50 protein-coding genes, 3 pseudogenes and 1 riboswitch (2 of these 54 cut by a window edge) are annotated in these 56,510 nt (G+C 72.1%); of the genes and pseudogenes, 27 read left to right on the forward strand and 26 right to left on the reverse strand.

Annotated features, from left to right (window positions below; translation table 11 throughout):
- Together AB0D53_RS13230 and AB0D53_RS13235 are read left to right on the forward strand one after the other, a co-directional pair.
- Positions 1 to 797: the 3' portion of a hypothetical protein gene (locus tag AB0D53_RS13230; RefSeq protein WP_362444456.1), read on the forward strand. Its footprint begins 22 nt before the window's first position; only the last 797 of its 819 coding nucleotides appear in the window; the start codon falls outside the window, past its left edge; its stop codon occupies positions 795 to 797.
- A gap of 119 nt (positions 798 to 916) precedes the next feature.
- Positions 917 to 1,927, forward strand: a complete 1,011-nt coding sequence (locus AB0D53_RS13235; protein ID WP_362444459.1) for an LLM class F420-dependent oxidoreductase — start codon at positions 917 to 919, stop codon at positions 1,925 to 1,927.
- A gap of 19 nt (positions 1,928 to 1,946) precedes the next feature.
- Here AB0D53_RS13235 and AB0D53_RS13240 read toward each other — a convergent pair.
- A pseudogene (locus AB0D53_RS13240) lies at positions 1,947 to 2,631 on the reverse strand (maleylpyruvate isomerase N-terminal domain-containing protein).
- A gap of 1,214 nt (positions 2,632 to 3,845) precedes the next feature.
- On the opposite strand from AB0D53_RS13240, the pseudogene AB0D53_RS13245 reads away from it, so the two are divergent.
- Positions 3,846 to 4,133, forward strand: a pseudogene (locus tag AB0D53_RS13245) (transposase); the annotation flags it as partial.
- A 3-nt stretch (positions 4,134 to 4,136) separates the two neighbouring features.
- Positions 4,137 to 4,589: pseudogene (locus AB0D53_RS13250) on the forward strand (LLM class flavin-dependent oxidoreductase); the annotation flags it as partial.
- Here AB0D53_RS13250 and AB0D53_RS13255 read toward each other — a convergent pair.
- The 7 genes from AB0D53_RS13255 to AB0D53_RS13285 all read right to left on the reverse strand — a co-directional run bounded on the left by AB0D53_RS13255 (position 4,582) and on the right by AB0D53_RS13285 (position 11,071).
- A complete protein-coding gene (locus tag AB0D53_RS13255) occupies positions 4,582 to 5,154 on the reverse strand; it encodes a VOC family protein (protein ID WP_362444462.1) in 573 nt (190 codons plus the stop codon). The pseudogene AB0D53_RS13250 and the gene AB0D53_RS13255 overlap by 8 nt on opposite strands.
- A gap of 4 nt (positions 5,155 to 5,158) precedes the next feature.
- Positions 5,159 to 6,235: a PHP domain-containing protein gene (locus AB0D53_RS13260; protein ID WP_362444465.1), complete on the reverse strand. Its 1,077-nt coding sequence runs from the start codon at positions 6,233 to 6,235 to the stop codon at positions 5,159 to 5,161.
- 92 nt (positions 6,236 to 6,327) lie between these two features.
- Entirely contained in the window at positions 6,328 to 7,104 is a 777-nt protein-coding gene (locus AB0D53_RS13265) for a maleylpyruvate isomerase family mycothiol-dependent enzyme (protein ID WP_362444468.1), read from the reverse strand.
- Positions 7,105 to 7,144: 40 nt separating this feature from the next.
- Complete coding sequence (locus AB0D53_RS13270; protein ID WP_362444844.1) at positions 7,145 to 7,696, reverse strand: hypothetical protein; 552 nt, start codon at positions 7,694 to 7,696, stop codon at positions 7,145 to 7,147.
- Positions 7,697 to 7,851: 155 nt separating this feature from the next.
- On the reverse strand, positions 7,852 to 8,925 hold the full coding sequence (locus AB0D53_RS13275) for a prenyltransferase (protein WP_362444471.1): 1,074 nt from the start codon (positions 8,923 to 8,925) through the stop codon (positions 7,852 to 7,854).
- The gene (locus AB0D53_RS13280) at positions 8,922 to 9,677 is read right to left on the reverse strand and encodes a class I SAM-dependent methyltransferase (protein ID WP_362444474.1); all 756 of its coding nucleotides are present in this window, start codon (positions 9,675 to 9,677) and stop codon (positions 8,922 to 8,924) included. The genes AB0D53_RS13275 and AB0D53_RS13280 overlap by 4 nt, the downstream gene beginning before the upstream one ends.
- Positions 9,678 to 9,739: 62 nt before the next feature.
- Positions 9,740 to 11,071, reverse strand: a complete 1,332-nt coding sequence (locus AB0D53_RS13285) for a glycosyltransferase family 4 protein (RefSeq protein ID WP_362444477.1) — start codon at positions 11,069 to 11,071, stop codon at positions 9,740 to 9,742.
- A gap of 230 nt (positions 11,072 to 11,301) precedes the next feature.
- Here AB0D53_RS13285 and AB0D53_RS13290 point away from each other — a divergent pair, with 230 nt between their 5' ends.
- The 8 genes from AB0D53_RS13290 (at position 11,302) to AB0D53_RS13325 (ending at position 18,292) form a co-directional block, all read left to right on the forward strand.
- Positions 11,302 to 11,913, forward strand: coding sequence for a TetR family transcriptional regulator (locus tag AB0D53_RS13290; protein WP_362444480.1), 612 nt, complete (start codon positions 11,302 to 11,304; stop codon positions 11,911 to 11,913).
- 115 nt (positions 11,914 to 12,028) lie between these two features.
- Positions 12,029 to 12,379, forward strand: a complete 351-nt coding sequence (locus AB0D53_RS13295; RefSeq protein WP_362444483.1) for a DUF4190 domain-containing protein — start codon at positions 12,029 to 12,031, stop codon at positions 12,377 to 12,379.
- Positions 12,380 to 12,590: 211 nt separating this feature from the next.
- Entirely contained in the window at positions 12,591 to 13,832 is a 1,242-nt protein-coding gene (locus tag AB0D53_RS13300; RefSeq protein WP_362444486.1) for a substrate-binding domain-containing protein, read from the forward strand.
- 3 nt (positions 13,833 to 13,835) lie between these two features.
- Entirely contained in the window at positions 13,836 to 14,627 is a 792-nt protein-coding gene (locus AB0D53_RS13305; protein WP_362444489.1) for an ABC transporter ATP-binding protein, read from the forward strand.
- The gene (locus tag AB0D53_RS13310; RefSeq protein WP_362444492.1) at positions 14,624 to 15,370 is read left to right on the forward strand and encodes an ABC transporter ATP-binding protein; all 747 of its coding nucleotides are present in this window, start codon (positions 14,624 to 14,626) and stop codon (positions 15,368 to 15,370) included. The genes AB0D53_RS13305 and AB0D53_RS13310 overlap by 4 nt, the downstream gene beginning before the upstream one ends.
- The gene (locus AB0D53_RS13315; protein ID WP_362444495.1) at positions 15,370 to 16,257 is read left to right on the forward strand and encodes a branched-chain amino acid ABC transporter permease; all 888 of its coding nucleotides are present in this window, start codon (positions 15,370 to 15,372) and stop codon (positions 16,255 to 16,257) included. The genes AB0D53_RS13310 and AB0D53_RS13315 overlap by 1 nt, the downstream gene beginning before the upstream one ends.
- A gap of 74 nt (positions 16,258 to 16,331) precedes the next feature.
- Complete coding sequence (locus tag AB0D53_RS13320) at positions 16,332 to 17,408, forward strand: branched-chain amino acid ABC transporter permease (protein WP_362444847.1); 1,077 nt, start codon at positions 16,332 to 16,334, stop codon at positions 17,406 to 17,408.
- Positions 17,405 to 18,292 (forward strand): alpha/beta hydrolase, encoded by an 888-nt coding sequence (locus tag AB0D53_RS13325; protein WP_362444498.1) that lies wholly within the window; start codon positions 17,405 to 17,407, stop codon positions 18,290 to 18,292. Before AB0D53_RS13320 ends, AB0D53_RS13325 begins: the two co-directional genes overlap by 4 nt.
- A gap of 32 nt (positions 18,293 to 18,324) precedes the next feature.
- On the opposite strand, the gene AB0D53_RS13330 is transcribed toward AB0D53_RS13325, so the two are convergent.
- From AB0D53_RS13330 to AB0D53_RS13340, 3 genes are all read right to left on the reverse strand, one after another.
- Complete coding sequence (locus tag AB0D53_RS13330; protein ID WP_362444501.1) at positions 18,325 to 20,301, reverse strand: GAF domain-containing protein; 1,977 nt, start codon at positions 20,299 to 20,301, stop codon at positions 18,325 to 18,327.
- Between the two features lie 30 nt (positions 20,302 to 20,331).
- Positions 20,332 to 21,138, reverse strand: coding sequence for a 3-hydroxybutyrate dehydrogenase (locus AB0D53_RS13335; RefSeq protein ID WP_362444504.1), 807 nt, complete (start codon positions 21,136 to 21,138; stop codon positions 20,332 to 20,334).
- 108 nt (positions 21,139 to 21,246) lie between these two features.
- Positions 21,247 to 22,233 carry an aldo/keto reductase gene (locus AB0D53_RS13340; RefSeq protein WP_362444507.1) on the reverse strand — a complete coding sequence of 329 codons (987 nt, stop codon included), beginning with the start codon at positions 22,231 to 22,233 and terminating at the stop codon, positions 21,247 to 21,249.
- A gap of 249 nt (positions 22,234 to 22,482) precedes the next feature.
- On the opposite strand from AB0D53_RS13340, the gene AB0D53_RS13345 reads away from it, so the two are divergent.
- Positions 22,483 to 23,949 carry a PHB depolymerase family esterase gene (locus tag AB0D53_RS13345; RefSeq protein ID WP_362444510.1) on the forward strand — a complete coding sequence of 489 codons (1,467 nt, stop codon included), beginning with the start codon at positions 22,483 to 22,485 and terminating at the stop codon, positions 23,947 to 23,949.
- Between the two features lie 33 nt (positions 23,950 to 23,982).
- On the opposite strand, the gene AB0D53_RS13350 is transcribed toward AB0D53_RS13345, so the two are convergent.
- The 10 genes from AB0D53_RS13350 to AB0D53_RS13395 form a co-directional block, all read right to left on the reverse strand.
- Positions 23,983 to 24,861, reverse strand: coding sequence for an urease accessory protein UreD (locus tag AB0D53_RS13350; RefSeq protein WP_362444851.1), 879 nt, complete (start codon positions 24,859 to 24,861; stop codon positions 23,983 to 23,985).
- A gap of 59 nt (positions 24,862 to 24,920) precedes the next feature.
- Positions 24,921 to 25,562, reverse strand: a complete 642-nt coding sequence (gene ureG / locus AB0D53_RS13355) for an urease accessory protein UreG (RefSeq protein WP_362444854.1) — start codon at positions 25,560 to 25,562, stop codon at positions 24,921 to 24,923.
- Between the two features lie 116 nt (positions 25,563 to 25,678).
- Complete coding sequence (locus tag AB0D53_RS13360; RefSeq protein ID WP_329816241.1) at positions 25,679 to 26,377, reverse strand: urease accessory UreF family protein; 699 nt, start codon at positions 26,375 to 26,377, stop codon at positions 25,679 to 25,681.
- Positions 26,378 to 26,450: 73 nt separating this feature from the next.
- Positions 26,451 to 28,175 (reverse strand): urease subunit alpha, encoded by a 1,725-nt coding sequence (gene ureC / locus AB0D53_RS13365; RefSeq protein ID WP_362444514.1) that lies wholly within the window; start codon positions 28,173 to 28,175, stop codon positions 26,451 to 26,453.
- Complete coding sequence (locus tag AB0D53_RS13370; protein WP_329816243.1) at positions 28,175 to 28,582, reverse strand: urease subunit beta; 408 nt, start codon at positions 28,580 to 28,582, stop codon at positions 28,175 to 28,177. Before AB0D53_RS13370 ends, ureC begins: the two co-directional genes overlap by 1 nt.
- A gap of 18 nt (positions 28,583 to 28,600) precedes the next feature.
- The gene (locus AB0D53_RS13375) at positions 28,601 to 28,906 is read right to left on the reverse strand and encodes an urease subunit gamma (protein ID WP_266691068.1); all 306 of its coding nucleotides are present in this window, start codon (positions 28,904 to 28,906) and stop codon (positions 28,601 to 28,603) included.
- Positions 28,907 to 28,910: 4 nt separating this feature from the next.
- Positions 28,911 to 29,891 carry an urea transporter gene (locus tag AB0D53_RS13380; protein WP_362444518.1) on the reverse strand — a complete coding sequence of 327 codons (981 nt, stop codon included), beginning with the start codon at positions 29,889 to 29,891 and terminating at the stop codon, positions 28,911 to 28,913.
- Positions 29,892 to 31,010: 1,119 nt separating this feature from the next.
- Positions 31,011 to 31,475, reverse strand: a complete 465-nt coding sequence (locus tag AB0D53_RS13385) for a MarR family transcriptional regulator (protein ID WP_362444521.1) — start codon at positions 31,473 to 31,475, stop codon at positions 31,011 to 31,013.
- 180 nt (positions 31,476 to 31,655) lie between these two features.
- Positions 31,656 to 31,889, reverse strand: a complete 234-nt coding sequence (locus AB0D53_RS13390; protein ID WP_362444524.1) for a ferredoxin — start codon at positions 31,887 to 31,889, stop codon at positions 31,656 to 31,658.
- On the reverse strand, positions 31,889 to 33,349 hold the full coding sequence (locus AB0D53_RS13395; RefSeq protein WP_362444527.1) for an aldehyde dehydrogenase: 1,461 nt from the start codon (positions 33,347 to 33,349) through the stop codon (positions 31,889 to 31,891). The genes AB0D53_RS13390 and AB0D53_RS13395 overlap by 1 nt, the downstream gene beginning before the upstream one ends.
- 294 nt (positions 33,350 to 33,643) lie before the next feature.
- Here AB0D53_RS13395 and AB0D53_RS13400 point away from each other — a divergent pair, with 294 nt between their 5' ends.
- Positions 33,644 to 34,684 (forward strand): MBL fold metallo-hydrolase, encoded by a 1,041-nt coding sequence (locus AB0D53_RS13400; protein WP_362444530.1) that lies wholly within the window; start codon positions 33,644 to 33,646, stop codon positions 34,682 to 34,684.
- Between the two features lie 50 nt (positions 34,685 to 34,734).
- Here AB0D53_RS13400 and AB0D53_RS13405 read toward each other — a convergent pair whose 3' ends face one another.
- Positions 34,735 to 35,295, reverse strand: coding sequence for a DinB family protein (locus tag AB0D53_RS13405; RefSeq protein WP_362444533.1), 561 nt, complete (start codon positions 35,293 to 35,295; stop codon positions 34,735 to 34,737).
- A gap of 113 nt (positions 35,296 to 35,408) precedes the next feature.
- Positions 35,409 to 35,544: riboswitch (cobalamin riboswitch) on the forward strand.
- 109 nt (positions 35,545 to 35,653) lie between these two features.
- On the opposite strand from AB0D53_RS13405, the gene AB0D53_RS13410 reads away from it, so the two are divergent.
- The 7 genes from AB0D53_RS13410 to AB0D53_RS13440 all read left to right on the forward strand — a co-directional run bounded on the left by AB0D53_RS13410 (position 35,654) and on the right by AB0D53_RS13440 (position 43,044).
- Entirely contained in the window at positions 35,654 to 36,928 is a 1,275-nt protein-coding gene (locus AB0D53_RS13410) for a prenyltransferase/squalene oxidase repeat-containing protein (protein WP_362444536.1), read from the forward strand.
- A complete protein-coding gene (locus AB0D53_RS13415; RefSeq protein ID WP_362444539.1) occupies positions 36,925 to 37,617 on the forward strand; it encodes an SCO2322 family protein in 693 nt (230 codons plus the stop codon). The genes AB0D53_RS13410 and AB0D53_RS13415 overlap by 4 nt, the downstream gene beginning before the upstream one ends.
- A complete protein-coding gene (locus AB0D53_RS13420; RefSeq protein WP_362444542.1) occupies positions 37,614 to 38,771 on the forward strand; it encodes an energy-coupling factor transporter transmembrane protein EcfT in 1,158 nt (385 codons plus the stop codon). Before AB0D53_RS13415 ends, AB0D53_RS13420 begins: the two co-directional genes overlap by 4 nt.
- On the forward strand, positions 38,768 to 40,480 hold the full coding sequence (locus AB0D53_RS13425; RefSeq protein WP_362444545.1) for an ATP-binding cassette domain-containing protein: 1,713 nt from the start codon (positions 38,768 to 38,770) through the stop codon (positions 40,478 to 40,480). Before AB0D53_RS13420 ends, AB0D53_RS13425 begins: the two co-directional genes overlap by 4 nt.
- Positions 40,477 to 41,295: an ECF transporter S component gene (locus AB0D53_RS13430; protein WP_362444548.1), complete on the forward strand. Its 819-nt coding sequence runs from the start codon at positions 40,477 to 40,479 to the stop codon at positions 41,293 to 41,295. The genes AB0D53_RS13425 and AB0D53_RS13430 overlap by 4 nt, the downstream gene beginning before the upstream one ends.
- A 320-nt stretch (positions 41,296 to 41,615) precedes the next feature.
- A complete protein-coding gene (locus AB0D53_RS13435) occupies positions 41,616 to 42,056 on the forward strand; it encodes a transglycosylase SLT domain-containing protein (protein ID WP_362444551.1) in 441 nt (146 codons plus the stop codon).
- Between the two features lie 202 nt (positions 42,057 to 42,258).
- On the forward strand, positions 42,259 to 43,044 hold the full coding sequence (locus tag AB0D53_RS13440) for a hypothetical protein (RefSeq protein WP_362444554.1): 786 nt from the start codon (positions 42,259 to 42,261) through the stop codon (positions 43,042 to 43,044).
- Positions 43,045 to 43,145: 101 nt separating this feature from the next.
- On the opposite strand, the gene AB0D53_RS13445 is transcribed toward AB0D53_RS13440, so the two are convergent.
- Together AB0D53_RS13445 and AB0D53_RS13450 are read right to left on the reverse strand one after the other, a co-directional pair.
- Entirely contained in the window at positions 43,146 to 44,432 is a 1,287-nt protein-coding gene (locus AB0D53_RS13445) for an alpha/beta hydrolase (RefSeq protein WP_362444557.1), read from the reverse strand.
- Positions 44,433 to 44,532: 100 nt separating this feature from the next.
- On the reverse strand, positions 44,533 to 45,702 hold the full coding sequence (locus AB0D53_RS13450) for a steroid 3-ketoacyl-CoA thiolase (protein ID WP_329816257.1): 1,170 nt from the start codon (positions 45,700 to 45,702) through the stop codon (positions 44,533 to 44,535).
- 280 nt (positions 45,703 to 45,982) lie between these two features.
- Here AB0D53_RS13450 and AB0D53_RS13455 point away from each other — a divergent pair, with 280 nt between their 5' ends.
- Together AB0D53_RS13455 and AB0D53_RS13460 are read left to right on the forward strand one after the other, a co-directional pair.
- Positions 45,983 to 47,233 (forward strand): cytochrome P450, encoded by a 1,251-nt coding sequence (locus AB0D53_RS13455; protein ID WP_362444561.1) that lies wholly within the window; start codon positions 45,983 to 45,985, stop codon positions 47,231 to 47,233.
- A gap of 136 nt (positions 47,234 to 47,369) precedes the next feature.
- Positions 47,370 to 48,380 (forward strand): AEC family transporter, encoded by a 1,011-nt coding sequence (locus tag AB0D53_RS13460; RefSeq protein WP_362444564.1) that lies wholly within the window; start codon positions 47,370 to 47,372, stop codon positions 48,378 to 48,380.
- Between the two features lie 136 nt (positions 48,381 to 48,516).
- Here the strand turns inward: AB0D53_RS13460 and AB0D53_RS13465 are convergent, their stop codons facing one another.
- On the reverse strand, positions 48,517 to 50,538 hold the full coding sequence (locus AB0D53_RS13465) for a bifunctional glycosyltransferase 87/phosphatase PAP2 family protein (RefSeq protein ID WP_362444858.1): 2,022 nt from the start codon (positions 50,536 to 50,538) through the stop codon (positions 48,517 to 48,519).
- A 363-nt stretch (positions 50,539 to 50,901) separates the two neighbouring features.
- Here AB0D53_RS13465 and AB0D53_RS13470 point away from each other — a divergent pair, with 363 nt between their 5' ends.
- Positions 50,902 to 51,990 carry a DUF2330 domain-containing protein gene (locus AB0D53_RS13470; protein ID WP_362444861.1) on the forward strand — a complete coding sequence of 363 codons (1,089 nt, stop codon included), beginning with the start codon at positions 50,902 to 50,904 and terminating at the stop codon, positions 51,988 to 51,990.
- A gap of 43 nt (positions 51,991 to 52,033) precedes the next feature.
- The gene (locus tag AB0D53_RS13475; RefSeq protein WP_362444567.1) at positions 52,034 to 52,540 is read left to right on the forward strand and encodes a GNAT family N-acetyltransferase; all 507 of its coding nucleotides are present in this window, start codon (positions 52,034 to 52,036) and stop codon (positions 52,538 to 52,540) included.
- A 15-nt stretch (positions 52,541 to 52,555) separates the two neighbouring features.
- On the opposite strand, the gene AB0D53_RS13480 is transcribed toward AB0D53_RS13475, so the two are convergent.
- Positions 52,556 to 54,607 carry an MDR family MFS transporter gene (locus AB0D53_RS13480; RefSeq protein ID WP_362444570.1) on the reverse strand — a complete coding sequence of 684 codons (2,052 nt, stop codon included), beginning with the start codon at positions 54,605 to 54,607 and terminating at the stop codon, positions 52,556 to 52,558.
- Positions 54,608 to 54,731: 124 nt separating this feature from the next.
- Between AB0D53_RS13480 and AB0D53_RS13485 the strand changes: the two genes are divergently transcribed.
- The gene (locus tag AB0D53_RS13485) at positions 54,732 to 55,856 is read left to right on the forward strand and encodes a peptidoglycan-binding protein (protein WP_362444573.1); all 1,125 of its coding nucleotides are present in this window, start codon (positions 54,732 to 54,734) and stop codon (positions 55,854 to 55,856) included.
- A 209-nt stretch (positions 55,857 to 56,065) separates the two neighbouring features.
- Positions 56,066 to 56,510 carry the 5' portion of an HAD-IA family hydrolase gene (locus AB0D53_RS13490; protein WP_362444576.1) on the forward strand. It continues 218 nt past the right edge of the window, so only the first 445 of its 663 coding nucleotides appear in the window; it begins with the start codon at positions 56,066 to 56,068; its stop codon lies off the right edge, out of view.

The following is a 56,510-nucleotide window of genomic DNA, read 5'->3' on the forward strand; positions in this document are numbered from 1 at the left end:
GAGGCGACGGCGTGGTGATCGGAGCAGCGGTGGTGCTGTTCATCGCCTCCTTCCTCGACCGCTCCGGCTACGACTGCCCCGCGGGCATCAACTGCTCCAACTTCAACGCCCCGAACGCCTGGGACTCGCTCGGTCTCCTGATGAGCGTCTTCCTGGCCGGGATCATCGGTGCGGCCCTGGTCGTCGTCGGCCGCGCGATGCCGGCCCGGAAGGTCGTCGGCCTCGACCTCGGCCAATTCGGCGCCGCCTTCTGCGTCTTCGCGCTGTGGACCGCCTTCTGGACGACCATTGACGCCCCTGACGCGGGCGCCGGAATGGTCCTCGGCCTGCTGGCCACGATCGCCCTCGCGGGCGGCGCGATCGCCACCCCGCTGATCCCCGCGCTCAAGGCCCAGCTGGTCAGCGCCCCAGCCCCGAGGGGTGCACAGGCCCCGTTCGGCGGTCAGCCACAGCCCGGCCAGGGATACGGCTACCCGGGCGGCCAGCAGCCCTCGTTCGGCGGTCAGCCCGGTCAGCAGCAGCCGTACGGTGGCCAGCCGCAGCCCGGCCAGCCGGAGCCGCAGGGCCAGCAGGCTCCCGCCGCGGGCGCGCCGGCCGGTGACTTCACGCCGTTCTGGTTCGCGGTGCCGGTGGCCCGCCCGCTGTACGGGGAGGACGGTTCACCGTCGCCGATCGCCGAACTGGCGCCCGGCACCTGGTACCTGGCGGTGGAGCAGCGCGGTGCGAGCCTGATCGCCCAGACTCAGGACGGCCGTCGCGGCGTGCTCCAGGACACCACGGGTATCCAGCGCGGCTGAGCCCGGCACACGCTCCACAACAGCGGCCCTCCGCCCCTTCCGGGCGGGGGGCCGCTGTCGTACCCTCCGTCCGTACTAAATTTCTGACGTAGCGTCAGAACTACTGAGAGGCGTCGGACATGCGGCTCGGACTCGCGCTCGGATACTGGGGCCGCGGCCCGAACCCCGCCCACCTGGAGCTGGCCAGAGAGGCCGAGGCGCTGGGATACGCGTCGGTGTGGACGGCGGAGGCCTGGGGGTCGGACGCGTTCACCCCGCTGACCTGGATCGCCGCCCACACCTCCCGGATCCGGCTGGGCACCGGCATCGCGCAGATGGCGGCGCGCACCCCGACCGCGACCGCCATGCACGCCCTCACCCTGGACCATCTCTCCGGCGGCCGGATGATGCTCGGTCTCGGGCTGTCCGGGCCGCAGGTGGTGGAGGGCTGGTACGGGCGGCCGTTCCCCAGCAGCCCGCTGACGGCGACCCGGGAGTACGTCGACGTCATCCGCCAGGTGCTCCGCCGAGAGGCCCCCGTCGAGCTGGACGGCCGGTTCCACTCCCATCCCTACGGCGGCCCGGACGCCACCGGTCAGGGCAGGCCGCTGAAGCCGATCACCCATCCGCTGCGGCCGGAACTGCCCGTACTGCTCGGGGCGGAGGGACCGAAGAACATCGCGCAGACGACCCGGATCGCGGACGGCTGGCTACCGCTGTACTGGTCACCAATGCGCACCGACGTCTACGAGGCGTCGCTCACGGAGCTGCCCGACGGCTTCATGATCGCGCCGATGGTCCGGGCCCTGGTCTGTGACGACGTCGCCGAGGGGCTGCTGCCGGTGAAGGCGATGCTCGGCTTCTACATCGGAGGGATGGGCCACGCGGCCCGCAACTTCCACGCCGATCTGATGGCACGGATGGGGTTCGAGGAGGAGGCGCGGCGGATCCAGCGGCTGTTCCTGGAGGGGCGCAAGCAGGAGGCGGTACTCGCGGTGCCGGACGCCTTCGCCGACGAGATCTCGCTCGTCGGACCGCGTCAACGGATCGCGGAGCGGCTGGAGTTGTGGCACAAGGGCCCGGTGACCGACCTCCTGGTCACGGCACCAGACCCGCACACGCTTCAGGTGCTGGCGGAACTCAACGGCTAGGACAGGCCCCTGAGCGCTGTCAGTCAAACGACGCCCGCTCCAGCCAGAAGTCCAAGAGGTCCGCGTCTCCCAGGAGCTCCACACGGGTGCTGGTGGAGGCCAGGCAGCGGTGGAAGAGCAGCATGAGGTCGGCGAGCGTGCCGCATACGGCGACCTTCGCCTTCTCGTGGGTGTGGGTCCAGGTGAAGGCGTCCTCACCGAAGGTGATCAGCCATTCCGCGCCAGCTACGTCCGTAGCGTGGAGGTGCAGGGAGCGGCCGCCGCGCAGTTCGGCGGCCAACGGGTCGCCGTCGCGGTCGGCGGCGGCGACGATCTCCAGCCACTCCTCGATGGTGTCGGCCGCCAGCTCGGGTGGCACCTCGTAGCCGGCCCGGGCTGCGAGGGCCGCGTCCGCTCCGTGAACAGCGGTCTCGTGTGCCATGCGCCGGGCCCAGAAGGCCGTCCGCTGCTCCCTGGTCCCTCGAAGCCGGGCACCCGTTCCTCGGAGACGTCCTCGATGGCCCGGGTGCCGACTATCCCGGTGACCCAGCGGTGGGCGCTGCCGACGTGGACGGCCAGGGCACGCAGGCTCCACTCGGAGCAGGTGGGGACCTTCGCACCCAGGTCCGCATCTTGAGCACCGCTCGCACCGCGTCGGTCTGGGCCAGGATCTCGTCGCAGTAGCGGTCGTACGGGAGGAGAAGGGTCTTCTCCTCACCCCACAGAGCAATCACCGCTTGATGATCAGCGACGCAGGACCTGTCATAGAACACACACCACGCCCCCGCCACATCAGCCAATACTATTGACAAAAGGCAGAAATAGGCCCAAACATGGGATTTTGGTTACCGAATCCCCTTTCCTCCTATTCGCGAGTGCCATAAATCACAGCCCAGGTTGACAAGAAAGGCCGTTCGAAGACTCCACTCAGGGCATAAAGTTGCGAACTGTATACACTCATCTAATTCAAGCAGGGGGATCGGTGACGCGAAAGTTCAAGTTAGCTCAGTTCACTGCAGTGGGCGCTCTCGTTATGGGCACCTCGCTGCTGTCGGCGCCACAGGCAAGCGCGAATGGCGGGGATACGGGCGTCGCGGTGCGCCTGTACGACTGGTCCCCCAACATCCACGCGACGGGTGGATTCGGTTCGTACGGCGATCAGTTGACCGTCTGTGACACCATGCCTGACGGCAACAGCGCATGGGCCGGCCTCTACAAGTTCGTCTACAACGGTAAAGGCACATTCATTAAGTCCGCCTCTGCTGGCGGAAATGGGAATTGTTCCACTAATTCCTCGAACGTGGCAGAGGGAACAGTCGTTTGGGTCAAGGCGTGCGTCAGGAGGGACGGCGTGAACCTCCGCTGCAAGTGGTCCAATTCTGGCTATGCGTAAACTTTCTCATGCCAGCGGGCCCCGCTTGAGAAGCCTATGGCTACGCATGCACTGATCCGTCAGCGCCACAGACCCTGCGCCTGCGGCATCGCGCGCGGCAGCGATCAGGCCTCTGCCTGGACATGAAGCAGACCGTCCGGCCAGGTGTTGTCGTGACGCAACACCTGGCCGCACTGCCTTGTCCAAGCGCATCTTCACCGGTCTCAGCTGCGGCGAATCGACCTGCCCGCAGTCCTCGCCTGCTGCGAGGAGCTCGCAATACTCGCTACATGAGACATCCTCCAAGCTCGTCCTAATCCAAGCGTGGGTCCGAGCAGGTAATTCATAAGATCGACGGGCCCGGGGGTTCTGGGTGTAGCTGTGAGCTTGTCGCCTTTGGATGACTCAAAGAACTTGGCCACCCGGAGCCCCGCGACGACTCGACCGCTAATTGGGATACGCGACTTGATCGCTTCGTAGGACAACGTCGGCGAGGTCGTCTGCGGGACTGTGTTGGACGACGAGCTGGCGGAGGTGACCGTGCCCTAGATCTGGTCCGGAGTACACATCGGCAAGAAACATCATCACTGCGTGGTACTGGCCCCCCAGGGCGAGCGTCTGCTTTCACGCCGAGTCCTCAATGACGAGACGGCTCTGCTGGAGCTGATTTCAGATGTGCTGGCGCTCTCCGGCGAGACGCTGTGGGCGGTGGACATCAACCACGGTGGCGCCGCGTTGCTGATCGGCCTGCTACTCAGCCACGACCAGCCGATGGTCTATATCACTGGCCTGGCCGTGCACCAGGCGTCGACCGCGTATCGGGGCCAGGGCAAAACGGATGAGAAGGACGCCTTCGTCATCGCCGACGGCTGGCTGCCGCTGTACTGGTCGCCGATGCGCACCGATGTGTACGAGGCCTCGCTCACCGGCCTCCCCGACGGCTTCATGATCGCACCGATGGCCCGGGCGCGGGTCTGCGACGACGTGGCCGAGGGGCTGCTGCCGGTGAAGGCGATGCTCGGCTTCTACATCGGGGGGATGGGCCACGCGGCCCGCAACTTCCATGCCGATCTGATGGCGAGGATGGGGTTCGAGGAGGAGGCTCGGCGGATCCAGCGGCTCTTCCTCGAAGGGCGCAAGCAGGAGGCGGTGCTCGCGGTGCCCGACGCGTTCGCGGACGAGATCTCGCTCGTCGGTCCACGCGAACGGATCGCGGAGCGGCTGGAGTTGTGGCGCAAGGGACCGGTCACCGATCTGCTGGTGACGGCACCGGATCCGCACACCCTGCGGGTGCTCGCGGAACTCAACTAGGAACCGGGCGGGCCGGATCGGTCGGCCAGGTCCCGGTGCCGGCCGGGCGGGTGCCTTGCCGGGAGGCGGTGCGCTGCCAGGGCTGGGGGTCGGGGTACGTCAGGAGCTGCAGGGTGCTGCCCCACGGGGTGCGCAGATACGCGAACCGGTTGTGCTCCCCCGACTCGGGGCCCGGCAGCGGCTGCGCCTCGGCGAGCAGCGAGGCGCCCGCGGCCACACAGTCCCGTACGGCCGCGTCCAGGTCGTCGGCGTACAGCGCCACATGCTGCCAGCCGAAGTCGCAGGGCAGCACCGGGGGTTCGCGGCGGGGGCCCTGGAACTCGCACAGCTCGATGCCCGGCCCGCCGCCGGGCAGCGCCAGCATTCTGACCGCCAGCTGCTGGGTGCCCGCCGGGACGCCGAGCCGCTGCTCGACGCCGGGTCCGCCGTTGGGTCCGTCCTGGCGGCGCAGGGTGTCGTAGAGCACCTCGGCGCCGAAGGCCCTCGCCAGGAAGAGGGTCGCGGTCTCCAGGTCGGGGACGGTGACCCCGATGTGGTCGATGCCTCGCACGCTTGTGGCCGTCATGGCTTCACCGTTCCTGTCCCGGGGCCGCGCCGACGGCCCCGTCCGCCCCGGAGCGGGCCCGCTCCGGGGTCGTTCCCGCGTGCGACCAGGCCAGGAGCCGCTCGGCCGGCCAGGTGGTGACGACGCGTTCCGCCGGGACCCGGCACTCCTCGGCGCGGGCGCAGCCGTGGATCTGCCAGTCCAGCTGTCCGGGTGCGTGGGCGTCGGTGTCGATGGCGAAGAGGGTGCCCGCCGCGACGGCGCGGCTCAGCAGGCGCCGGGGCGGGTCGAGCCGTTCCGGCCGGCTGTTGATCTCCACCGCCGTCCCGGCCTCGGCGCACGCGGCGAAGACCGCGTCCGCGTCGAAGCGGGACTCCGGACGCCCGCGCTCTGCGATCAGCCGCCCCGTGCAGTGCCCGAGGACGTCCGCCCGAGGGTGGCGGACGGCCGTGACCAGGCGCCTTGTCATCGGGGCCGGGTCCATCCGCAGCCGGGAGTGGACGGAGACCACCACGATGTCCAGCTGTTCCAGCAGCTCCTCCTCCTGGTCGAGGGAGCCGTCGGGGAGGATGTCGCACTCGATGCCGGTGAGCAGCCGGAACGGCGCCCACCGTTCGTTGAGCCCGGCGACCGCGTCCAGCTGCCGGCGCAGCCGGTCCGGGGAGAGGCCGTTCGCCACGGTCAGCCGGGGCGAGTGGTCGGTGAGGGCCGCCCACTCGTGGCCCAGCTCCGCGGCGGTGCGGCCCATCTCCTCGACGGGGCTGCCGCCGTCCGACCAGTCGGAGTGCAGATGGCAGTCGCCGCGCTGGAGGGCGAGGAGGCGCTCGCCGCCCTCGGCGGGGCGGGCGGCGGCCTCCTCCTCCAGGCGTTCCAGATAGCCGGGCACCTTCCCGGCCACCGCCTCCCGGACGACCTGCGCGGTCTTCGGCCCGATGTTCCTGACCGCCTCCAGCGAACCGGCCGCCGCGCGCCGGGCGACCTCGCCGTCCGGCATGGCGGCCACCGCCTCGGCGGCGGCGCGGAACGCGTGCACACGGTGGGTGTCGGCCCTGCCGCGTTCGAGCAGGAAGGCAATCCGTTCCAGGGCGCGGACGGGCTCCATCGGCACCTCCACGGGGCCGCCGGACACTATGTGCTCTCCCCTCCAGCTTCGCTCAGCCCGGCCCGGCCCGCACAACGGCACCGGGTGTCCGCTCAGCCGAACGCGGCGCGCTCCAGCCAGAAGTCCAGCAGCTCCGCGTCACCGAGCACCTCGACCCGGCCGCTGTCCGGCGCCAGACGCCGGTTGAAGACCAGCATGACGTCGGTGAGCGGGCCGCGCAGCGCCACGGTCGCCTTCTCGTGGCCGTGGCTCCAGGCGAAGCCGTCCTCGCCGAACTCGATCAGCCACTCGGCGTCCGGCGCGTCCGTGGCGTGCAGATGGATGGAGCGCCCGGCCCCGGTCAGCCCGGCGGCCCGCTCGTCGCCCGCGGCCCGTGCGAAGGCGACGATCTCCAGCCACTCCTCGATCGTGTCGGCGGCCAGCTCCGGCGCGACCTCGTACCCGGTGCCCGTGGTGAGCGCCGCGTCGGCGTGGTGGACGATCGTCTCGTGCGCCATCCGGCGCGCCCAGAAGCCCGTGCCCCGCTCCCACGCCCAGGACCACACCTTCTCGTCCGGTCCCGCGGCCCGCAGCGCCTCGGCGGTCCGCGTGGCGCCCTCCTCCAGCCAGGCGTCGAGCGCGGCCGCGTCGTCGCTCCCGGGGGCGCTCTCCGGCACCTGCTCGAACGGGACCGCCTCGGTGGCGCGGGTGCGCATGATCTCACCGACCCAGCGGTGGGCCCTGCCGACGTGGAGGACCAGCTCGCGCAGGGTCCAGTCGGGGCAGGTCGGGACGGTGGCGGTGAGGTCCGCGCCACGGATCGTGGCCCTCAACGCGTCGGTGCGGGCGATGATTTCGTCACAGTAACGGTCGTGCGTGAGTCGGCTCATACCACGCACCCTAGTTCGATCATGAGCCGAACCCCATCGATTACCCGCCGAGTTGGGAGGCGCTGGGCACCTTGTCCTTCACCTCGGCACCCGCACTGCTGCCGGCCGACTTGATGCCGTTGATCACGCCCTCGAAGGCACCGACGTCGCCCGCGCCCGCCTCGCCCCTGCGGAGCTTGTCGCCGAGCCCCTTGAGCGATTCGATGCCCGCCGTCAGCGGCGCGACCGCCTTGGACAGCAGCGGGTCGCCCTTGGCGTTGGCCACCGCGGCCTTCAGCCGGTTGTAGGTGAAGCCGCCCGCGAGCCCGGCCTTGACCAGGGCGAACTTCCGCCCGTCCGCGCCCTTCTTGAACTTGCCCGCCCGGTACGGCTTCACGATCCACTGGTACGTCGCACCGGCGGCGAGCCCGGCGTTGGCGACGAACCGCGTCTTGGCGAATTTCTGCGCCTCGGCCGCCGACGTACCGCTCGGGGACGCGGAGCTGCTCGCACCGCTCTTGTCACCCCCGCCGCACCCGGTGACGCCCACGATCAGGGCGCAGCACAGCAGCAGCGGGGCGATCAGACGGCGAAGCGGTGCGGAACCGGTCACGGCGGATCTGGGCACAGCGGGCCTCCCTGGCCGGGAACATCGGGGCGGTCTCTACGGTGAGTGACGGCATCCGCCACCCTCGGTAAGGTTCGCCCGGCCCGGGACGGCGTGCCACTCGGGAAACGCCGTCCGGGTCCACCGCCGCCGGCCGGCCGCTAACAGCAGCAGTCCGGTTCCAGCCCGCGCGGCAGGTGTTCGCCGCCGAAGACCTCCGCGGTCGCCTCGTCGCCGCCGAGCGCAGCGACCGCGAGCAGCAGCGATCCGGCGGTCCAGGTGGTGAGCTCCTGGGGCCAGAACGCCCGGTCGCCCTCGAAGACGTACCCGGTCCAGTACAGGCCGCCCTCGGCGCGCAGGTGCTGGATGGACTGGAGGATCTCCAGCGCCCGGTCGGACTCGCCCATCACCCAGAGCGCCAGGGCGAGTTCGCAGCTCTCGCCGCCGGTCACCCACGGGTTGGGCAGCACGCAGCGCACCCCGAGGCCGGGGACCACGAAGCGGTCCCAGCCCTCCTCGATCCGCTCCTTGGCGGCTGCTGCGGTGAGCGCGCCGCCGAGGACCGGGTAGTACCAGTCCATCGAGTAGCGGCTCTTGTCCAGGAAGCGTTCCGGGTGCTTGCGGATCGCGTGGCTCAGCGCGCCCGTCGCCAGTTCCCAGTCGGGCTGCGGCTCCTCGCGCCGTTCGGCGATGGCGAGCGCGCAGCGCAGCGCCTGGTGGATGGAGGAGCACCCGGTCAGCAGCGCGTCGTCGACGGGCGTTCCGTCGGCCTCGCGCTTCCAGCCGATCTGGCCGCCGGGCCGCTGGAGCCGCAGCACGAACTCGACGGCGGCGTAGACGGTCGGCCACATCCGGTCGACGAAGGCGTCGTCGCCGGTGGCGAGGTAGTGGTGCCAGACGCCGACGGCCACGTACGCGCAGAAGTTGGTCTCCAGCGAGCGGTCGGTCGGCCGGTCCGGGTCCCCGTCGTGGTAGGCGGCGTACCAGGAGCCGTCCTCGTTCTGGTGGCGGGCCAGCCAGTCGTACGCGCGTTCCGCGGCGGCGTGCTCGCCCGCCGCGTCTAGGGCCATGGCCGCCTCGGTGTGGTCCCACGGGTCGAGGTGGTGGCCGCGGAACCAGGGCAGGGCGCCGTCCTCGCGCTGCACGGCGAGGAGGGCGGCTACGGTCTCGGTGGCCTGCTCGGCGGTGAGGACTCCGGGCAGTACGAGGTGTTCGGTCTGCTCGGGAACGGTCACGCCTCGGCCTTGGTGAGGTCCTCGGCGGCGGCCGCGGGCAGGTGCGGCTTGGTCGCGTACGCCACGAAGCTCTTGCCGACGACCGGGTTCAGCAGCTGCTCGGCGACCCGGGTGGCCATCGGCTTCTTCATGATGTCCCAGACCAGCAGCTTGTGGTAGGCGCGGACCGGCAGCGCCTTGTCGTTGTCCACCCCGAAGGCGCACTTGAGCCACCAGTACGGCGAGTGCAGGGCGTGGGCGTGGTGGGTGCCGTACGGCTTGAGGCCGGCGCCGCGGATCTTGCCGAGCAGCTCGTCGGCCTTGTAGATGCGGATGTGGCCGCCCTCGACCTCGTGGTAGGCGTCGGAGAGGGTCCAGCAGACCTTCTCGGGGCCGTAGCGCGGCACGGTGATCGCGATCCGGCCGCCGGGCCTGAGGACCCGGACCATCTCGGCGAGCACGCCCTTGTCGTCGGGGATGTGCTCCATGACCTCGGAGATGATCACGACGTCGAAGGACTCGTCGGGGAACGGCAGGTTGAGCGCGTCGCCCTCCATCGCGGTGGCGGTGGCACCCTCGGGGGCCTCGCCGGCCTCCTTCATCGCGGCGAACCACTTCGCGACCTCGCGGATCTCCTCGCCGTTCTGGTCGAGGGCCACGACCTGGGCACCGCGCCGGTAGCACTCGAAGGCGTGGCGTCCGGCGCCGCAGCCCAGGTCGAGCACTCGGTCACCTGCGGCGAGCGGGAAGCGGGTGAAGTCCACGGTCAGCACGAATGCCTGCTTTCGCGGTCGAGGGGGTCAGGGGGCGGGGACGACGGGAACGGGCGGCGGGGTCAACGACGGCTGCCCGGGCGCGTGGCGCCGGACCGGGCGGCGATCGCCTCACGGTAGAGGGCGGCGGTGCCGATGGCGGCCTGCTTCCAGGTGAAGCGGGAGAGCACCCGCTCGCGGCCCGCGGCGCCGAGCCGGGCGCGCAGCTCCGGGTCGCCGAGCAGCCGGGCGAGGGCGTCGGCCAGTGCGCCGGCGTCGGCGGGCGGGACGGCCAGGCAGGTCTCGCCGTCCGGGCCCGCGACCTCGGGGATCGCGCCGCCGGTGGTGGCGACGAGCGGGGTGCCGGTGGCCATGGCCTCGGCGGCGGGCAGTGAGAAGCCCTCGTACAGCGAGGGGACGCAGGCGATCTGGGCGCCGCGCACCAGGTCGACGAGCTCGGCGTCGCTGATGCCCTTGACGAACTCGACGGCGTCCTGGAGTCCGTGCCGTTCGATGGCCTGGGCGACCGGTCCGTCCTCGGCCCGCTTGCCGACGACCACGAGGTGCGCGTCCGGGTTCCCGGCGCGGAGCTTGGCAAGTGCGTCGACGAGGTGGACGAGGCCCTTGAGCGGTACGTCGGCGCTGGAGGTGGTGACGATCCTGCCGGGCACCTCGGCGACCGACGGGTCCGGCGACCAGAGGTCGGTGTCCGCGCCGATGTGCACGACGTGGATGCGGTCCCGACGCACCCCGAGGTGCTCGACGATCTCCTGCTGGGAGGAACCGGAGACGGTGAGTACCGACGGCAGCCGGCGCGCGACCCGCTTCTGCATGCGGGTGAAGCCGTACCAGCGGCGCACGGAGGCGCGCCGGCGGCGGTTCTCCGCGGCGTCCAGGTCCAACTGCCGGTCGACGGTGATGGGGTGGTGGATCGTGGTGACGAGCGGGGCGCCGAGGTCCGCCAACAGCCCGTAGCCGAGGGTCTGGTTGTCGTGGATGACGTCGAACTCGCCGCGCCGGGCGGCGAGATGGCGCCGGGCGCGGAGGCTGAAGGTGAGCGGTTCCGGGAAGCCGCCGGTCCACATGGTGGCGACCTCGGCGGCGTCGATCCAGTCCCGGTACTCGCCGCGCTTCGGGGTGCGGAACGGGTCGGGCTGGCGGTAGAGGTCCAGGCTCGGCAGTTCGGTGAGCGGCACGCCCTCGTCGAGCACCGGATAGGGCTGGGCGCCTATCACCTCGACGCTGTGGCCGAGCCGGGCGAGCTCGCGGGCGAGGTGGCGTACGTACACGCCCTGGCCGCCGCAGAAAGGATTTCCCTTGTAGGTGAGGAGTGCGATGCGCAACGGACGGTCGCCGGCACTGCCGGACAGGTCGCCGCCCGCGCGGGGGCCCGACTCTATGGCCTCAGCGGTCACACTCGGCCCCCTTCTCACTGCGTGTTCGCCGGAGCGTAACCGCTCACGCTAATCTAGAACAAGTTTCAGACTGGATCGTTCAATGAGCTACGAATCTACCGGCAGGTAGCGTCGGTGCAACGGCCGGATCAGGTGATTCGCGCCACCACCGGGCACGCTGGCATGCTGTGCGCCCGCGGGGGACCGAGCGCCTCCCGCCGGTCGCGGACAGAAGCCATGGATGGGGACACATGACAGCGGAAGCCAAGCCGGCATCGCCGCCCCTGACCGAACGGCAGGAGGCCCGTCGCCGCCGCATCCTGCACGCCAGCGCCCAGCTCGCCGGCCGGGGCGGCTTCGAGGCGGTGCAGATGCGCGAGGTCGCTGAGGAGGCCGGGGTCGCCCTGGGCACGCTGTACCGCTACTTCCCGTCCAAGATCCATCTGCTGGTCGCGACCATGCAGGACCAGCTCCAGCACATGCACACGACGCTGCACAAACACCCCCCGGCCGGCCAGGACCCGGCACAGCGGGTCGCCGACACCCTGATGCGGGCGTTCCGCGCGCTCCAGCGCGAGCCGCACCTGGCGGACGCGATGGTGCGGGCGCTGACCTTCGCGGACCGCAGCGTCAGCCCCGAGGTGGACACCGTCTCGCGGATCACGACGGCGCTCATCCTGGACGCGATGGGGCTGGAGCATCCGACGCCGGAGCAACTGTCCGCGGTCCGGGTCATCGAGCACACCTGGCACTCGGCGCTGATCACCTGGCTGTCGGGGCGGGCGTCGATCGCCCAGGTGAAGATCGATATCGACACCGTGTGCCGACTGATCGACGTGACAAAACCCACGGAAGCCCGCTAGCACATACGGACCCCGTTTCGGGGCGTTTTCATCACACTCCTCTCACCCTTCTGACCGAAAGGGCCACAAGCGGCTCTTTAACATGGTCATGACCAGCACCGATGGAGAGGAAGTCATGACTGACCAGGCAGGTATCGCAGACGGCACGAGCGAGACGCCGGCCCCGGGTGGACCGGGATACGGCGCTCAGCCGCCGGCCGGCTACGGGTACCCCGGTGGCGCCCCGCTGCCCAGCGGCAAGGCCACCGCCTCGATGGTTCTCGGCATCCTCGGCCTGGTGCTCATCCCGATCATCCTGCCGATCATCGCGCTGTGTCTCGGCATCTCGGCCAAGCGGATGGCCGACCGGGGCCAGGGCGGCGGCCGCGGCCAGGCGGTCGCGGGCATCGTGATGGGCTGGGTCGGCGTCGCGTTCGCGCTGCTCGGCGTGATCGTGGCGACGGTGCAGGCCATCAGCTTCATGTGACGGGCCATCGCCCGCGACACACACTGAGCACCGGGCCGCGCCGCCCGGAACCGTACACTCCGGTTCCAGGCGGCGCGGCTTGCTCTTTCGGCCCATGTGCGGCACCCACATGCGCATCGCGCCAGGTGAGGTGCCCTGCACCATGTCGACGGCTCCACAGTGTTCATACGGTTCGGCGACATCACATGAACACGCCGAGGAGCCGGTCACCATGCGTCGCAGAGCCACGGGCACCGTCCGTCACCGCAGATCCCTCTCCACCGCCGCCGTGCTGACCGCCGCCGGTCTCGTGCTGGCCGGGTGCACCGCCGCCGGGAAGGCCGGGGGGAGCGACTCCGGCGGGGACTCGAAGGACGGAACCGTCAAGGTCGGTCTGGTGTACTCCCGGACCGGGCTCCTGGCGGACTACGGGAAGCAGTACCGCGACGGGTTCATGGCGGGCCTGGACCACGCCACGAAGGGCACCCGCGAGGTGGCCGGGCACCGCATCGAGGTCGCCGAGCAGGACGACGCGGGCGACCCGGGCAAGGCGGTCTCCGCCGCCAAGAACCTGATCGGCAAGGGCTACAAGGTGCTGGCCGGCACCACCGATTCCGGCGTGGCGCTCCAGATGGCGCCGCTCGCCGCCCAGAACAAGGTGCTCTACATCAGCGGTCCGGCCGCCACCGACGCCGTGACCGGCATCAACGACTACACCTTCCGTTCGGGCCGGCAGTCCTACCAGGACATCCTCACCGCCGGGACGATGCTCGGCGACGCCAAGGGCAAGAAGGTCACGGTGCTGGCCCAGGACTCCACCTTCGGCCAGGCCAATGTCGCCGCCGTGAAGGCCGTCCTCGGTGCCGGCGGCGCGAAGGTCGGCTCCGTACTGGCTCCGCCCAGCGCCACGGACCTCACCCCGTTCGCCCGGCAGGTGAAGGCGGGCGGGCCCGATCTGGTCTTCGTCGCCTGGGCCGGCTCGACCGCGCCGGCGCTCTGGACGGCGCTGGACCAGCAGGGCGTGCTGGAGGCGGGCAAGGTCGTCACGGGCCTCGCCGGGACGGCCTCGTACCCGGTCTTCGGCGACGCCGGGTCCAAGGTGTCGTTCCTGGCGCACTACTTCCCGGGCGCGGGCGGCGGCAACGCCGTCGAGAAGTCCATGCTCGACTCGGTCACCAAGGCCGGCGGCACCCCGGACCTGTTCACCCCCGACGGCTTCACCGCCGCGCAGATGGTGGTGCGCGCGATCGAGAAGGGCGGCGCCACCGACACCGCCGCCATGGTGAAGGCCCTGGAGGGCTGGAGCTTCGACGGGGTGAAGGGCAAGGAGCAGGTCCGGGCCGGGGACCACGCCCTGGTGCAGCCGATGTTCGTCGCGAAGCTCAAGGGGAAGGGCGCCGGGGCCCGGCCGGAGCTGGTGACCACCGCGCCGATGGACGAGGTGGCACCGCCCGCGAAGCCCTCGGCGGGCTGACCGGTGGCCGCACCGGACACCACCGCACGGCGCACGGCCGGGGCACGGGGCAGTGCCCCGGTGCTCCAGCTGACCGGTCTCGGCTGGGGCGTCGGCGGGGCGACGATCGTCGAGGACGTCACACTCGGCGTCCACGAGGGCGAGTTCCTGGCCTTCATCGGCCCCAACGGGGCGGGCAAGACCTCCCTGTTCAACCTGATCAGCGGGCTGACCACGGCCACCTCCGGCACCATCGCGCTGGACGGCACGGACATGACTGCCGATCCCGCGCACGCACGGGCGCGGCGCGGCATCGGCCGCACCTTCCAGACGTCCAGCCTCTGGCCGGCGATGAGCGTGGCCGACCACGTCCGGCTGGCCGCCCAGGCGGCCCGGGGCGGCTCCTACCGGCTGTGGCGGCGGGCGTCCCGGTACACCGCCGAGGTGGACGGCGTACTGGAGCGCACCGGTCTGGGGCACCGGGCACGGGCGACGGCGGCCGAACTGTCGCACGGCGAGAAGCGGAAGCTGGAGCTCGCGGTGCTGCTGGTGGGCGAGCCGCGCCTCATGCTGCTGGACGAGCCGATGGCCGGGGTCAGCGCGGAGGAGGTCCCCGCGCTGACCGAACTCATCCGCACCCTGCACCGGGACGAGGGCCGCACCGTCCTGATGGTCGAGCACCACATGGACGTCCTGCTGGGGCTGGCGGACCGGCTCGCCGTGATGCACCACGGAAGGCTGCTGGCGCTGGACACCCCTGAGGCAGTGACCGCCGACCCGACCGTCCAGCAGGCCTATCTCGGGGAGGGACTGTGACGAACGGGCCCCTGCTCGCCGTACGGGACCTGCGGGTCCTGATCGGCGGCCGGCACATCCTGCACGGCGTCGACCTGGACGTCGCCCGGCACGGCGTGACCGCGCTCCTCGGCCGCAACGGTGCCGGGAAGACCACGACCGTGCGCGGTGTGCTCGGCCTCGTCCCGCGCACCGGCAGCGTACGGCTGGACGGCGAGGAGACCGTGCCGCTGCCCACCCACACCGTGGTGCGGCGGGGCATCGGGTACGCGCCCGAGGACCGCGGCGTCTTCGCCGGACTGACCGTCGCGGAGAACCTGCGGCTGGCCGAGCGGCGCGGCGCGGACCGGCCCGCGTACGGACTCGTCCATGAGCTGTTCCCCGAACTGAAGCTCCGGGAGCGGCAGTTGGCGGGGACGCTGTCCGGCGGGCAGCAGCAGATGGTGGCGATCGGCCGCACCCTGCTGAACGGCAACCGGCTGATCATCGCCGACGAACCCACCAAGGGCCTGGCGCCCAAGGTGGTCACCGAGGTCGCCCAGGTGCTGGAGCGGGCCGCCGAGGCGGTGCCGGTGCTGCTCGTGGAGCAGAACCTCGCCGTCGTACGGCGCCTGGCCGAGCACTGCGCGGTGCTCGCCGACGGCCGGACGGCCCACCAGGGACCGGCCGCCGAGCTGCTGGGCGACGCGGAGACGGCACGGCGACTGCTGGGTGTCGGACACGGCCCGGCCACCCGAGCACCTTCCGTGGAGGCGGATTCCTGATGTCCACCGTTGTTCTGCTCACCATGACCGGACTCGGTCTGGGAGCCCTCTACTTCCTGATCGCTTCGGGACTCTCGCTGATCTTCGGCCTGATGGACGTGCTGAACTTCGCGCACGGGGCGCTGCTGTCCATCGGCGCGTACGGCACCTGGTGGGCGGCGTCCGGCCATCTGCCCGGCGCCGGTCCGGGCGGGGCGGGCTTCGTCCTCGCGGTCCTGTTCGGTACGGCGGTGGGCACCGCGGCCGCCGTACTGCTGGAACTCGCCGTCGTCCGCCCGCTCTACACCCGGCCGCGCGAGCAGGTGCTCGCCACGGTCGGGGTGGGGCTCGCCGTCCCGGCCCTGCTGTCGGGCATCTGGGGTTCGGACGCCCGTACCTTCCCGGGCCCCGAGGCGCTGTCCGGCACCTTCGGCCTGTTCGGTGCCCAGGTGCCGGTCAACCGGCTGGTCCTGGTCACGGCGGCCCTCGTCGTGCTCGTCGCGCTGCGGCTCTTCCTGGGCCGTACCCGGCACGGTCTGGTCGTGCGGGCCGGGGTCGAGGACCGGGCGATGGTCACCGCGCTCGGCATCGACGTGCGGAAGGCCTTCACGCTCGTCTTCGCGATCGGCGGCTGCGTGGCCGCGCTCGGCGGGGCGCTCGGCGGCCTGTACTTCGGCTCGGTCGACCCGCGCCAGGGCACCTCGCTGCTGATCTTCGCGTTCGTCGTGGTGGTCACCGGCGGCATGGGATCGGTGAGCGGCGCCGCCGTGGCGTCCGTCGTCATCGGCCTGGTCCAGCAGTTCGCCAACTACTACACCGCAGCGGGCCTCGGCGACCTGGCCGTCGTCGTCCTGCTCGCCGCGCTGCTGCTCGTACGGCCGCGCGGACTGACCGGGAGGCTCGCGTGAGCACCGCCACCGAGACACACCACCGCACCGGCGAGGACCGGACGGCCGCGCGGGCCCCCGGGAACACCGCCCGGCTGCTGCGCCGCTGGTGGCCCGCCGCCGCCCTGCTGGTCCTGGCCCTCGCCCCCTTCAGCGCACTGCCGCTGCCGGGGCTCCTGGACGGTCCGCTGGGCAGTCCGGGGAGCCTGCAACTCCTCGCCACCTGCCTGCTGTTCGGCGCGCTGGCGACCGGTTACGACCTGCTGCTCGGCCGCACCGGGCTGCTCTCCTTCGGGCACGCGCTGTACTTCGCGGCGGGCAGCTACGCCACGAACACCTTCCTGCTGGAGGCGGGCCTCCCGTTCGCCGTGTCCGCGCTGCTCGGTGTCTGCTGCGGGATCGTGCTCGCGCTGGTCCTGGGGTCGGTGAGCCTGCGGGTCACCGGCATCGGCTTCTCCATGGTGACGCTGGCCTTCGCCCAGGCCGGGTCGATCCTGGTCTCCCGCAACCCCGGCGGCCTGACCGGCGGCGAGGAGGGCAGGGCCGCCCCCGCCGAGCTGCTGCCGTCCGGGCTGGTGGGCATCGAGAACACCGCGAACCTCTACTGGCTGGCCCTCGCCTACCTCGTCCTGACACTCGCCGTCGTCCACCGGGCGGTCAACTCCCCCACCGGACGCGTCTGGGAGGGCATCAAGGAGAACGAACGCCGGGTGGAGGTGCTGGGGCTGAAGCCGTACGGGTTCAAGCTCACCGCCTTCGTCCTGGCGGGCGCCCTGGCCGCGCTGGGCGGTCTGGTGCACCTGCTGCTCACCGGTGGCTCGACCCCCCAGACGACCACCTCCGACTTCACCCTGTCCCTGCTGGTGATGGTGGTGCTGGGCGGATCCGGCACCCGGTGGGGGCCGATGGCCGGCGGCATCCTCTACACCTGGGCCGATCACCGGCTCGGTGATCTGGCCGGATCGGGCGCGGTCGCCGAACTGCCCGCGGTGCTGCGGGTGCCGCTCTCGCAGCCGCTGTTCCTGCTCGGTGTGCTGTTCGTGGCCGTGGTACACCTGCTGCCCGGTGGCCTGGCCCGGCTGCCGTCCCGGCTGGCCGCGGCACGCCGCGGACCGGCCGGCCCCGAAACGCCCGCGGAGAGCAAGTCCCGGAAGGAGAACGGACGCCCGTGATCGCCTGTGAAGAGGTACGAGTCCCCGTGACCGGGGGCGAGTCGACGGTGCTGCGGTGGCCGGCCCGGGAGCCCGGGGCGCCGGTCGTCGTCGCCCTGCACGGCATCACCGCCAACGCCCTGTCCTGGGGTCCGGTGGCGAGGCTGCTGGACGGGCGCGTCACCCTGGTCGCGCCGGATCTGCGCGGCCGGGCCGGGAGTTCGGCGCTGCCCGGTCCGTACGGGATCGCCGCGCACGCCGACGACGCGGCCGCCGTGGCCACGGCGCTGGGGGGCTCGGGCCGGGTGGTGCTGGCGGGCCATTCGATGGGCGCGTTCGTGGCGGCGCTGGCCGCGGTGCGCCACCCGGAGCGGTTCGGGCCGCTGCTGCTGGTCGACGGCGGCATCGGCTTCCCGGCTCCCACGCACCTGTCCCCGGACGAGCTGATGACCGCCGTGATCGGTCCGGCGATGGACCGGCTGTCGATGACCTTCGCCGACCGGGCCGCGTACCGCTCGTTCTGGCAGGCGCACCCCGCGTTCGCGGATTCCTGGTCGGACGAGGTGGACGCGTACATCCAGCGCGATCTGACCGGGGACGAGCCCGCCATGCGCTCCACCTGCCGGATCGAGGCGGTGCGCACCGACGGCATCGGCCTCTTCGACGAGGAGGTGCTGACGGCGGTACGGAAGCTGCCCGTCCCGGCGACGCTGCTGTGGGCGCGGCGCGGCCTCATGGACGAGGAGCAGGGGCTGTACGACGAGGACCGGCTGGCGGCGGCGGACCTCGAAGGCACCCGGGTGACACCGGTCGCGGTCCCGGACACCAACCACTACACGCTGCTCACGGGGGACGCGGGCGCCAAGGAGATCGCGCGCCGCCTGGTGGAGCTGTCCGGCGCCTGAGGGGTGGCCTTCGCCGGGGCGGCCGGGGGTTCCTAGCGTTCCCGGCCGCCCGTCAGCAGGTGCAGTCTCAGGGCGAGTTGCAGCTCCAGGGCGCGGCCCGGCTCGTTCCAGTCGCGGCCCAGCAGCACCTGCACCCGGTCCAGCCGTTGCACCACCGTGTTGACGTGCACGTGGAGTTCGTCCTTGGCGCGGACGAGGCTGCCGCCGGACCCGAAGTAGGCGCCCAGGGTGCGCACCAGGTGGGTGCCGCGCTGCGCGTCGTACTCCAGCAGCGGCCCGAGCGTCGCGGAGACGAAGCCGTCGATGTCCTGGGCGTTGCCCAGGACCACGCCCAGGAAGCCGAGTTCCTCGACACAGGCCCCTTCCCCGGCGCGCCCGAGGACCCGCATCGCGCGCAGGCAGCGGGCGGCCTCCTCGTACGCGGCGGCCAGTTCCCGGGCGCCGCGCGCCGGGCCGGTGGCGGCGACGGTGACAGGGGTCTGGGCGAGCCGGCCGAGCTGGGCCGCGGCCGCGCGTGCCGCTTCGCCCGCGGCCGGTCCGCAGTCACCGGCCGCCACCAGCAGCACCACGGTCCCGGCGTGTTCCGCGCTCACCCCGTGGATGTCGCCGCCGAACAGATAACGCACCGCGGCGGGGGCCAGCCGCTCCCGGGGGCCGCCCTCGGCGACCAGCAGCAGATGCGGGCGGTCCAGGTCGACGCCCAGACGCCGGCCGCGTTCGGTGAGTCCGGCCGGGTCGCGGTCCACGTCGGTCAGCAGATCGGTGATCAGCTCGCCGCGTATCCGGTTCTCGGTCTCGGCGACGGTGCGCCGCAGCAGCAGAAGCAGTCCGGTGACCACCGAGGCCCGCTCGAACAGCCGCCGGTCGGAGTCGTCGAGCTGTCCGCGCCGGTGCAGGACCAGTCCGGCCAGGAGTTCCTGCCCGGCGAGGACCGCGCAGATCCACCGGCCGTCGCGGTGCACGGCGCGGGCGCCGGTACGGGATTCCTCGGCGGTCTCGGCCAGCCATCCGGCGTCCATGCTGTCGGCGGCGAAGTCCGTGCCGTCGGGCCGGACGGCCGCCAGGGGCCGCCCGCCCGGGTCGTGGATGGTCAGCGGGGAGTCCAGCAGTCCGGCGACCGCCGCCGCGACATCCGTGACGTCCCGGCCGCGCAGCACCAGATCGGTCAGCCGGTCGTGGGACTCCTCGGCCCGCCGCATCGCCGCCGAGTGCGCCCGTACCGCCGCGTTCGCCTCCGCCAGCTCGGCGTTGGCCCCGGCCAGTTCGTCCAGTGCGGAGCGGGTGTCGGCGAGCGCGCGGGCGGTGTCGATGGCGATCGCGGCGTGCGCGGCGAGCGAGCAGAGCAGCGCGACCTCGTCGGGGCTGAAGACCCGGGCCGCGCGGTCGGCGGCGAAGAGGACGCCGATGACCTTTCCGGTGCCGCCGCGGCTGGAGCCGAGCAGCAGCGGTACGCCCAGGATGGCGACGAGCCCCTCGTCCAGCACTCCGGCGTTGATGTTGCGGGTGTGGTGGAAGCGGTCGTCGGTGCGGTAGTCGGGGGTCGCGTACGGGCGTGCGGTCTGCGCCACCAGGCCGCCCAGCCCGTGGCCGAGCTCCAGCCGCAGCCGCTGGAAGACCACCGACACCGATCCGTCGGTGACCCGCATGTAGGTGTCCCCCGCCTCCTCGTCGGGGAGGGTGAGATACGCCGTGTCCGTGCCGAGCAGCATCCTGGCCCGGCGGACGATCGCCTTGAGCACCTCGTCCAGGTCGCGGGAGGCGGCCAGGTCGCCCGCGGTGTCGAAGAGCGCGGTGAGCTGGAGCTCGCGGCGGCGGTGCTGGCGCAGGGCGCCCCTGATCCGCAGGGCGGTGGCGGTGGCCCGCTCCACCTCCGCCAGATCGCCCGCGGGCACCCCGGCGGCACGGGCCTGCGAGGAGACGGCGCCCAGCGCCTCGGCGGGGGCGTCGTCGGCCAGCAGGTCGAGCAGGCGCCGCAGATGGGGCGCGGCGGAGGCGGACGGTTCAGACATGGGCGGGCCGGCAATCGTAGGGGGCGGGGATCAATTGGCGGTCCAGCCGCCGTCCATGGAGAGCGAGGTCCCGGTGATGTGCCCGGTGCGCGGCCCGCAGAGCCACAGCACGGCCTCGGCGACGTCACCGGGCTCGATCAGCCGCTTGATCGCGCTGCGTTCCAGCATGACCCGGCCCACCACCTCCTCCTCGGAGATGCCGTGCGTACGGGCCTGGTCCGCGATCTGGTTCTCGACCAGCGGGGTGCGTACGTAGCCGGGGCAGACGCAGTTGCTCGTCACCCCGTGCCCCGCCGCTTCGAGCGCCACCACCTTGCTGAGTCCCTCCAGTGCGTGCTTGGCCGTCACATAGGCCGATTTGTAGGGGCTGGCCCGCAGTCCGTGCACGGACGAGATGTTGACCACGCGCCCCCAGCCGCGTTCGTACATGCCCGGCAGGGTCCGGCGCAAGATGCGGAACGGGGTCTCCACCATGACGCGCTGGATCAGTGCGAAGCGCTCCGGCGGGAATTCGTGCACGGGCGCGACGTGCTGGAGCCCGGCGTTGTTGACCACGATGTCCACGGAGTCGGGCAGGGTGTCCACCGCGTCGGGGTCGGAGAGGTCGACCACCCACGCCGTCCCGCCGATCCCCTCCGCCAGGCTCTTCGCGGCTTCGGCGGCCTTGTCCACCACGTGCACATGGGCGCCGGCCGCCGCCAGGGCCTGGGCGCAGGCCCGCCCGATCCCGCTCGCGGCGCCGGTCACCAGGGCGGTGCGCCCGGCGAGCTGCGGGTTCGCGGGCGGCGGGACGGTGAGCGGGGCGGGCCCGGGGTCCGGGCGCTGAGGAGTCTCCATGGCCGTCACCGTAAGGAGGCCGGGGCCCCCGTCACACGGGGCCGGTGCACACACCGTCGTACCCCGGCATGGCGGTGGCCCACATGGTGCGGGTCCGGCGGCGGGCCGTCAGTGTGCCGCGTCGAGCGCCGCCCGCTGCTCCGCGGTCAGCTCCAGGTCCACCGCGGCCAGGCTCTCGTCCAGCTGCGCCACCGAGGAGGCGCCGACCAGCGGGACGAACGGGATCTCGCCGCCGATCAGCCAGGCGAGGACCACCTGGTTGACGGTCGCGCCGGTCTCCTCGGCCACCGCCCGCAGCGCGGCCTGTCGGGCGCGGGTGCCCGGGTGGTCGAACTCCGGTCCCAGCGGCTTGTCCGCACGGACGTAGGCCCCGGCCAGCAGCGGGGAGTAGGCCACCGGGACGAGCGCCGGCTCGGCCCGCAGATAGCTCAGCAGGTCCCCGGAGGTCACGCCCTCCTGGCCGTCGGGCGAACGCCAGGAGGGCTGGTCCGTGCGGCGGCGCAGATAGCTGTGGTGGTACTGGAGCACCTCGTAGCCCGGCACCCCGGCGTCCGCCGCGATCCGGCGGGCGCGGTCCACCTGCCACGCCCAGTGGTTGCTCACCCCGAGCAGTCCGACGGTGCCCCCGGCGACCAGCTCCCCGAAGGCCCCGACGGTCTCCTCCAGGGAGACGTCCCGGTCCTGGACGTGTGCGTACAGCAGGTCCAGCTTCTCCACGCCGAGGCGTTCGAGGCTGCGTTCCGCGGACTCCCGGACCACCTCGGCGGAGAGGCCCACGATGCCCTTGGTGAAGTCGGTGGCGGGGACGTCGGGCCGGGCTCCGAGCTTGGTGGCGATGACGATCTCGTCGCCGATGCCCCGGCTGCGGCGCCAGCGGCCGAGCAGCTCCTCGCTCTCCCCGCCGCGGGTGCCGTTGACCCAGAACGCGTAGTTGTCGGAGGTGTCGATGAAGGTGCCGCCCGCCTCCGTGTACCGGTCGAGGATCGCGAACGAGGTCGCCTCGTCGGTGAGTGTGCCCATCAGCATGGCGCCGAGGCTGAGCACACTCACCTCCCTGCGGGTGTCGGGGTTGGTGCCGATGGTGCGGTAACGCATGGCGGGTCCTCTCCCCATGGCCCGTCTCCGTGCGGGCGTCGACCGGGAGTCTGCATGTTGGAGTGCACTTCATGGCAAGCGTCGGAGTGCACTTCATGGCGAGCGCACGCAACGGCCGGGCCGCACACAGCCGGGTCCGGGGTGTGTCCGCCGGGCCCATGGGCGCGGCCGTCCCCACCTCCTAGGGTCCGCCCCACAGCTCGCCCGAAGAGCCGGAACGGCCCCGCTCCCCCCATCCAGGAGGCACCCGTGCGCCCATCGATCCTGCGACGCCTGCTGCGGCGCGTCGCCGCCACGGCCGCTCTCGCCCTCGTCGCGGCGACACTGAGCACGGCCGCCGCCGTGCAGCCGGCCGCGGCCGCCGGCGGTCTGCAACAGGTCACCGGCTTCGGCTCGAACCCCGGCAACCTCCAGATGTACGCGTACACCCCGGCCGCCCTGCCCGCGAACGCGCCGCTGGTCGTCGCCCTGCACGGCTGCACCCAGACCGCGAACGACTACTACGCCTCCTCGGGCTGGCCGAAGTACGCCGACCTGTGGGGCTTCGCCGTGGTCTTCCCGCAGACCACGTCCGCCAACAACGCGCTGTCCTGCTTCGGCTGGTTCGATCCGGCCGAGGACGGCAGGGGCAGGGGCGAGGCCGCCTCGATCGTGCAGATGGTGGAGTACGCGAAGCAGCGGTACGGCTCGGACGGCCGCCGGGTGTACGTCACCGGCCTCTCGGCGGGCGGCGGCATGACGGCCGATCTGCTGGCCGCGTACCCGGACGTGTTCGCGGGTGGCTCCGTGGCCTCGGGGCTGCCCGCCCAGTGTGCGACGAGCCAGGCGGGAGCGTCCGGCTGCCAGACCGGGCCGCAGAAGCTGACGCCCGCGCAGTGGGGCGACAAGGTGCGCGGCGCCTACCCCGGGTACTCGGGCCCCTGGCCCCGGGTGGCGATCTGGCAGGGCACCGCCGACTACACCGTGTACCCCGCCAACGCCACGGCCCTGCGCGACCAGTGGACGGACGTCTGGGGCATCGGCCAGACCCCGTCGGCCACCGACAGCCTCCCCGGAGGCACGACGCGCAGCGTGTACGACGACGCCTCCGGCGATCCCGCGGTGGTGACGTACTCCGTCTCCGGGATGGGGCACGGTCTGGCCGTGAGCCCCGGCTCGGGCACCGATCAGTGCGGGGCGACGGCCGCGTACTTCCTGAACACCATCTGCTCGACGTACCACACCGGGGTCTTCTGGGGCCTGGACCAGGGTGTTCCCGGCGGCGGGCAGCTTCCGGCCCCGTCCGGGCTGCGGGTCACGGGCGTCACGGCGGACAGTGTCTCGCTGTCCTGGGACGCGGTCGCGGGCGCGGGCTCGTACGCGGTGCACCGGGACGGCGCGAAGGTCGCCACCACCGCAGCCACCGCGTACACGGACCCGGGTCTCACCGCCGGCACGGCGTACCGCTACACCGTGGCGGCGGTCGACGGATCGGGCACGCCCGGCACCGCCTCGTCCCAGGTGACGGCGACCACGACCGGCGGCGCACCGGCGCGGTGCTTCACGGCGACCAACTACGCGCAGGTGGCGGCGGGCCGGGCGCACACCACCGGCGGTTACGTGTACGCCAATGGCTCCGACCAGAACATGGGCCTGTACAACGTCTTCGTCACCCATACCCTGAAGGAGTCGCCGTCCGGGTACTTCGTGATCGCGGACACGGGGTGCACGGCCTGAGGCCGGTCCGGCGCGCGGGCCCGTCCGGCGCGGTCAGGTCTTGCGCAGGTCGGGGGCCGGTACACCGATGAGCGACCGGCGCAGGGCGTCCCAGGCGGTGCGCATCGCCCGGGTCAGCGCGGGCGGGTCGCTGCCGACGATCCTGACCCACGCCCCGCAGTCGTCGGGCAGGGTGCTCACCCCGAAGGCCAGGCCGGTCGGGGCGAGCGCCTCGTGAAGGGTGTCGGCGACCCGGTCCGCGGCGGCGAGCGGGGTGACCGCGTACAGGGTGGCCATCAGGTCGTGGTCCCCGAAGACGGCGGGTCCGGTGACCGGGCCCGGCCCGTGCGGATCGAGGCGGACGGTGTCCACGGCCAGGAGCGTCCCGTCGGGGCGCCGGATCTCCAGGTCGCTGAAGAGCAGACGGTAGGCGTGCCGTTCGCCGCGGGCCAGCCGCCCGGCCGCGATCGTCTCGCCCAGCAGCACGGTGGCGGTCGGGTCGACGGTCACCCGGGTGTGCTGGTAGAGACGCGCGTCCCTGAAGGGGATCAGGGAGTCCGGCAGGTACTCGACGTAACTCCCCTCCCCCGCAGTGAGGTTGACGACCTGGGTGGCGTGGTCGAACTCCATCCGGTGCACCTTGGTCGCCGCCTGTGTGGTCAGGTGGACGGAGGTGCCGGGGCCGCAGTCGATGTCGATCCGGTTGCGGTCGGCCTGGATGATGCCGCCCCCGGTCGACATCAGATAGGTCACCGGGAGGTCGGGCCGCGACGGGTCGATGTACAGCGGGCGCATGATCTGCAGCGGTGACTTCTGGTACCGGTCGACGAGTTCGGTCCGCCCTCCCACCCGTGCGTAGCGCAGTTCGAGCAGGCCGACCTTGCCCGGGCGCCCGGCGGCCAGGGTGTCCGGGGTGCCGGTGAGGCCGAGCATCCGGGCCGGTACCCGGCGGGGTTCGTAGTGCGCGGGATCCAGCCGCGCGGGCGCCTCGGTCATGCGGAGGCCGTCTCCTGGGCGGCTTCGTGGGACAGCAGGAAGTCGGTGACGGTGCCGAGGCCCTCACCGGTGAGCGAGTTGGTCAGCACCACCGGCCGGCCGTCCCGGACTCGGTGGGCGTCCGACTCCATGACGCCGAGATCGCACCGGACGTAGGGGGCGATGTCCACCTTGTTGATGACCAGCAGTTCGCACTCGGTGATGCCGGGCCCCCGCTTGCGCGGCATCTTGTCGCCCTCGGCGGTGTCCAGCACGAACAGGAACAGGTCGACCAGCGCGGGGCTGAAGGTGAGGGTCAGGTTGTCCCCGCCGCTCTCGAAGAGCAGGGTGTCCACCTCGGGGAAGCGCTCCAGGAGTTCGTCCGCGGCGGCCTGGTTCATCGTCGGGTCGTCACGGACGGCGGTGTGCGGGCAGGCACCGGTCTCCACGCCGACGATCCGGTCCGCGTCGAGGATCCCGGCCAGGGTGCGGCGCACATGGGCGGCGTCCTCGGTGGTGAAGATGTCGTTGGTGATGACGGCCGGGGTCCGGCCGCGCTCGATCAGCAACGGGACGAGCGCCTCGATCAGGGCGGTCTTGCCGGAGCCGACCGGTCCGGCGACCCCGACGCGCAGTACGCCGTCCTTCGGCCGCCGCATGAACTCGTCGTGGTCGTGGTGGTGGTGCCTGGCCTGCATGGGGTCGTGCATGGTGATCCTGTCCTGGTGATGTGGGTGCGGTGGAAGGGGTACGGAGGCGGGGAACGGGACAGCCCTTAGCTGGCGAACAGCCGTGCCTCGGCGCGCTCGTGGCGGCCGGCCATGACGTCGGCCACCGGGACGCAGCCGCCGATGTCGGGCAGTTCCCGGCCCAGGGCCGCGTCGACGGTCTCCTCGACGACCGCGGCGGCCCCGTGCAGCACGACCTGCGCCCGGCGGTGGTCGGTGAGCCGCAGCCGCATGGCGGCCCCCACGAAACTGGCCGCGAAGGCGAACAGTTCGCAGGTGACCGCCTGGCGGACGGGCAGCCCGTTGCCGGCGTGGACGACGGCGGCGACGACCGGCTGGCAGCCGCGCACCGCGCCGTCCCGGTACAGGCCCCGGTACCGCTCGATCGGCGCGGTGCCGTACACCTCGCCGGCCAGGTCCAGCAGCTGCCGCCCGGTGCGGACGGCGGCCTGCCGGGCCTCGCGGCCCAGTTTGGTGGCGTGCAGCCGCTGTTCCACGGCCACCACCTCGTCCCAGTCGTCGGCGGTGACCGCGCGGTGGGCGAGCGCGAGGGCGGTGGCGTCGGCCGGGCCCACGCTGTGGCGCAGCAGGTCGTGCAGGAGCGCCGGCAGGCCGGACGGGGTGACCGCGCGGGCCTGCTGGAAGCCCTCCAGGCCGTGGGAGAGGGTGTAGTAGCCGCTGGGGAAGGCCGAGTCGGTGAGCTGGAGTCCGCTCAGCAGGGCCGGGATCGGTATCGGGTCGTTCACACCGGGTATTCCGTTCGGGCGGTTGGCCGTCCGGGCCGGGTCCGGGCCGGGCACGGCCCCGGGGGCGGGACGGTCAGACGATGTAGAAGAGGTGGTTGAGCGGGAGCCGTTCGGCCGGCTCGATGGTGGCGGGCTCCCCGTCGACGGTGACCTTGTACGTCTCCGGGTCGACCTCGATGCGCGGCAGCGCGTCGTTGCGCACCATGTGCTGCTTGCCGATGGTCCGGCAGCGCTGCACGGGTTCGATCCGCCGTTGCAGCCCCAGTTCGCCGGGGACCCCGGCGGCGATGGACGCCTGCGACATGAACGTCACCGAGGTGCGCTGCTTCGCACGGCCGTGGGTGCCGAACATCGGCCGGTAGTACACCGGTTGCGGCGTCGGCAGGGAGGCGTTGGGGTCGCCCATCAGGGCCCAGTTGACCATGCCGCCCTTGATGATCAGCTTGGGCTTGGCGGCGAAGGAGTGGATCGGCCAGAGCACGATGTCGGCGAGCTTGCCGGGCTCCAGGGAGCCGATCACGTCCGCGGCGCCGACCGCCGTCGCGGGGTTGATGGTCAGTTTGGCCAGGTAGCGCAGGACCCGCGCGTTGTCGTTGCGGGAGCTGTCCTCCGCCAGCGGACCGCGCATCTCCTTGCAGTGGTGCGCGGTCTGGAAGGCGCGGAGGAAGGACTCGCCGACCCGGCCCATGGCCTGGGAGTCCGAGGAGAAGATGCTGATGACACCGAGGTCGTGCAGCACGGTCTCGGCGGCGATCGTCTCGGCGCGGACCCGGCTGTCGGCGAAGGAGACGTCCTCGGGGATGTCACGGGACAGGTGGTGACAGACCATCACCATGTCCAGCAGCTCGTCCACCGCGTTGACGGTGTACGGCAGGGTCGGGTTGGTGGAGGCCGGCAGCACGTTGGCCTCGCCGGACACCCGGATGATGTCGGGGGCGTGACCGCCGCCCGCGCCCTCGGTGTGGAAGGTGTGGATGGTCCGGCCGTCGATCGCCGACAGGGTGTCCTCGTAGAAACCGCCCTCGTTGAGGGTGTCGGTGTGGATGGCCATCTGTACGTCGTGCTCGTCGGCGACCCGGAGCGCGGTGTCGATCGTGGCGGGGGTGGCGCCCCAGTCCTCGTGCACCTTCAGCCCGGCGGCGCCCGCCTCGATCTGCTCACGCAGGGCCTCGGGGAGGCTGCCGTTCCCCTTGCCGAGCAGTCCCACGTTGACCGGCAGGTCCTCCACGGCCTCCAGCATCCGGTGGATGTTCCAGGGGCCGGGGGTGCAGGTGGTGCCGTTGGATCCGTCGGTGGGGCCGGTGCCGCCGCCGAAGAAGGTGGTGATGCCGTTGGAAAGGCCCTCCTGGGCCTGCTGGGGCGCGATGAAGTGGATGTGCGTGTCGACGCCTCCGGCGGTGGCGATGAGGTGCTCGCCGGATATCACCTCGGTGCCGGGGCCGATGACGAGCTTGGGGTCCACGCCGCTCTGGAGGTGCGGGTTCCCGGCCTTGCCGACGCCGACGATCAGGCCGCCGCGGACCCCGATGTCGCCCTTGACCACGCCGAGGACCGGGTCGAGGACCACGACATTGGTGATGACCAGGTCCAGGGCGCCCTCGCGGTTGAGGGCGGACGGGTCCTGGGCCATGCCGTCGCGGATGGCCTTGCCGCCGCCGTAGACGGCCTCTTCGCCGTAGGAGCCGGCGTTGTGGTCGTACTCGACCTCGACGATCAGATTGGTGTCGGCCAGGTGGAACCGGTCTCCCACCGTGGGGCCGAACAGATCCGTGTACTGCTTGCGCGGGATGATCGCCATCAGTTGCGCTCCTCTTCGTTCTTCTCGGTTGCGGACCCGGGCTGTACGAAGCCGAGTTCCGCGGCGCGGCGGAGCGCGTCGCGCCGGGTGTCCGGGGCGGACAGGCCCCCGTTGACGAGTCCGGCGAAGCCGTTGAGCCGGCCGGTGCCGGCGAAGGCGCACAGGTCCACCTCGCGGGTGTCGCCGGGCTCGAAGCGCACGGCGGTCCCGGAGGGGATGTCCAGGCGCATGCCGTAGGCGGCCTCGCGGTCGAACCGCAGTGCGCGGTTGATCTCGAAGAAGTGGTAGTGGGAACCGATCTGGACGGCACGGTCACCGGTGTTGGCGACGGTGAGCCTGGTCCTGGCCCGGTTGGCGTTGATCTCCACGGGGTCGTCCCCGTAGAGGTAGTGGGCTCCGCCCGACATCTGTGTCTCCTCGGTCTCTCAGGCGCTGATCGGGTCGTGGCAGGTGACCAGCTTCGTCCCGTCGACGAAGGCGGTCTCGACCTGGAGGACGGTGAGCATCTCCCGTACGCCGGGCATCACGTCGTCGCCTGTGACGACCCTGCGGCCCAGCTCCATGCACTCGGCGACGGTGTGGCCGTCGCGGGCGGCCTCCAGGACGGCCTCGGTGATCAGGGCGGCGGCTTCGCTGTAGTTGAGCTTGGTTCCCCGGTCGCGGCGGCGGCGGGCCAGGTCCGCGACCACGTAGACATGGAGCTTGTCGATTTCCCGCGGTGCGAGGTTCATGACGTCACGTCTGCTTTCTCGAAGATGCGTGTCCGAAGGAGAGCCCGGGACGGTCCAGAGCCGGAACCGCCGCCAGGAAGAGCCAGGTCGTCACGGTGAACGGCCAGGTGAAGGGGGTTGTGCCGGACGACTGGGCGAAGGCTTCCCAGGCAGCGGCGAAGGGGACCGAGGCCACGGCGGCGAGCGCGGCGTACCCGGCGGTCCAGGGGGTGGGGGTCAGGAAGACGGCCGTCAGCGCGATCGCGCAGAGCACCGCGTTGTAGCCGTAGAGCCCCTCGGTGATCGAACCGACGGGCAGTCCGGCCGCACAGGCCGTCACGAGTGACACGGCGCTGGCGCCCATCGCCGCGAGGGCCGCGGCCCGGGAGGCCACGAAGATCCCGGCCAGCACGATCAGGCCCGCGTACCACTTGTCGAGGAAGAAGATCTGGCCGATGCCGTCGCAGAACGCACGCCCCGCCTCGGCGGCCGTCAGTTCGGTGAACCCGGGGACACGGGCGGCGGCGCCCGCGGTGACCGGGCCGTGCGGCAGAGCGATCGTCAGGGCGCTGACGACCAGGCAGTAGGGGGCCGTCAGCACGGGCAGCCCGAGCGGGGTGAGCAGCCGGCCCGCGGCGCCGCTCAGCACCGCGCAGACCGCCGCCCCGAGCACGGCCAGCACCGCGGTCTGCCACGAGGCCCCGAGCCGGACGACGAGGGCGATGCCGGTGAGACAACCGCAGTAGCCCTGGAGCCCCTGCCCCACGCCCTTCCGGTCGGCACCCAGCAGGACCGCCGCCCCGGTGGACGCGACGGCACCGAGCAGGCCGAACACGCCGGGACGCCATCCACCGACGAACAGGGCGACCGCGAACAGCAGTCCGGACCACGGGCTGGAAACGAGTACGACCTGAGCGATGCCGCGCAGTGGTACGCGCAGCCGCACCAGCCCGGCACGAGGAGAAAGCCGGCCCTGCGCCTGCGCGGCCGGTTCCGATGCGGGCACGTCTTCTCCTTTGAGACATGACGAATGAGGGCATGCCGAATTAACCCGCATCTCCCGCATTCCGCAGGGATGTGGATCTTGGTCAACAATCTGTTGAGACGGTACGCCCGGAAACAGCACGGAAACAGGGACGAGAAAGTGACACCGGGAGCCATTGCGCGACCACTTGCAGTCACATTCCCAGCTCAGAAGCACAGCGGATCGACACCCGACAGGCACCGCGAATCCCTCCACCAAGAAAATCTTGGTCAGAGGTTGAACATTCCGTACCTGTCATTTGACCGAACGAGGGGCTGCATCAAGGCATTTCGCGCCTTTCGCGCGAACTGCGAGCACTCGCCGCCCACGACCATTGCGACGCATTCGCCTGTACCACACACGTATAAATTCCGACAAGAAACATCTGGATAATTTCAGGCACATGGGAGCCATCCCGGCACACCCCACCGGGGGACGGCGTACGCTGCGCCCCGCCGAACTCGCCCCGGTCGTCCCGCCGGTGCTCGAACCGATCCGCGGCCGGCTGCCCCGCACGGAGCGGCGGCCGGGGCACGCACCTCGGTTCCGCACCCGGCCGGAACCTCGGCGCGGAGCTCGGCCGGCGACCGGAGGGCGTGCTCGCGGTCCTGCTTCAGCGTGCCTGGTCCACGCCGTCGACGGTGACCAGGCACGGCCCCTTGCCGTCCTGGAAGCGCCCGTTGACGTCGGCGAACCCGTTGTCACCGAGCACTGCGGCGACCGTTTCAGGCTTCAGGCGTTGACCGCACCTCTTGTTCACGCCCTGGGCCGACGCCCTGGTCACCGGAGGGCCGGACTCGCTCCACCCCCTCCGCCACACCCGGTCGGGAGCAGTGACATCGAGGCCGGCCCGGCCCAGGCAGCGCCTGCGACACATCTCCGCCCCCTGCCGCCCCGGCGCTCCGCCGCCCCCGCGCATGGCACCAAGGCATCAACAGCAGGGCCGCGCAATCGGGTTGACCCGCGATGCCGCGATCGCGGGTGGGCCCCGCTCCTAACGGCGGCCCGGCCGTGGCGGCCCCGGCCACCCGGCAGCCGGACCTGGCTGCCGGGTGTTCACCGGGTCCGTAACCGGCCGGGCCGGCCACGGAGCCCCGGCCCCTAACCGGGCAGGTTGCCGTCGCCGCCCAGGTTGGCGACCATGCGGCGCAACACGTTGACCGTCGTCACGAAGTCGACCGCGTCGATGCCTTCGTGCACTTGCGCCTGCACCTTCGAGACCCGCTCCTTGGCCCGGACCCGCCCGGCCTCTCCCGCCTCGGTCAACGTCATGGCCCCGGCGCTCTCCGTGACCCATCGACGGGCGACGAGGTCGTCGAAGACCCCGTCGAAGCCGAGGCCGAGCTCGTCGTACTTCTCCAGCCGCGCGGTCAGTGCCGGGCGGGTCCACTTCCCCGGATCCCTGGCCACGTGGTTCAGCGTCCACCAGTGCGGCTGTGTGAGGTCCTCCGTCGCCAACTCGGCACGGATGGCCCCGACCACCAACCGACACGTCTCACCGGTCCAGGCCCCAATGGGCTGGCCGGCCAACTCCTCGTGCGTGTACTCCCTGATCGCGCCGCTCATGCCATTCCTTCCAAAAAATCATCAGGACGTGGCGACCGTAGGACCTCAAGTCTGGTTGAGGTCAAGGGAGTAGCCGGGCCGGCGCATGCCGCCGGGACCGCCCGGCCCGCCGCCCAGGGCCTTTCGTCCGGATCACGCCGGGCTCGCTCGCGGGGACCGGCCCGGTCCGGACGAAGCGCCCTAGTCCTCCGGCGGGAAGACGACCTCCCCCGAGCCGGTCAGCGTGATCGTGATCGCCTCGACCGGGCAGCCCTCGGCCGCCGTGAGGACCTGCTCGTCGGCGTCGGTCTCCGGGACCACCGGGCGCGACTGCCGGGCGGAGTCCAGGGCGAAGCGGCCCGGTGCGTGGTTCAGGCACATCCCGGAGCCGATGCAGATCCCCCGGTCGACCTCCACGGCCCAGCGGTCCCCCATCACGCCCCCTCGTATCCGGCCGGCAGGTGGATCATCTTGTGCTCGAAGTACTCGCCGTACCCCTCGGGGCCGAACTCCCGCCCCAGACCTGAGTTCTTGTACCCGCCGAACGGGCCGAGCATGTCGAGACTGAAGGTGTTCACGCTGTACGTACCGGTCCTGACCCGGCGGGCGATGTCGATGCCGCGTTCGGTGTCGGCGGTCCAGACGCTGCCGCTGAGGCCGTAGTCGGAGTCGTTGGCGATCCGTACGGCCTCGTCCTCGTCGCCGTACGGCAGCAGGCAGATGACGGGGCCGAAGATCTCCTCGCGGGCGATGCGCATGGAGTTGTCGACGTCACCGAAGAGGGTCGGCTCGACGTACCAGCCCCGCTCCTGGGAAGCCGGACGGCCGCCGCCGGTGAGGATCTTGGCGCCTTCGTCCTGCCCGATCCGGATGTAGTCGAGCGAACGCCGCTGCTGGCGCTGCGCGACCAGCGGGCCGAGTTCGGTGGCGGGGTCGAGCGGGTCGCCGACCTTCAGCGCACCGGCCGCCGCGGCGAACGCCTCGGCCGTCTCGTCGTAACGGGAGCGCGGGACGAGGATGCGGGTCTGGGCCACGCACGCCTGGCCGTTGATCATCCAGGCGAAGGGGACGATGCCCGCCACGGCGGCGTCCAGATCGGCGTCCGGCAGGATGACCGCGGCGGACTTGCCGCCCAGCTCCAGGGTGACCCGGGTGAGGTTGCGCGAGGCGACCTCCATCACCCGGCGCCCGGCGGCCACGGAGCCGGTGAACGACACCTTGTCGACGCCGGGGTGCCCGACCAGGTACTCGCTGACCTCCCGGTCGGCCGGAAGGATCGACAGCACCCCCTCCGGCAGCCCGGCCTCGGCGGCGATCTCGGCCAGGATGTAGGCGTCCAGCGGGGACTCGGGCGAGACCTTGAGCACGGCGGAGCAGCCGGCCAGCAGGGCGGGCGCGAGCTTGGCGGCGGCGGTGAACTGCGGAACGTTCCACGGCACCACGGCCGCGACCACCCCGACCGGCTCCCGGCGCACCAGCAGCGGCCCGAGCGCCCCGGCCCGCCGCTCCTCGTACGGGAAGTCGCGGGCGACGGTGATCGCCGCGTCCCACACCATCATCGCGGCGAGCGCCTGCACCATGACGCTCGACGTGTACGGGGTGCCGTTCTCCGAGCTGATGACCCGGGCGATCTCCTCGTACCGCACGGCGAAGCCGTCCTTGATCCTGGTCACCACCGCGATCCGCTCGTCCAGGCCCATCCGCGCCCAGGGCCCCGCGTCGAACGCCCGCCGCCCGGCCTCGACGGCCCGGTCCACATCCGCCTCACTCGCGTGCGGCACCCGGCCGATGACCTCTTCGGTGTGCGGCGAGACGACCTCGATGGTGTCCCGGCCCAGCGGATCGACCAACTCCCCGCCGATGAACAGTTTTCCGTGTTCGACAAGCTCGGTCATGACTGCTGCCTCCCGCGGCCCGGCGCGTTGCCCGGCTCAGTATCCGACCCGGCATCTGACTCCGTGTCAGAACTGATACCAGTTCCAGTTCCAGGAGTCCACGTCCGCGACACCGTTCGACATGCACGCGGACGGCTTCGGCGTCGCGCGGGACACCGCCGCCCCACGAAAGGCCGAGCCCATGGCCCGGACCAGATGGTCGACCAGGGCTACTACTGGAACAAGTTCTCGTTACAGTGGGGGCGACGCACCGGAGCCGCAATTCCGCACGTTGTCTGGAGAGATGGGGACCTCATGACGCAGGTGACCGACCACGGCGGGGGCGTGCACAGCATCAAGGTGCCCATCCCGGACAATCCGCTCGGCCATACCCTCGTGCACGTCCTGGACACCGACCGGGGGCCGGTCCTGATCGACACCGGGTGGGACGACCCCGAGGCGTGGGACACGCTCGGCGCCGGGCTCGCCGCCGTCGGTACGGGGGTGGCGGACATCCACGGGGTGGTCATCACCCACCACCACCCCGACCACCACGGGCTCTCCGGGCAGGTGCGCGATGCCTCCGGGGCCTGGATCGCCATGCACGCGGCGGACACCGCGATCGTGCGGCGTACCCGGGAGTCCCGGCCCGGTACCTGGCTGGCGTACCTCGCGGCCAAGCTCACCGCGGTCGGCGCGCCCGAGGAGCACCTCGCGCCGTTGCGGGCCGCCGCGGCCGGCGGAGGGCGGGCGCGGGCGCTGCCGGGGCTGCGGGCCGCGCTGCCGGACCGGGAGATCGTCCCCGGTGAGCTGCTCGATCTGGCGGGGCGCAGGCTGCGGGCGATCTGGACGCCGGGGCACACGCCGGGGCATGTGTGCCTGCATCTGGAGGAGGAGCATCCGGGGAACCTGCCGGGCCGTGGGCGGCTCTTCTCGGGTGACCATCTGCTGCCGGGGATCAGTCCGCACATCGGGCTGTACGAGGACCCGGACGACGCGACGGTCGGCGATCCCCTCGGTGACTACCTGGACTCGCTGGAGCGGATCGGCAGGCTCGGGGCCGCCGAGGTGCTGCCCGCCCATCAGTACGCCTTCACCGATGCGGCGGGACGCGTGCAGGAGCTCATCGGCCATCACGAGGAGCGGCTGACCGGGCTGCTGGGTCTGCTGGCACAGCCGCTGACGCCGTGGGAGCTGGCCGAGCGGATGGAGTGGAACCGGCCCTGGGAGCAGATCCCGCACGGCTCCAGGAACATCGCCGTCTCGGAGGCGGAGGCGCATCTGCGGCGGCTGGTGAAGCTCGGGCGCGCGGAGGCGGTGCCGGGCAGCGAGCCGGTGAGGTACACGGCGGTGTGAGTGCGGGGCGGGCCGCCCCGCCCCGCACCCTTCAGCTCACCGGCCGGGCCTCACTGGCCCACCCGTCCGTCGATGCACTCGCGCAGCAGGTCGGCCTGCCCGCAGTGCCGGGCGTACTCCTCGATCCTGTGCACCAGCAGCGACCGGACGGAGACGCTGTCCTTCCCCAGCCGCTCGCCCAGGTCCGCGTGGCCGGCCAGTGCGGCGTCGGTCGCGGCCTGCTCACGCTCCAGATCGGCGTAGGCGGCGTCGACCACGGCCTGATCGGCGACGGCTCCGTCGAAGTCCGCGTCACGTCTGCCGTACAGCTTGGGCAGCGGCTCACCGTCGGTGATCCAGTTGCGCCAGTCCCGTTCCACCTCGGCGAGGTGGCGCAGGAGGCCGAGCAGCGACAGCGTCGACGGCGGGACCGAGCGCCGGGCCAGCTGCTCCGCGTCCAGGCCCTCGCACTTCATCCTCAGGGTCAGCCGGTAGTCGCGCAGGTACTCCTGGAGCGTCGGGAGCTCGCCGTCCGGACCGGCACCTTCCGAGTTGCGGGGGTCGTCGTCCGGGTCCGCCCACATGTCGGGGTAGACGGTCGCCTGGGTCCAGCGTGCGGGTTGATCACTCATGCGGGACATGGTCGTCCGTTCGGGGCCGAACTCGCCAGTGGGTTTCCGGCGTTGCCCGCCAGTGGGTTTCCGCACCGTCGGTGGGCCGAAGCCGCCCCGGGCCCGGCCGGGCCCGCCCGGTAGAGTGTGCGGGTCGTCATCATGCCCGTTCAGGGGGAAGCCGGTGCGAATCCGGCACTGACCACGCAGCCGTGAGCCGTCGTCGCAGACGGTGAGTCGGAATGCCCTGTCCGCGGTCGTGACCGGCTCGGACCACCGGACCCACCGGAGGTCGGCACCGTCGAGGTATACGGAGCCGGAGCCTGGTGCCTGAGCGTGCCTGTGCCCGGTTCACCCCGCAGGAGAGGCCCCGCCCGCCATGACCGTACGCCGCAGCGCAGCAACGCTCGCCGCCACCGCCGCCGTGCTCTGCTCGGCCGCAGCGCCGGTCGCGGTCGCAGCGCCGTCCCCCTCGCCCTCGCCGTCCGCCGCACTGCCCGCCGGGCTGTACGGCACGAAGGACCCCACCTACGACGGGGTGTGGCGGCAGTCGATGTCGTTCCTCGCCCAGCGGCTGGAAGGGGTCACCCCGGCCGCGAAGTCGGTGGACTGGCTGGTCTCCCAGCAGTGCGCCGACGGCTCCTACGCCGCGTTCCGGCCCGATGTCTCCGCGCCGTGCGACGCGAAGACGGTGCGGGACACCAATGCCACCGCGGCCGCCGCCCAGGCGCTGGTCGAGGTCGGCGGGCACCGGGAGACCGTGAACAACTCGGTGCGCTGGCTGAAGTCCGTGCAGAACGAGGACGGCGGCTGGGGCTACACCGCCGGCACGCCCAGCGACGCCAACTCCACCTCCCTGGTGATCGGCGCCCTCGCCCGGCAGGGGCAGCGGCTCGCCGACATCACCACCCCCGGTGGGAAGACCCCCTACGACCCGCTGCTCGCGCTCGCGATCCCGTGCGGCGGCAAGGACGGCGGCGCCTTCGCGTACCAGCCCGACAAGAAGGGGAAGCTCGCCGCGAACGCGGACGCCACCGCGGCCGCCGTGCTCGGCACGATGGGCAAGGCGATGGCCGTCGGGAACAACGCCGCGGGCAAGGCGCCCAGCTGCCACCCGGGCTCCGGCCTCACGCCCGAGCAGGCCGCCCAGAACGGTGCCCACTACCTCGTCGGCGCCCTCGCCGGCAGCAACCACCTGGACCTGGCGCCGATGCCCGGTGCCACCGACACCACCCCGCAGCCCGACTTCGGCAACACCGCCGACGCGGTCGTCGCCCTGTCCGCCTCCGGCCACCAGGACAAGGCGGCCGGGGCCATCGGCTGGCTGAAGAAGAACTCCGCGGACTGGGCCGCCGGGAGCGGCCCCGCCGCCTACGCCCAGCTGATCCTGGCCGCCCACTCGACCGGCGACGACGCCCGGGACTTCGGCGGCGTCGACCTGGTCGCCCGGCTGAACGCGGCCGGCCCCGAGCCCGCCGCCGTCGTGACGCCCGACCCGTCCGCCGACACCGGGTACGAGGCCACCGAGAAGGACCAGGTCCACAGCGGCGACGACGTGATCGGCGGCGTGTGGTGGTACATCGGCATCGGCCTCGTCCTCGCCGCGATCGCGTTCTTCCTGATCAGCGGCCGCCGCAAGAACAGGCAGCCGTGAGGCGCGCGGGACGGGCCACCGCGCTGCTGGTGGTCCTGGGCGCCGTCCTGGCCGTGCTCGGCGCCGGACCGGCCCAGGCGGCCGGCTACCGGTACTGGTCGTACTGGGAGAGCTCCGGCTCCGGCTGGACGTACGCCACCCAGGGCCCGTCCCTGGTCCGGCCGGACGACGGGGCGGTGCAGGGTTTCCGGTTCTCGGTGAGCGAGGACTCCCAGGACTCGGCGAAGCCGCGCCGCGCCCCCGACTTCACGAAGATATGCGCGGACACCCCGGCCGAGGACGGCACCAAGCGGATCGCGCTCGTCATCGACCCGGGCACGGCCGCGGACGCCCCGGCCGGTGAGACACCGCCCACGCCGCGCACCGCGTGCGCGCGGGTGGACCCCGACGCGAGCGCCGCGGAGGCGCTCGCCTCGGTGGCGAAGCCGCTGCGGTACAGCAGCGACGCGATGCTCTGCGCGATCACCGGCTACCCGGCCTCCGGCTGCGGCGAGCAGGTCTCCGGCGACGGGCAGGGCACGCCCGCCACATCCCCGTCCGCCTCCGCCCCGTCCGCACCGGCCGGGTCCGCCGCCTCCTCCGGCCCGGGCGGCTCCTCCGGCCCGTCCGCCGGGGTGCTCGTCGGGGTCGGCGCCGTCCTCGTTCTCGGCGTCGCCGCGGTCGTGCAGTCCCGCCGCCGCCGCGGATGACCGCCCCGACCGGCTCCGCCGTCCTGGCGCGCAGCCGCCCGCTGCGCGCCCCCGAGGCGAACCGGAGCAACGCCCTGCCCGCAGGGGCCTGGTGGCTGTGGGCGCTCGGCCTCGCCACCGCCGCGTCCCGGACCACCAATCCGCTGCTGCTCGGACTGCTGGTGGGGGTGGCCGGTTACGTCGTGGCGGTGCGCCGCACGGACGCGCCGTGGGCACGTTCGTACGGGGCGTTCATCCGGATCGGGCTGTTCGTCGTCGGTGTGCGGCTGGTCTTCTCCGTCTTTCTCGGTTCGCCGATCCCCGGTACCCACACGCTGTTCACGCTCCCCGAGGTGCCTTTGCCCGACTGGGCGAAGGGGGTCAGGATCGGTGGCCGGGTCACCGCCGAGCAGCTGGTCTTCGCGCTGTACGACGGAGCGAAGCTGGCCACCCTGCTGATCTGCGTCGGTGCGGCGAACTCGCTCGCCAACCCGGCCCGGCTGCTGAAGTCGCTGCCGGGCGCGCTGTACGAGGCGGGCGTCGCGGTCGTCGTCGCGATGACGTTCGCGCCGAACATGGTCGCCGACGTGATGCGGCTGCGCACCGCACGGCGGCTGCGCGGCCGCCCGACCGGTGGCGTCAAGGCGGTCCTCCAGATCGGGCTGCCGGTCCTGGAGGGCGCGCTGGAGCGGTCGGTCGCGGTGGCGGCGTCGATGGACGCGCGCGGATACGGGCGCACCGCCCAGGTCCCGCCCGCCGTCCGGCACACCACGAACGTCCTCACCCTCGGCGGGCTGCTCGGGGTGTGCGCCGGTACGTACTGTCTGCTGGCCGCGCAGGGTGCGGTGTACGGGCTGCCGCTGCTGATCGCCGGGCTCGTCGCCGCGGTGGCCGGGCTGCGGCTCGGCGGGGCCCGTTCGGTGCGTACCCGCTACCGGCCCGACCGGTGGGGTGCGCGGGCCTGTCTGGTGGCGGGCTCGGGTGTCGCGGTCGCGGTGGCGATGATCTGGGCGGGCGGTGCCGACGGGGCGGCGCTGCACCCCGGGGTCGTACCGCTGGTCGCGCCGGTGCTTCCGCTGTGGCCCGCGGCCGCGGTGCTGATCGGGCTGCTGCCCGCGGTGGTGGCACCGGTGCCGCCGCCCGCGGGCGGCCCGCGTTCCAAGGAGATCCAGTGATCCGGTTCGAGCAGGTCTCGGTGCGCTACGAGGGGGCGGCACGGGCCACTCTCCGCGGGGTCGATCTGACCGTTCCCGAGGGCGAGCTGGTGCTGCTCGTCGGCCCGTCCGGGGTCGGCAAGTCGACGCTGCTCGGGGCCGTCTCGGGTCTGGTGCCGCACTTCACCGGCGGCACGCTGAGCGGCCGGGTCACGGTCGACGGGCGCGACACCCGTACCCACAAGCCGCGTGAACTCGCCGATCTGGTCGGCACGGTGGGCCAGGACCCGCTCTCCCACTTCGTCACCGACACGGTCGAGGACGAGCTGGCGTACGGCATGGAGTCGCTGGGCCTGGCCCCCGGCGTGATGCGCCGGCGGGTCGAGGAGACCCTGGACCTGCTGGGGCTCGCCGGGCTGCGCGACCGGCCGATCGCCACGCTCTCCGGCGGCCAGCAGCAGCGGGTCGCGATCGGTTCCGTCCTCACCCCGCACCCGAAGGTCCTGGTCCTCGACGAGCCGACGTCCGCGCTGGACCCGGCGGCGGCCGAGGAGGTCCTCGCCGTGCTGCAACGGCTGGTGCACGACCTGGGAACGACGGTCCTGATGGCGGAGCACCGGCTGGAGCGGGTGGTGCAGTACGCGGACCAGGTCGTCCTGCTGCCGTCGCCGGGCGCCGCCCCGGTCATGGGCGCGCCGGCGGATGTCATGGCCGTCTCCCCGGTCCGCCCGCCGGTCGTCGCGCTGGGCCGGCTGGCGGGCTGGGAGCCGCTGCCGCTCTCGGTCCGCGATGCCCGGCGCCGGGCGGCGGGCCTGCGCGAACGGCTCGCGTCGGTGCGGCCGCCCGCTCCGGAGCCGGTGACCGCCCCCACGCTGCCCGCCCCGGCCCCCTCCCCCGTACGGCGCGGCGCCCTGGCCCGGCTGCTGGGCCGCGGCGCGCGGACGCCCGACGTGCCCGAGCCCGTCGCCGACGCCACGGCCCGGGTCGAGCGGCTCGGCGTACGACGCGGCCGGGTCGAGGCGCTGCGCCGGGTGACGCTCACCGTCGCCCCCGGCGAGACCGTCGCCCTGATGGGCCGCAACGGCGCGGGCAAGTCCACCCTGCTGGCCACCCTCGTCGGCATGGTCGAGCCCACCACCGGCACCGTCCTGGTCGGCGGCCGGACCCCGCACCGCACCGAGCCGCGCGAGATGGTGCGCCGGGTCGGGCTCGTACCGCAGGAGCCACGCGATCTGCTGTACGCGGACACCGTCGCCGCCGAGTGCGCCGCGGCCGACGGCGACGCGGGGGCCGCCCCGGGCAGCTGCCGGGCACTGGTCTCCGAACTGCTGCCGGGCGTGCCGGACGACACCCATCCCCGCGATCTCTCCGAGGGCCAGCGGCTCGCGCTCGCCCTGGCGGTCGTGCTCACCGCACGGCCCCCGCTGCTGCTCCTGGACGAGCCGACGCGCGGCCTGGACTACGCGGCGAAGGCCCGGCTGGTCGTGGTGCTCCGGGGCCTCGCGGCCGACGGTCACGCGATCGTGCTGGCCACGCACGACGTGGAGCTCGCCGCCGAGCTGGCGCACCGGGTGGTGATCCTCGCCGACGGGGAGACGGTCGCGGACGGCGAGACCCGGCAGGTGGTGGTCTCGTCCCCGGCGTTCGCGCCGCAGACCGCGAAGATCCTCGCCCCGCAGGAGTGGCTGACCGTGGCGCAGGTGCGCGCCGCACTGGGAGAGCCGTCGTGAGCGGGCGCCAGGTGCGGCCGGTACGGCTCGGGCCGCGGGCGATCGCCGCGCTCGTCGTCGTCAGCGCGATCGGGGTGGTCGCGTTCGGCTGGCCGCTGCTGGCCGGCCCCGACGCCGGTCTGGCGCACGCGCAGGACGCGCCGTGGCTGTTCGCCGCGCTGCTGCCACTGCTGGTCGGGGTGGTCGTCGCGATGATCGCGGACTCCGGTCTGGACGCGAAGGCGGTGGCGATGCTGGGGGTGCTGGCCGCGGTCGGCGCGGCCCTGCGGCCGCTGGGGGCGGGCACGGCGGGGCTGGAGCCGATGTTCTTCCTGATGGTGCTGAGCGGCCGGGTGCTCGGGCCCGGCTTCGGCTTCGTGCTCGGCTCGGTGACCATGTTCGCCTCGGCGCTGCTCACCGGCGGCGTGGGGCCGTGGATGCCGTTCCAGATGCTGTCGATGGGCTGGTTCGCGATGGGCGCGGGCCTGCTGCCGGGCCCGGACCGGCTGCGCGGGCGGGCCGAGCTGCTGATGCTGGCGGGGTTCGGGTTCGTGGCGTCGTTCGCGTACGGCACGGTGATGAACCTGTACGGCTGGACGATCGTGCCCGGTCTCGGCTCGGGGATCTCGTTCCACCCCGGGGATCCGGTGACCGACAACCTGGTGCGCTTCCTCGCGTACTGCGCGGCCACCTCGCTCGGCTGGGACCTGGGCCGGGCGGTGCTCACCGCGGTGCTGACGCTGGCGGTCGGTCCGGCGCTGCTGAAGGCGCTGCGGAGGGCCACCCGCCGCGCCAACTTCGAGGCCCAGGTCACATTTGACGCTCCCCGCGAGTGAGGGCTCCCACAGGACCTTGGTCCACCACTATCCGGGGCAGTAGCCGCCCCGGGGCCGGGCTCTTTCCCCGGCACCCGCGCCGACCTGCCGCGACGCCCGCCGGGCGGCCGGGGTGGCCCGGGTCCTTCGGGTCCGGGTACCAGGCGGGTTCGTACCCGGGGTCGTTGCGGTGGCCGAAGGCCGCCGCTATCACTGGATGAGTCGCCGAGCACCGCAGGGTCCGCCGAACCGGACCGCGGTCGACGAAGACCGGTCCACCCGCACCACCGCACGATCCGGACCGGCCCGCGACTCCCCCGTACCCGACGTCAGGACTCTCTGTGTCGTTCGCCCGCACCATCCTCGCCAAGCCCCGCACCGCCCGCCGCAAGTCCGCCGTCGCCGGCGCCGCCGTACTCCTCGGCGCCACCGGTCTGGGCCTCGGCGTCACCCCGGCCATGGCCGCTCCGGCCACCGCGCCGACGACGGTCGCGGCGAGCGCGCAGGCCACGGCGAAGTCGATGATCGGCGACGCCGCGCAGTTCCAGTGCTTCAGCAACATCGTCCAGCGCGAGAGCGGCTGGAACCACCACGCGACCAACGCCTCCTCCGGCGCCTACGGTCTCGTGCAGGCCCTGCCCGGCTCGAAGATGGCTTCCGCCGGAGCCGACTGGCGGACCAACCCCACGACCCAGATCAAGTGGGGCGTGGACTACATGAACTCCCGCTACGGCAGCCCGTGCGCCGCCTGGTCGTTCTGGCAGGCCAACCACTGGTACTGAGCCGGCACCTCCGCCTTCCGGACTCCGGCGCGAAGGCCCCGACCACCGGTCGGGGCCTTCGCCATGCCCATGTCCGTACCCGGCCGCCGCCGGGCGAATAGGCCGCTTGATATCACTTGGCCAAGTTATTACTCGTTAGTCCATTTAGGCGCATTTGGCTCGCCCGTCCTTTCCCGGCGGCCACCCGCGCGTTGTGAATCTCGTGGAACCACGAGAATTCTGGGAGAGGAACACCGTCCTGGCGGAAGCTTTCTGCGCCAGCGACGAACGCATGCGCCGGGCACAGGCGTTGCTGGACGAGACGCAGGCGGAGCGGAGCAGAACGCTGGCCGCTTTCGCCGTCACGGTCGGCGACGACGGATCGATCGCGGACCTGATGGGCCTGAACGAGCGTGAAGTGCGATTAGCACGACGCACCGTCGGCCGCACCGACGCACGGTCCCTCGCCGAGAAGCTCCTGAGCCGGTCCTCGCCCCCGGCGGGCGAACCGGCGGGCAAGCCTGCCGCAGCGCCGGAGACCCCCCTGCCGCGCCCGGCCGACGAGACCCCTCCGCCACCGCCCAAGGCCACGCAGCCCACCCCACCACCGGCTGCGCCCCCCACCCCGGTCCCGGCCCCCACCCCGGTCCCGGCCCCCGCACCGGTCTCGGCCCCCGCGCCGGCCACGACCGGGACCCTGGCCTACATCCCGTCGCCGTCCCCGCCCGTCGACATGGAGAGCTCCGTCATCTGGTCGCCGAGCATGGACTCCGTACTGCTGTGGAGCTGGGAGTCCGGTCTCGATCTGCAGACGGTGGCCGCGGAACTCGGCCTGGAGGTACGCACACTGCTGATGCGCGTACAGGAACTCGCCAACAACGGGCTGCTCACTCTCGCGACCCCCGTCGCGGACGTCGGCCGGTCCGGGCGGCACCGCCGCCACCACGAAGAGGGATACGCGGCGCTGTTCAGCCCCACCGCCACCTTCCCCACCCACGTGCCGTACTGAGGCACGCCTGCCGTCGCCCCGGCGACGCGGGCCCCGGCCGGACGACCGGCCGGGGTTCCCCCCACTCCCCCACTCCCCCGCTCCCCACGGGCCCGCCGCGCTCAGCGCCGCGCGGCCACCGTGTCGAACCAGCGGACGATCTGCGGACCCGACTTCATGTACGTGGTGTTGTGGTCGGCCCCGCCCTGGTCGATCACCGGAACCTCGACGCCCCGGGCCGCCAGATCGGCGGCGCAGTGCCGGGCGTTGGCGATCGGGACATCGGTGTCGCCGGACGAGGAGTAGAGCCGCACCGGAACGTCCGGCTTCCAGGCGCAGTTGCCGTCCTGGGCACGCGCCGCCTCCAGCAGACCGCCGGTGAGGTGCTGGAGCCGGCGGTAGTAGTCGTCGGTGAGCAGCTCCTTCAGCGTCGCGGGCAGCGCCGGGATGATCTGCTCCTCGGTGTGATGGGAGTCGAAGAGGTCGTCCACGATCGCGGCGTACGGCTTCCGGAACGCCTCGGACGGGTCCTTGTAGAGCGGGTGGAGTCTGCTCTGCGCGGTGAGGTAGTACGACATGTAGAAGACGGCGCTGGTGTCGTTGACCCTGCCGTCGAACAGGGCGGGCGTCTCCGCGTGCTCGATGTCGAAGGGGCCCGACACGGGCGCGAGGGCCCGGAGCCTGAAGTGCCGGTCCGCTCCGTTGTCGAGGGCCTTGCCCAGGGCCATGGCGACCTGGCCGCCCTGGGAGAAGCCGCTGGCGTACACATCGCCGGTGAGCGGCCGGTCCAGGCGCAGCGCGGCGGTGCGGGCGGCCCGCAGCATGTCGACGGTGGCGGTGACGGAGGACTTCGTGTCCATGTAGGGGTGGCGTCCGGGGCCCTTGCCGAGGCCCAGGTAGTCGGGTGCGGCGACGGCCCGGCCCGCGGAGGCGTGGAGGTACGGGGCGAAGCGGCCGAAGTCCTCGCCGACGGAGGGGGCGTAGTCGCGGTGGGCCATGGTGCCGTGGGTGTCGGAGACCAGGTCGAGCCGGTGGGGGCCGCCGTCGGGGAGGGCGAGGAGGCCGGTCGCCGTGGTGGGTGCGCCCTGCGGGGTGACGGTGCGGTAGGTGAGGCGGTAGGCCCGCAGTCCGTGGCGGACGGTGCCGGTGTCCATGCCGCCCGAGGCGAGGAAGCGGGCGACGTCCGCACGGTCGAGGCGGGCCACGGGGGTGATGCCCAGCAGGGTCCCTCTGCCCTGGGTGGTGGCCTGGTGGTGTGCCCCCGGTGTCCCGGCGGGCTGTTGTGCCACGGCGGGGGCGGTGCCGAGGGCGGCGAGGACCAGCGCCGCGGCTGCTGCCGCCGTCCGGCGGGCGATGCGTCGGCCCTTGGGCGAAGTCTGCTGCGCCGTACGGCTGTTGTTGATTTCCATGACGACGACGCTAGGCCGCCGCGCGCCGCGCCGACATCGGCGTGGGCACCCGGCCCGGGGTACACCTGACAACACCCCGGGCCGGGGGCCCGCCCGCCCCTCAGAGCCGCTGGATGATCGTTCCGGTCGCCAGGGCGCCGCCCGCACACATCGTGATGAGGGCGAACTCCTTGTCGCGGCGCTCCAGTTCGTGCAGGGCCGTGGTGATCAGCCGGGCTCCGGTGGCGCCCACCGGGTGGCCGAGCGCGATGGCGCCGCCGTTGACGTTGACCTTCTCCAGGTCCTGCCCGAACACCTGGGTCCAGCTCAGCACCACCGACGCGAAGGCCTCGTTGATCTCGACGATGTCGATGTCCTTGAGCGACATCCCGGCCTTGCCTAGCACCGCGCGGGTCGCGTCGACCGGCCCGTCGAGGTGGAAGTGCGGGTCCGAGCCGACCAGGGCCTGGGCGACGATCCGGGCACGGGGCTTGAGCTTGAGGGCGCGCGCCATCCGCTTGGAGGCCCACATGATCGCGCAGGCGCCGTCGGATATCTGCGAGGAGTTGCCCGCGGTGTGGATGGCGGTGGGCATGACGGGCTTGAGCCGGCCGAGCCCCTCCATGGTGGTGTCGCGCAGCCCTTCGTCCCGGTCGACCAGACGCCACATGCCCTGTCCGGCCGCCTGCTCCTCCTCGGTGGTCGGCACCTGGACGGCGTACGTCTCCCGTTTGAACCGCTCCTCGGCCCAGGCGACGGCGGCCCGCTCCTGCGAGATCAGCCCGAGCGAGTCGACGTTCTCCCGGGTCAGTCCGCGTTTGCGGGCGATGCGCTCGGCGGCCTCGAACTGGTTGGGCAGGTCGACGTTCCACTCGTCGGGCCAGGGCTTGCCCGGCCCGTGCTTGGAGCCACTGCCCAGCGGCACCCGCGACATGGCCTCGACACCGCAGCTGATGCCGACGTCGATGACTCCGGCCGCGATCATATTGGCCACCATGTGGGAGGCCTGCTGCGAGGAACCGCACTGGCAGTCCACGGTGGTGGCGGCGGTCTCGTACGGAAGACCCACGGCGAGCCAGGCGTTGCGCGCCGGGTTCATGGACTGTTCGCCGGCGTGGGTGACCGTGCCGCCGACGATCTGTTCGACGCAGTCGGCGTGGATGCCGGTGCGGCCGAGGAGTTCTCGGTAGGTCTCGCCCAGCAGATAGCCGGGATGCAGATTGGCGAGCGCGCCCTGGCGCTTGCCGATGGGGGTGCGTACGGCTTCGACGATGACGGGTTCCGCGGCCATGAGCTCGTCCTCTCCTCGCACTTCCGCAGGGGCGTCCCGGCGCCCACGGATGGAACTAGTACGCGTTCTAGTTCTTTAGCAGTCTTATGAGGCTTACCCCCGGTACGCAAGAGTGCTGCACGCTCCTTGCGTCCGCTTCATACCGACCCCACTCACTCTTCACGCAACAGAACGGACCGCCGCTCTTGCCAGTTGTAGAACTCGTTACTACCTTTCCGTCAACATCTGATGGGTCGTCAGGCAACGTCCGTGCGGCCCTCGGACCGACCTGGAGCTGCCGATGTCCTGCCCCCATCTGCCCGAAGGGTTCGACTTCACCGACCCCGATCTGCTCCAAGCCCGCATTCCGCACCCGGAGTTCGCACAGATGCGGCAGACCGCACCGGTCTGGTGGTGCGCCCAGCCCTCCGGCATCTCCGGTTTCGACGACGAGGGCTACTGGGTCGTCACCCGGCATGCGGACGTCAAGTACGTCTCCACCCACCCGGAGCTGTTCTCCTCCCACACCAACACCGCGGTCATCCGCTTCAACGAGTCGATCAGCCGGGACCAGATCGAGGTCCAGAAGCTGATCATGCTGAACATGGACCCGCCCGAGCACACCCGGGTCCGCCAGATCGTCCAGCGGGGCTTCACCCCCCGGGCGGTGCGCTCCCTGGAGCAGGCCCTGCGCGACCGCGCCCGCTCGATCGTGGAGACCGCGCTCGCGGCGGCCGACGACGACGGCTCGTTCGACTTCGTCACCAACATCGCCGTCGAACTGCCGCTCCAGGCCATCGCGGAACTCATCGGCGTACCTCAGGAGGACCGGTCCAAGATCTTCGACTGGTCCAACAAGATGGCCGCGTACGACGATCCCGAGTACGCGATCACCGAGGAGGTCGGCACCGAGGCGGCCATGGAGATCGTCTCGTACTCGATGAATCTCGCGGCCGCCCGCAAGGAGTGCCCGGCCAAGGACATCGTCTCCCAGCTGGTCGCCGCGGAGGGCGAAGGGAACCTCTCCTCCGACGAGTTCGGCTTCTTCGTGATCCTGCTCGCCGTCGCCGGCAACGAGACCACCCGCAACGCCATCAGCCACGGCATGCACGCCTTCCTCACCCACCCCGACGAGTGGGAGCTCTACAAGCGCGAACGCCCGGAGACGACCGCCGAGGAGATCGTCCGCTGGGCCACCCCCGTGGTCTCCTTCCAGCGGACCGCGACCCAGGACACCGAACTGGGCGGGCAGCAGATCAAGAAGGGCGACCGGGTCGGGCTGTTCTACTCGTCGGCCAACAACGACCCCGAGGTCTTCGAGAACCCGGAGGCCTTCGACATCTCCCGCGACCCCAACCCCCACCTCGGCTTCGGCGGTGGCGGTCCGCACTTCTGCCTCGGCAAGTCCCTCGCCGTGATGGAGATCAACCTGATCTTCAACGCGATCGCCGACGTACTGCCCGATCTGCGGCTGGTCGGCGATCCGCGGCGGCTGCGTTCGGCGTGGCTCAACGGGATCAAGCAGCTCCAGGTCAGCACCGCCACGCGCTGACCGCCGGGTTCCGGGCGGCGGGGTCCCACTCCTCACGCCCCGGCCCCCGCCGTCCGTACCGGCACCCGGCTCCGGCCCCATGTCCCGCCGAACCCCCGTGCGGGGGGCGCACAACGGCGCGAGGATCATGACGGGCATGCACGCCCTGTTCTCCGCCTTCGCCCCCATCTGGATGCTCACCGCCATCGGCTACACGGTCGGCCGCAGCGGTCTGCTGGGCGACCGGGCGGAGGTCGTGCTCGGCCGGTTCGTCTTCCATGTGGCCATGCCCGCCGCCCTGTTCACCATGGTGTCCGGGGCGCGGCCGGCCTCCTTCGCCAACTCCTCGATGCTCGCGTTCGCCGCGGGCACCGCGCTGGTCTGCGGCCTCGGGTTCCTGGCGGCCGGCCGGCTCTTCGGCCGCGGCACGGCCGACCGGGCGATCGGCAGTATGACGTCGGGCTACGTCAACTCCGCCAACCTCGGCATTCCGGTGGCGGTCCAGGTGCTCGGTGACGCGTCGTTCGTCGCCCAGATCATCCTGTTCCAGGTGCTGTTGGTCTCCCCGGTGATCCTGACGCTGCTGGACACGGGGACGGGAGCGGGGACGGGGGCGCGCTCCGGGAGGGCCGTGGTGTTCCGGCGGATGCTGACCATGCCGGTCCGCAACCCCGTCATCATGGCCTCGTTGCTCGGGGTGGCCGTGTCCGCGCTCGGGCTGCGGCTGCCGCATGCGCTCGCGCACTCCTGCGACCTGCTCGGCGCCGCCGCCGTGCCGACGGCCCTGATCACGCTGGGGCTGTCCCTGAACGCCCGCCCGGCCGAAGCCGGTTCGGCGGAACCCGAGCCGAACGCGGAGCGGCCGGTACGAACGCCGGGCGCGGGGCACACGGCGCGTGCCGAGGTCGCCGTGACAGTGGCGCTGAAGACGCTGGTCCAGCCCCTGATCGCGTTCGCCGTCGGCGGCCCGTTGCTGCATCTGCCGGAGCACCAACTCCTCGCCGTGGTGCTCTGCTCGGCGCTGCCGACCGCTCAGAACGCCTTCATCTACGCCCAGCAGTACGGACTGGACACCCGGCCGGCCCGCGATGCGGTGGTGGCCTCGACGGTGGTCTCCATGGCGACGCTCTCGCTCGCCGCATGGGCCCTCGGGGCGACCGGCTCCTGAGGTCACCCGGCGGACTCCGGGCCGTTCGGGTGGCGGACCGGCGCCGGAGGGCGGATGCTGGTCAGGCGGCGATCCATGCCGAAGGGGTGCCAGGACGAGGTGTTCGTCCCGGCACCCCTTCGGCCCCCGCGCGTTCTCAGAGCCGCTTGCTGCCCAGCGCCTCGTCCGTCGTTCTCGGTTCCGGTACGGGCGCCGGCGCCGGCCGCTCCAGGCCGTCCCGCGGCCGCGCGGCCGGTACGGTCACCGGCCGCAGCCTCCGCGGCCCCGCCAGCAGATGGGTGAGCCCGAAGCCGAGCGCGACCACGACCGCTCCGCCCACCGCGTCCAGCACCCAGTGATTGGCCGTGGCGACGATCGCGGAGACCGTGAAGAGGGGGTGCAGCAGCCCCAGCGCCTTCATCCACACCTTCGGGGCCAGCGCGACGACGACCACCCCGCACCAGAGCGACCAGCCGAAATGCAGCGAGGGCATCGCCGCGTACTGGTTGGTCATGGCGGTCAGGCTTCCGTAGTCCGGCTTCGCGAAGTCCTGGACGCCGTGGACCGTGTCGATGAAGCCGAGCCCCGGCATCAGGCGCGGCGGGGCCAGCGGGTAGAGCCAGAAGCCGACCAGCGCGAGGAGCGTGGCGAAGCCGATGGTGCTGCGGGCCCAGCGGTAGTCCGCGGGGCGCCGCACGTAGAGCACTCCGAGGATCGCCAGCGGCACGATGAAGTGGAACGTCGAGTAGTAGTGGTCGAGGAAGGCCCGCAGCCGGCCGATCCCCACGACCGCGTGGTTGACCCGGTGTTCGATGTCGATGTGCAGCCACTGCTCGATGGAGTGAATCTGCCGGCCGTGGTGCTCGGCGGTGGCGCGGCCGGCCGTCGCCGCGAGCCTGACATGGGCGTACGCGGAGTACACGACCCTGATCAGGAGCAGTTCCAGCAGCAGGTTGGGCCGGCTCAGCGCCCGGCGCCAGAACGGCAGCAGCGGGACGCGGCTCCAGCGGGCCGGGACGAGGGCCGCGTACTCCGTGGGAACCGGGTGCTGCCAGTACTCCGAAGTGCGCGGCAGGAACGGCACGGCACAGGCCGCGGCGAGCGCGGCGATCAGCAGCACGTTGTCGCGTACGGGGAAGAGCGCCTCGATGTTCGGCAGCAGCACGGTCCCCGGCAGCGTGAGCACGAGGACCACGACCGCGGGCCAGACCAGCCGGTCGCGTGCCCGCTTCCCGACCCGGCCGACCACGGCGAGCAGCACCCACAGCAGCTGGTACTGCCAGGCGGTCGGTGAGACGGCGACGGCGACGCAGCCGGTCACGGCTACGGCGAGGAGCAGCTGCCCGTCACCCGCGTACCGTGCGGCGCGACGCAGCCCGAAGAAGCAGACCGCCGCAGCCAGCACCATGAACAGCGCGATCTCCAGCGGGCCCGTGAACCCGAGCCGGAGCAGGGCGCCGTGCAGGGACTGGTTGGCAAGGCTGTCCGCGTCGCCGCCGAGCCCGGCCCCCGCGACATGGTGCACCCAGTACGTCCAGGAGTCGCCCGGCATCGCGGCCCAGGCGAGCGCCGTGCAGGCGGCGAACGCGGCGCCGCCGGTCAGCGCCGCCCTCCGGCGCCCGGTCAGCCGGAGCAGTACGGCGAAGAGCAGCACGGTCGGCTGGAGCGCGGCCGCCAGTCCGATCAGAAGGCCCGAGGCGCGTTCCCCGCGGACCACGAAACAGCCCAGCAGCACCAGCAGGACCGGCAGGATGCTGGTCTGCCCCAGGTACAGCGCGTTACGGACCGGCAGCGAGAGCATCAGCAGGCTGATCGCGACGGGCGCGGCCAACAGCGCGGTACGGCGGGAGACCGGTCCCGGCAGCGCGCGGGCGGCGACGATGCCCAGCGCGGCGACCAGCAGCAGCGAGCCGAAGGTCCAGGCGACACCCAGGCTCTGTTCGGCGATGCGGGTCAGCGGTTTCAGCACCAGTCCGGCGAACGGGGTGCCGGTGAACCGGTCGCTTTCGTACAGCGGGCCCGTCGTATGCAGGACCCCGCTCCCGCCGATCCAGGTCTCCAGACCGGTGAGCCGTTCGCCCGGCGGCTGTCTCAGCACCACCGCCATCTGCCGTACGGCCAGAGCCGCCACGACCAGCCAGAGCAGAGCCCGGGCCGTCCCGGTCCTCGCCCCCGTCATCACGTCTGTGCGCACACTGTGCTCTGCATTCGCCACGCTGCGCCGACCCTCCCGCCGTTCCGGTACCCGTGCCTCGATCCGGGCGTGCCGTGAAACCATCGCATTGCCCTACGAGACAGTCCCAATCGGTCCTCTCTCCACTTGACCGCCATTCCGCTTTTATCCGAATGGATGTCCGAGCGGGCGGGCGTGCCGGGCCGGCGGGTGCGCATTCATGGCCGGAACCGGAACTCCGGTTCGTACGTCCCCTCCCGTGTTGTCGATCACGGGGGAGGCGGACGACAGATGCGGCACACAAGGGTGAAGCGGAGTGTGCGGGACGAGGGGCGCGCGTGGACGACACGTGCGCTGTCTCTGCTGCTGGTGCTGGTGTCACTGCAGCTGGGGTCGCTGATCAGTCCGGCGTACGCCTGTGGCTGCGGGGCGATGGTCCCGAGCAGGGATTCGCAGGTCGCCGTCGGCCGGGAGACATCGGTGGTCGACTGGGACGGCCGGACCGAGCAGATCGTCATGCGGCTCACGGTCCGCGGGAACGCTCCCGAGGCGGCCTGGATCATGCCGGTGCCGCACCGCGCGACCGTGGAGCTCGGTGATCCCGGTCTCTTCTCCGAGCTCTCGGTCCTGACCGAGCCCGAACTCGTGACCAGGCACTACTTCTGGCCCCGCGCGCACGACTGGCCGTTCGCCGGCTCCGGCGGCGTCGGGGACTCGGCCGCGGCACCGTCGGCCGCGGCACCGTCGGTCCAGGTGGTCGGCCGGGAGCGGCTCGGCCCCTTCGACGTGGCGCGGCTGGCCGCGACCGACCCGGACGCGCTGCAGGGATGGCTGTCGGACAACGGCTTCGAACTGCCCGACCGGCTGGCAACGGCACTGAAGCCCTATGTCGACCAGAAGTGGGAGTACGTCGCGATCCGCCTCGCTCCCCGGGACACCGGCAATCCGCTCATGGGCACGCTCGAACCACTGCGGCTGCGCTTCGCCAGCGAGCGGCTGGTCTACCCGATGCGGCTGTCGAAGCTCGCCTCGACGCCCCAGCAGCTCGGCCTGTACGTCCTTGCCGCACACCGGATGGAGCCGATCGGCCCGATCGGCGGCGACGCACCGGAGGTGACGTACGCGGGCCGGATCGATCCCCGGTCGGTGACGGACGGCACGGGCCACCTCGAAAGACTGACGGGCGGGAAGCCGGTGTACCTCACGGCGATCGAGCAGTCGTTCCCGCACCCGGAGCGGATCGACGGCGATCACGAGCTGCGTGCGGCCGACACCGACACCCCGTACCGGAGGCACATGTACAGGAACGAGCTGCTGACCGTGGGCGGCATGCCCGTCTGGGTGCTGACGCTGCTCGGGGCGCTGCTGGTGGCGGTCGTCGCCGCGGTGTTGCTGGTGCTTGTGGTGCGGCGGAACCGACGGCTGCGGACGGTGCCGCCGGCGGCGGGTGCCCGGTGAAATCGTTGGCCCGCTTGATCGTGCTCGGGTCAGAATGACCGGCATGACCTGGACATTGGCCCCCGAACCGTTCGACTCGCCCGATGCCTCGCTGCTGCGCCGCGACTACTACGACGAGGTCGCCAGCCGCTATTGGGGGCGGCCCGCCACCGCCGAGGAGATCGACGAGGGGCTCACCGACGACGGGGCCGGCCTGCTCGTCCCGCCCACCGGTCAGTTCGTCGTCGGCCGGTTCGACGGGGCGGCGGCGGCCTGTGCCGGGCTGCTGGTGGTGGACGCGGACACCGCGGAGCTGACCCGGGTGTTCGTACGCCCCGAGCACCGCGGCACGGGTGGCGGCGGCCTGCTCCTGGCGGCCGTCGAGGACGCGGCGCGCGCCTTCGGTGTCCGCACGCTCCGGCTCGACACCCGCAACGACCTGGTCGAGGCGCGGGGGCTGTACGCCAAGCACGGCTACCGGGAGGTCCCGGCGTTCCACCGGCGGCAGTACGCGGAGCACTGGTTCGCGAAGGAACTGCCCGCGACGGCCTCGATGTCCGCGAGGCCGTAGCAGAACCCGCCGGACTCAGGCCGCGTGGTCCCGCTTCGGTTCGGGGCTGTGCGGCCGTTCCTTGCTCGACCCGCTCGTCTCGGCGGTCAGTTCCTCCACGAGCCTGACCAGATCGGTCGGGCGGTCCGGCCCCCACCAGTCGCCCAGCAGCTCGGCCATGGACTCCTCGCGGGCCTCCGCCAGCCTCACCACCGCTTCCGCCCCGGCCGCGGTGAGCACCAGTTGCACGCCCACGCGCCGCACCAGTCCGCGTTCCTCCAGCTGACGGGCCGCGTCGCTGATCACCCGCAGCGGCACGGGGGTGCAGTCGGCGAGCATGGCCGGTTCGACCGTGCCGTGCCGCCTGATGCGCAGCAGCATCCAGCTCGCCGCCGGCAGCAGGTCGTACCCCGCCTTCTTGGTGATCTTCACGTAGATCTCGCGGCGCCCCGCACGCGTGGCGAGCACCGAGAGGGCGCGGGCGCATTCGTCGTACGAGGACCGCTCGACCGGGTTCGACGCCAGGGTCTCGGTGGCCTCGGGGGCGGTCACCGAGCCGCGCAATCTGTCCTCCTTGAGGTACCAGGCGAAGACGAAGGCGATCAGCACGACGGGAGCCGCGTACAGGAACACGTCCGTGATCGACGTCGAGTACGCGTGGAGCACCGCGGGCCGCAGCGCGGGCGGCAGTTGTCCGATGGCGCGCGGGTCGGAGGCCAGCCCGTTCACCCCGGCCCCGGGCGGCAGCGGGTGACCGGCGAGCGCGGCGGTCAGTTTCTCGGTGAGCCGGTTGGTGAAGATCGTGCCGAAGACGGCGACGCCGAACGAGGCACCGATGGAACGGAAGAAGGTGGCCCCGGAGGTGGCGACGCCGAGGTCCTCGTACGTGACGGCGTTCTGCACGACCAGCACCAGGACCTGCATCACCAGGCCGAGCCCCGCTCCGAAGACGAAGAAGTAACTGCTCATCTGCCAGGTGCTGCTGGTCTCCGTGAGCCGGTGCAGGAGCAGCAGCCCGATGGCGGTGAGGCCGGTGCCCGCGATCGGGAAGACCTTCCAGCGGCCGGTACGACTGACGATCTGGCCGGAGGCGGTCGAGGTGAGGAGCAGGCCCAGCACCATCGGGAGCATGTGCACACCGGACATCGTCGGCGAGATCCCGTGCACCACCTGGAGGAAGGTCGGCAGATAGGTCATCGCGCCGAACATCGCGAAGCCGACGACGAAGCTGATGACGGCGACGAGACTGAAGGTCCTGATCCGGAAGAGGTTCGGCGGGATGACGGGTTCGGCGGCCCGGCGCTCGACGTGCACGAAGGCGATCAGCAGCAGCACGCTCAGGACGGCGAGACCGATGATCTGCGCCGAGCCCCAGGCCCAGGTGGTGCCGCCGAGCGAGGCGACGAGGACCATGCAGGTGGCGACGGAGGCGATGAGGAAGGTGCCGAGGTAGTCGATGGTGTGCTTCGTGCCGCGGACCGGGATGTGCAGCGCGGCGGCGATGACCAGGAGCGCGACGACACCGATCGGCAGGTTGATGTAGAAGACCCAGCGCCAGCTGAGGTGCTCGGTGAACAGTCCGCCGAGGAGCGGCCCGAGGACACTCGTCGTACCGAAGACCGCCCCGAACATGCCCTGGTACTTGCCCCGTTCGCGCGGCGCGACGATATCGCCGACGATCGCCATCGAGAGCACCATGAGGCCGCCGCCGCCGAGCCCCTGGAGCGCCCTGAAGCCGATGAGCTGCGGCATGTTCTGGGAGAGGCCGCACAGTGCCGAGCCGATGAGGAAGATGACGATGGCGGCCTGGAAGAGCTTCTTGCGTCCGTACTGGTCGCCGAGCTTGCCCCAGAGCGGGGTCGCGGCGGTCGACGCCAGCAGATAGGCCGTGACCACCCAGGAGAGATGCTCCAGGCCCCCGAGGTCGCTGACGATGGTCGGCAGCGCGGTGGAGACGATGGTCTGATCGAGTGCGGCCAGGAACATACCGAGGAGCAACGCCCCCATGGGCACGAGGACCGACCGCGTGGAGCGCCCTTCACCGGGGGCCTGGTCCGGGGCCGGGGGGCTCGGATGATGCTGGGCCATGGAACATCTCCTCGGGTCCGCTACATCCCCATCCTGGCCTTTCCGTACGGTTATGGCCTGCTGGGCAGGTACGGACCGGAAGCGAGCTGCATAATCGCAGGGCAATCAAGGGGAGGGGTCCACCATGACCGGACATATATGCCCGGAGTGCGGTATCGGCAGCAGACCTGACGGAGCGCCCGGCACCGGGCCCGCGTGCGCCTGCGGGCAGCCGGCCGCCGAGCAGCACCTCGCCGCCGAGCGGCACCGGGCCGGGCGGTCGGCGGCCGACCGGGCGGAGATGGCCGCCGCCGAGGACTTCGATCCCCTGCGGATACGGCCGTACGTGACGCTGGGGAACGACACGGCCGCGACGGGGGCCGCCGGGGAGCAGCCGGGGCCGGAGCATCCTTCAGAGGACGCGGCGGCGACGATGCCGCTCTTCCTCGGCCCGGTGACGGCGGGTCCGACGGGCGATCCGGCGGGCGGCCCGACGGCGGGTGCGCTGCCGGACCCGGCCGGCCCTTTCGCCTCTGCCGGTCCTTTCGCCTCTGCCGGTCCTGACGGTCCTGCCGGCCCTGCTGGTCCTTTCGCGCCTGTCATACCTGTCACGCCTGTCACGCCTGTCGATCCCGCCGGATATGAGGAACCCGTTCCGCCGCGCCGCCGCCCCTTCGCGGCCGTCGCCGCGGGAGTGGCCCTGGTCGCCGCGGTGGGCACGGCGGCATTCGCGACCGGGCTCCTCGGCGGGGGCGACAACGGGGACACGGGCCGGCAACGGGCACTGCCCGGCACGGCGGCCGACATCCCGGGGGCGAGCGTCCGGGCGACGGAGCCGGCCCAGGCCTCCCCGTCGCCCTCGCCCTCCGCATCGGCTCCCGCGTCGCCGTCCACATCCGCATCGGCCTCGGCCTCACCCACGGCAAGCGCCTCACCGTCCCCCTCCGCTTCCACCGCCTCCTCACGACCGCCCGCGACCACGCCCTCGCCGACCGCCGACGGTCCGGCCTCGGCCGCACCGCCCGCCTCCCTGGCCGGGCCCGCGCTGCGCCGCGGCGACCAGGGCCCCGAGGTGGCCGAGCTCCAGCGCCGCCTGGAGGAGATCTGGCTGTACCACGGGCGCGACGACGGCGACTACTCGAACCAGGTCGAGCACGCCGTCAGCGTCTACCAGTCGTACAAGTCCATCGAGGGCGACCCCTCGGGCGTGTACGGGCCCAACACCCGCCGCGCACTGGAGGCGGAGACGACGGGCCGGGGACCCTCCTGACCCCGGGGCCAGCCCGTCGGCCACCCGGAGGGACTCGGACGGAAGAGACCGGACGGAAGGGACCGGCCCACCCGGAACGGAAGGGATTGGCTTTCTCGGACCGGTTTTTGTATCGTGATGGAACAAAGTAGCCTCCGCCCGCCACCCCCTGACCGGCGGGCGAGGCTGCTTGTTCCTTTCTTCGCCTCCCCGCGCCCTGGAGCCCGCCCATGCCGGCCACCGTCCTCACCGCTCGCGCCCTCCTTCTGGACATGGACGGCACCCTGGTGAACTCCGACGCCGTCGTGGAGCGCTGCTGGCGGCGCTGGGCGCTGCGCGAGGGCCTGGACCCGGAGGCCACACTCAAGGTCGTCCACGGACGACAGGGGTACGCCACCATGGCGGTGCTCCTCCCGGACCGCCCGATGGAGCAGAACTACGCGGACAACCGGGTCATGCTCGCCGAGGAGACCGCCGACACCGACGGTGTCGTACCGGTCGGCGGCGCACCCGCCTTCATGGACGCGATCGCCGCGCTTCCGCACGCCCTGGTCACCTCGGCCGACGAGGCGCTGGCCCGCGCCCGCATGACCGCGTCGGGCCTGCGGATACCGGAGGTCCGCATCACCGCCGAGAGCGTCGGCGCCAGCAAGCCGGACCCGGAGGGCTTCCTCA

The sequence above is a fragment of the Streptomyces sp. NPDC048295 genome (assembly GCF_040652135.1).
Taxonomy (GTDB): domain Bacteria; phylum Actinomycetota; class Actinomycetes; order Streptomycetales; family Streptomycetaceae; genus Streptomyces.

What these genes read in the sequence shown, in the direction of transcription:
- AB0D53_RS13450 (WP_329816257.1), bottom strand. Translation starts at nt 45,702, where the DNA reads ATGGCCGCGGAACCCGTCATCGTCGAAGCCGTACGCACCCCCATCGGC.
- AB0D53_RS13330 (WP_362444501.1), bottom strand. Translation starts at nt 20,301, where the DNA reads ATGTCTGAACCGTCCGCCTCCGCCGCGCCCCATCTGCGGCGCCTGCTC.
- AB0D53_RS13235 (WP_362444459.1), top strand. Translation starts at nt 917, where the DNA reads ATGCGGCTCGGACTCGCGCTCGGATACTGGGGCCGCGGCCCGAACCCC.
- AB0D53_RS13485 (WP_362444573.1), top strand. Translation starts at nt 54,732, where the DNA reads ATGACCGGACATATATGCCCGGAGTGCGGTATCGGCAGCAGACCTGAC.
- AB0D53_RS13340 (WP_362444507.1), bottom strand. Translation starts at nt 22,233, where the DNA reads ATGCGTTACCGCACCATCGGCACCAACCCCGACACCCGCAGGGAGGTG.
- AB0D53_RS13260 (WP_362444465.1), bottom strand. Translation starts at nt 6,235, where the DNA reads ATGGAGCCCGTCCGCGCCCTGGAACGGATTGCCTTCCTGCTCGAACGC.
- AB0D53_RS13255 (WP_362444462.1), bottom strand. Translation starts at nt 5,154, where the DNA reads ATGACGGCCACAAGCGTGCGAGGCATCGACCACATCGGGGTCACCGTC.
- AB0D53_RS13315 (WP_362444495.1), top strand. Translation starts at nt 15,370, where the DNA reads ATGTCCACCGTTGTTCTGCTCACCATGACCGGACTCGGTCTGGGAGCC.
- AB0D53_RS13405 (WP_362444533.1), bottom strand. Translation starts at nt 35,295, where the DNA reads ATGAGTGATCAACCCGCACGCTGGACCCAGGCGACCGTCTACCCCGAC.
- AB0D53_RS13460 (WP_362444564.1), top strand. Translation starts at nt 47,370, where the DNA reads ATGCACGCCCTGTTCTCCGCCTTCGCCCCCATCTGGATGCTCACCGCC.
- AB0D53_RS13335 (WP_362444504.1), bottom strand. Translation starts at nt 21,138, where the DNA reads ATGGAGACTCCTCAGCGCCCGGACCCCGGGCCCGCCCCGCTCACCGTC.
- ureG (WP_362444854.1), bottom strand. Translation starts at nt 25,562, where the DNA reads ATGCGGCGGCCGAAGGACGGCGTACTGCGCGTCGGGGTCGCCGGACCG.
- AB0D53_RS13420 (WP_362444542.1), top strand. Translation starts at nt 37,614, where the DNA reads ATGACCGCCCCGACCGGCTCCGCCGTCCTGGCGCGCAGCCGCCCGCTG.
- AB0D53_RS13465 (WP_362444858.1), bottom strand. Translation starts at nt 50,538, where the DNA reads ATGACGGGGGCGAGGACCGGGACGGCCCGGGCTCTGCTCTGGCTGGTC.
- AB0D53_RS13350 (WP_362444851.1), bottom strand. Translation starts at nt 24,861, where the DNA reads ATGCTCGGCCTCACCGGCACCCCGGACACCCTGGCCGCCGGGCGCCCG.
- AB0D53_RS13300 (WP_362444486.1), top strand. Translation starts at nt 12,591, where the DNA reads ATGCGTCGCAGAGCCACGGGCACCGTCCGTCACCGCAGATCCCTCTCC.
- AB0D53_RS13445 (WP_362444557.1), bottom strand. Translation starts at nt 44,432, where the DNA reads ATGGAAATCAACAACAGCCGTACGGCGCAGCAGACTTCGCCCAAGGGC.
- ureC (WP_362444514.1), bottom strand. Translation starts at nt 28,175, where the DNA reads ATGGCGATCATCCCGCGCAAGCAGTACACGGATCTGTTCGGCCCCACG.
- AB0D53_RS13475 (WP_362444567.1), top strand. Translation starts at nt 52,034, where the DNA reads ATGACCTGGACATTGGCCCCCGAACCGTTCGACTCGCCCGATGCCTCG.
- AB0D53_RS13295 (WP_362444483.1), top strand. Translation starts at nt 12,029, where the DNA reads ATGACTGACCAGGCAGGTATCGCAGACGGCACGAGCGAGACGCCGGCC.
- AB0D53_RS13400 (WP_362444530.1), top strand. Translation starts at nt 33,644, where the DNA reads ATGACGCAGGTGACCGACCACGGCGGGGGCGTGCACAGCATCAAGGTG.
- AB0D53_RS13265 (WP_362444468.1), bottom strand. Translation starts at nt 7,104, where the DNA reads ATGAGCCGACTCACGCACGACCGTTACTGTGACGAAATCATCGCCCGC.
- AB0D53_RS13410 (WP_362444536.1), top strand. Translation starts at nt 35,654, where the DNA reads ATGACCGTACGCCGCAGCGCAGCAACGCTCGCCGCCACCGCCGCCGTG.
- AB0D53_RS13385 (WP_362444521.1), bottom strand. Translation starts at nt 31,475, where the DNA reads ATGAGCGGCGCGATCAGGGAGTACACGCACGAGGAGTTGGCCGGCCAG.
- AB0D53_RS13390 (WP_362444524.1), bottom strand. Translation starts at nt 31,889, where the DNA reads ATGGGGGACCGCTGGGCCGTGGAGGTCGACCGGGGGATCTGCATCGGC.
- AB0D53_RS13395 (WP_362444527.1), bottom strand. Translation starts at nt 33,349, where the DNA reads ATGACCGAGCTTGTCGAACACGGAAAACTGTTCATCGGCGGGGAGTTG.
- AB0D53_RS13375 (WP_266691068.1), bottom strand. Translation starts at nt 28,906, where the DNA reads ATGAACCTCGCACCGCGGGAAATCGACAAGCTCCATGTCTACGTGGTC.
- AB0D53_RS13290 (WP_362444480.1), top strand. Translation starts at nt 11,302, where the DNA reads ATGACAGCGGAAGCCAAGCCGGCATCGCCGCCCCTGACCGAACGGCAG.
- AB0D53_RS13455 (WP_362444561.1), top strand. Translation starts at nt 45,983, where the DNA reads ATGTCCTGCCCCCATCTGCCCGAAGGGTTCGACTTCACCGACCCCGAT.
- AB0D53_RS13480 (WP_362444570.1), bottom strand. Translation starts at nt 54,607, where the DNA reads ATGGCCCAGCATCATCCGAGCCCCCCGGCCCCGGACCAGGCCCCCGGT.
- AB0D53_RS13370 (WP_329816243.1), bottom strand. Translation starts at nt 28,582, where the DNA reads ATGTCGGGCGGAGCCCACTACCTCTACGGGGACGACCCCGTGGAGATC.